Origin of the sequence: Microbulbifer hainanensis (assembly GCF_014904735.1) — a bacterium.
Classification (GTDB): domain Bacteria; phylum Pseudomonadota; class Gammaproteobacteria; order Pseudomonadales; family Cellvibrionaceae; genus Microbulbifer; species Microbulbifer hainanensis.
In genome coordinates, this window is record NZ_JACZCR010000010.1 from 1 (window position 1) to 57,671 (window position 57,671).

A 57,671-nucleotide genomic window follows, 5' to 3' on the forward strand; every position below is an offset into this window, starting at 1 on the left:
AGAAAGTGCTGTAGCTCAGCCCGAGTACATAGCTCGGGCCGTATTCTTCATACTGACCGTTGTAACCGGAATTGTTGATATACAGCGGTTCGTCGTTCAGGTTCACACCGCTGAAGGACAACTGCAGACCATTGGCAAATCGGTACTTCGCCGACAGGTCCACCTGCATATGGCTGTCCTGGTAGCGATCCAGCGCCGCGTTTTCCAGGTTTACATCCACCAGGCGCTCGCCGGTAAAGGTTGTGGACAGGCGCAGGCTCAGGGCATCGCGCTCGTAGCCGACGATCAGGTTGCCTACCAGGTCCGCCTGGGACGGCAGGGAGATGGTATTGCTGCGCCCGGCGTCCGCACCCAGGCCGAGTTTTGCTTCTGAATCGGCGAAGGTCGCGTTTGCGCGTAACAGCAGTCCGTTGTCAAAACCCTGGGTCCAGGCCAGCTCGGCACCGGTCAGGGTGGCGCTGTCGCCATTGATCGGCTGCAGGATTTCCGCGTCGTCGACCGGCAGGTTGCCCACGTACTGGATCAGGTCGGCAGAGGCGGTCACGTCGGCGGTGACGACGAAGTTGTCGATCTGCTTGTGGAAGACACCCACTGAGAACATGCCCAGGCGATCGGCGTAATACTCGGCGGAGAAGTCGAAGTTCTGCGCTTCGTAGGGATCCAGCGCCGGGTTACCCGCCTCCACTTTCAGCTCGCCCTCGTCGTACTCGATTTCCTTCGCGGACGGATTCAGGTGACCGAAAGACGGGCGCGACTGGGATTCGGTAAAGGCCGCGCGCAGTACGATATTGTCGGTGTAGTCGTACTTGAAGTTGATGCTGGGGAAGAGGTCACTGTAGTCGCGCTGGTATTTCTCCGGACTGACGTAAACATCTTCCGCGACTTCCTCGGCGCCCGGGATTACCTCACCGGACTCGATCACGCGGTTGCCATCGGCAGAGAAATCGGTTTTCTCATAGCGCACGCCGTAAACCAGGTTGGCGCGATTGAATTCAACGCTGTGCATCGCGTAGAGGGCGGTGATGTCCTCGTCCATCACGTAGTCACGCGCTGAGTCCAGCGCAGTGGCGGTGGCGTCAATTTCAAAGCTGCCCCGATTGGCCTTGATAAAACGATTCAAGGCGCCCTTGTCGATGCCCGGGCCAAAAGGAGCCAGGCCGTAATCGACGCTGTTCATGGCGAAATCCGCCAGGGTGTAATCGCCACCGAAGCCGTCGTAGGTGGTCGCATTCATGTCTCCGGTTTTTTCCCGGGTGCGCTGCTGCAGACCGAATTTCAGCTCGGATGGGTTACCGCCCACCTGAAGCTCGCGGTGAATATCAATGCGGAAGCTGACCTCCTCGTCTTCGGTAAAATTATCCTCGATGACGATTTCATCCAGCTCGTAACTGGAAGGATCGAGCGCGGCGGCCAGGTCATCGGCACCCACGGCCATCTGCGGCACGTCGCCGGCACTGACGTAACCCAGCCGCAGGCCTTTCTGCTTGAAACCGGTATCGCGACGGTGCGGCTCCGCCTCTTCCGCATGGGAGTATCCCAGCGCGTATTCAACGCCCCAGATATCCAGATCGTGTTCACCACCGAAAATGACAGAAAGGATTTCCTGTTCTTCGAAACGATCCTTCAGGGACTTGTCCAGGGTCGCATCGCTCCAGCTGGCGGAGTTGGCAGTGATGGTCTGCAGGTCGCCCTTGTCCAGCTTCCACGAATTGCGCTGCCGCTCTTCGGAATCGGAGAAATCCGAATAGAGGCTGTGCAGGTAGACCTGGCTGGTCTCGCTCAGGCGGTAGTCCAGATTGGCCGCCAGGCCGGTGCGCTCGCGGGTGATGCTGTAATCGCGCTGCTCGATTTCCGGCGCGCCGAAGGCTTCACTGCCGTCTTCCGCTTCCATCAACTCCCAGACACCGTCGGTCTCTTCGTTCTCGGAACCGAACTTGCGTTCCTGGTGGCTGGCCGCAATCGCCACACCCAGCTCGCGGCCCCCCAGATCGAATACCTGAGTGAATTTACCCGCCAGTTTGGGGCTGTTTTCTTCCTGCAGCTCGCTGTAGCTGTTTTCGACGCTGATTTTGTACGCCTGGCCGTCTTGATCCAGCGCATTCAGGCTCTTGATCTCAATGGCGCCACCGATGGAATCGGCACTCATGTCCGGAGTCAGAGTCTTATAGACCTCGAGGCTCGCCAGCAGGTCGGACGGGATTACGTCCAGCGCCACGGCGCGGCTGTCCGCCTCCGGTGCCGGTAGACTCATGCCGTTGATGGTGGAGGCATTCAGGTTTGGATCGATACCGCGCACGCCGACAAAGCGCCCCTCGCCCTGGTCCCGGGCAATGGACACGCCGGGCATGCGCTGCAGCGCTTCGGTTACGTTGGCATCGGGCAGTTCACCGATGGCGTCGGAGGTCTGCACGGCAACAACCTTGTTGGCGTTGCGCTGGCGCTCAATATCACTGCTGGCGTTGGCGACTTGGGCCGTCACTTCAATGGTTTCCATCGCCTCGCGCTTGGTTTCTGCGGCGGTCGTGTTGATGGAAATTACCGCGGCGGCCAGAGCCGTCAGCGGCATAGCCAGCAGGCGCGTGCTACGTATTGTCTTTTTCATGAAGTCCCCATTCCCTAGTCAATAAATCGGTAGCAATTGTTTTTCGAATGGGGCGAAAGCTAGTCAGCGGATATGAAAATTGCGTTACGCTTTTTTTAAGATTGTCATAATTGAGTTCTAGGATTTCCGGTACCAACAGGCAGGGCTATGCCTTCGCTGGAGAATGCCATGGAAGACAAACCGAAGAACCCCGCACGTCGAACCCTGTTCAAGGCCATCGGCGCGGCCACCGCCGCCGGTGTGACCGGGAATATTTTGCCGGGCTGCGTCGGCAAAAAAGGCGACACTGGAAAAAATCTGGCTTTCGCGGAAATCCCCCACAGCCTGGATGCCCAGCACCATCTGCCAACGGGCTACCATGCCGATATCCTGTTGCGCTGGGGCGACCCACTCTTCGCCGGTAACACGCCCTTCGCTCCGGAAAAACTGACCGTCACGGAGCAGGAAAAACGCTTCGGCTACAACAATGATTTTATTGCCTATATGCCGCTGGATGCCGACGCCGGTCCCGGCGAGGGTGAGCGCCACAGCAAGAGCAACAACAGCGCCCGCGGCCTGCTGTGTGTGAACCATGAGTACACCCAGCCGCACCTGATGTTCTCCGGCTACAAGGATGAAGTCAGCGCCGTTCGCGGGGTCCCGGCCGAGCATGTCGCGGTTGAACAGGCCGCCTGCGGACACACAATTGTGGAAGTAGAACGGACCGGCAACGGTTGGCGGCCGGTACTCGACAGCCCTTACAACCGCCGCATTACCCTGCACACCGCAATGGCGATCACCGGACCCGCCGCCGGCGACCGCCGCCTGCAGACTACCACCGACCCTGATGGCAAACGGGTATTCGGCACTGTCGGCAACTGTGCCGGCGGCAAAACGCCCTGGGGCACGGTGTTGATTGCGGAAGAAGGATTTGGCGGCGCCTTTCAGGGAAATCCGGACACGATTGCCGACCCGGTGGAAGTAGCCAATCACCGCGCCTTCGGCATTCATCCGGACAACCGAAACTGGGGTGACTACGACCGTCGCTTCGATATCGGTGTGGAACCCAATGAACCCAACCGCTTCGGCTGGATGGTAGAATACGATCCCTACGATCCGGCATCGCAGCCGCGCAAGCTCACCAGTCTCGGCCGATTTGAGCACGAGGGCTTTACCCTGGTAAGCAAACCGGACCGGCCGATCGTCGCCTACGGTGGCGACGACGACGAAAACCAGTTCGTCTACCGCTATGTATCCCGGCGGCAATATCAACCCGACGATTATGCGCACAATCGCGACCTGCTGAGCGACGGCACCCTCTATGCGGGCCGGTTCAACGACGACGGCAGCGGCCGCTGGCTGCCACTGGTGTTCGGGCGTGGGCCGTTGACCGAGGCCAATGGCTTTCGCAACCAGGCCGATGTGTTGATCGACGCACGCCGCGCCGCCAGACTAGTCGGCGCCACGCCCATGGACCGGCCCGAGGATATCGAAACCAACCCGGTCAACGACTGCACCTACGTCATGTTGACCAGGAACACCAAACGCTCCGGCACCAATAACGCCAACCCGCGCCCGCGCAATCCCACCGGACACGTGCTGGAAATCGTGCCGCCGGGCAGACACGGTGAGCGCAATCACGCAGCGGGAACCTTTGCCTGGAATATTTTCCTGCTCGGCGGCAATCCCAACGCGGAAGACCCGGAGGAGCGCGGTGCCTACGGCGAGCAACTGCCCGGCATTGTTTCCGCCGATGGCTGGTTTACCTGCCCCGACAACGTCGCGTTCGATGCCCGCGGCGGCATGTGGGTCGCCACCGACGGCTGCGAAAAATTCGGTTTTCACAACGGCCTGTGGGCCATGCCCACCGACGGCGACCAACGCGCGATACCGAAACACTTTTTTGGCTGCCCTGAGGGCGCCGAACTGTGCGGCCCCGAATTCACACCGGACGGCAAGACGCTGTTCGTCTCGGTGCAGCACCCCGCGGATCGCAGTGGCTCCACTTTCGACAATCCACTGCACCGCTGGCCGGACAACGATCCGGCGTTGCCGCCGCGGCCGTCGGTGCTTGCGATTTATCGCCGTGATGGCAAAATCGTCGGCAGTTAACTCCTGCGTCCAACTTCCCCCGCCTTATAGTTCCCCCCAAAATAACCTGCACGCCGGTACCAAATAAACCCGCCGGCGACATCCGCTTTGCGGGAAATGCCGATACTGTCGTCTAAATGTTGATTTTCCCGGATAGTCCCGGGTATTTTTCGCGACTTGGTTGGCCGTCCGCGCCATTCCATCGCCGACATTGATGGACACAACAGGAAGAGCAGGGAATGCAGGTTATCGATTTCAATCAGGTCAACTGGTATGCGCTGCGCGCGGCGGCCGCTTACCAAAAAGAAGCCGATATCCGGCGCACCTTTCCCGACACCGTCAAAGTGGCGACAACCGGTGAAGATATCCAGTACTTCATCGAGAGCAATGCAACCCAGCAGGTTGTCTCGATCCGGGGTACCGCGAACCTGGACAATGCGTTCGAGGATGCCTCATACGCGGAATCTGAAAACCCCCAGCTGGATATCTACGTCCACTGCGGTTTCGACAAAACCGCGACGCAGCTGTATCGCGAAATCAAGCCCGAGCTGGATAAAAGCAAGCCTGTCATCCTAACCGGCCACTCCCTCGGCGCCGCCATCTCAACGCTGCTGATGATGTACCTGCACCACGATGGTTTCAGTCTCGGCCCCTCAATTAACTTCGGACAGCCGAAAATCACCAACAGCCACGGCGCCGACAAATACAGCTTCCTGCCATTGCTGCGTGTGGTGGATGAAAATGATGTAGTGCCACTGGTACCGCCGAATGACCTGATCGATGCGATTCACGGTGGCTATCAGCACCTGGGACCGGAACTGATGCTGCTGGCGGGCGAATACTATGTGTACGAGGACACTGGCGCGATCCGCCATTCCTCGATCGATGCTTTCTGGAGAAACCTGGGAGACACCAGCGTCTCTGCACATTTCATGGCGAACTACCTGAAAAATATCGCCTCAAAAACAGCCCGCGCAATACTGGTGCCCTACCAGCGGCGCGAAGAATACATGGACGCCTGAACAATAAAATAATCTCGGGGAGAGGATTATGGATTTTGCGCTGAGATTGCGCGCGCTGCTGCGCAGTGCTGTAACGAAGCTGGTAAAGCTTTCGATAAAGCTGGTCCGCAATGGCTGGCACTGGTTGCGGGGGTTGCTGCGCGCACTGGTTAACCTGTGGAAGTCCCTCGGCCCCCGCTGGCTGCGGATAACGATGGTAATCATCGCGGCCGGCACCGTCGGCTACCTCAAGCTGGTCGAACTGCTCGAGCCGAACCTGACGGAAGAAAACATTCACCGGGTGCAGTACCTGAACGGTGGCTGGACAGATCAGCAGAGGCAGCAGTTTTACTACGCTCCCCAGGGGACGGAATTGCTCGGCATGGATTACGCCTGGTTCACCAACCTGGAACTGCCCCTGTCCCACGAACGACTCGCCACCGCGAGCAATATGCGCGGCTGGGGATTTATCGTGGATCCGGGACAGAAGCCCAGCGCGCTCAATCCCGGCAACCTGCCGGTGGGCCTTACCCACCATATTGATGCCGCCACCGGCCGCGAGCGCCTGGATATCGGCTGCGCCGCCTGCCACACCGGTGAGCTGCATTACAAGGGCACGGCCCTGCGCGTCGACGGCGGCCAGGCAATGCACAGTATCTCCAATCCCAAGCGCGGCGAGTTCATCACGACGATGGGCGCCTCGGTGCTGGAAACCCTGTTGAACCCGGCCAAGTGGGATCGCTTCGCAACCCGTCTGGCGGGACAGGACGACGCCAAACGCACGGCGCTGCGCAAGCAGCTGTGGCAGTTCGCCGGCGCGCTCAAGCGGTTCCACAATGGTCCCGGCGCGAATAAATACTACCCGGTCGAGGAAGGGCGCGGCAGAACCGACGCCGTCGGGCGTATTGCCAACGTGGTGTTCGGTTACGACCTCGACGAACCGGACAATTACCGCGTTGCCGACGCCCCGGCGAGCTATCCCTTCCTGTGGGACATCTGGCGCTTCGACTGGGTGCAGTACACCGGCTTCACCAACCAGCCCATGGCACGCAATGTCGGCGAGAGCCTGGGCGTACTGGCGCCGATCAAACTGGTCGACGCCAATGGCAATGTGCTGCAGGACGGCACCTTTGGCGAGACAACAGTGGACCTGCAGGGCCAGCACTGCGTCGAGAGCCTGCTGCGCACGCTCAAGCCACCCAAGTGGCCAGAAGCCGTACTCGGCAAAATCGATATCGCCAAGGCCAGAACCGGCAAGGCGCTGTTCGCTAACCAGTGCGCCTACTGCCACGGCCCCCACACTTCCCAGTCCTACCAGTGGCCGCTGGCTGCCAACCCGTCGGAGACATTGCCCGGTCAGGTCGGCGTCAACTGGCAGTGGGACATGGACGGGGAAGTGTCGCGCCGCGACGGCGCCCTCTACCGCCAGGATCAGCGCACCACCATGTGGGCCCTGCCGTGGATCAGCACCGATGTTGTGGGTACCGATCCGAAGCTCGCGGACAACTTCATCGACGGGCGCTACGACCTCGGCAAGCTCTTCCCCGGCTCCGAGCCGGTCAATGCCGGCCACGGCCTGCAACTGCTGATCAACGAACTGGTGCCCAAACTCTATCGCAAATGGGGTATCGAGGGTGCCGAAACCGTGGCCGATTACGACGGCCTGAATGTGCCCTTCCGTATCGCCAACAAGCGCGCCTACAAAGCCCGGCCGCTACACGGCGTCTGGGCGACGCCACCTTTCCTGCACAACGGTTCGGTGCCGACTATTTACGACCTGCTCTCACCGCTGCGCGCCCGGCCGAAAACCTTTTACGTCGGCAACCGCGAGTACAACCCGCGCAAGCTCGGTTTTGTCACGGCGCAGTCACCGGGCAGCTTCTTTATGGACACAACGATCGATGGCAACCGGAATAGCGGCCACCTGTTTACCGACGTGGACATGCCCGGCCGCATTGGCGAACTGCTCACGGAAAAAGAGCGCTACGCGATCATCGAGTACCTGAAGGTCATGGGTAACCCGGACTTTGACAGCGCCCTGGGCGGCGATCCGATGAACTGGGACAGGTACAGTCCAGCGCCACAAAATGAATCCACGCAGCAGGCCTGCCAGTCCGACCAGCAGTCCGAAGTGATCTATGCGGAACGCGCTTCACAGGGAGAGAAAGCACTATGATCCGACAACCACTGCACCGGCTTTCACTGACCCTATTGCTGCTCTGTTCCGGCGCCAGCGCGGACGCGCCTGCGCCGGGCGACACAATGCAACTGGATACCCTGGGTATGCAGATTTCCGCCGAGGAAAAGGCGGCGATCATCCGCGCTATGGAGTACGGCCGCGAGATCTCGCGCAAGGCGGAAAAAATCAACGGCGCGCCCTACCGCCGCGACGCACACGCCAAAGCCACCGGCTGCCTGCGCGCGACCTTTACCGTCAATGGCGATATAGCGCCGCGCTTCCAGCACAGTGTCCTGTCCGAACCGGGGCGGAACTACCGCGCCTGGATCCGCTTTTCCAACGGCGATATGACCGTGCGCCCAGACGCCAAGCCCGACGCCCGCGGCATGGCGATCAAGCTAATGGGTGTGGAGGGAGAGAAAATCGCTCCGGAACTGCGCGGACCGGCGACGCAGGATTTCATCATGACCAACACGCCCGCGTTCTTTAACCGCAATATATTCGACTATGTGGACAACATGAGCCACCTGGCCGATCTGCAGCGCACGCGTTGGTTTGCCGGCATTGCACCGCCGCGATTCCACCCGAAACTGTTCTACCGCGCTGTGCAGACAGTCTCGTCGGAGATCGATTCACCGCTCGCGCCACAGTACTACTCGATGCTGCCCTACCAGCTCGGCAATACACCGCTGAAATTTTCCGCGCGCCCCTGCCCCGGCATGACGGTCACCGGCGGGATCGACCGTTCCAACCCCGACTACCTCACCCGGGCCATGGCGCAACAGCTGGAGCACGGCGGCGCCTGCTTCGATTTCATGGTGCAGGAGAAAGTCGCCGGGGCCGATATGCCCCTCGACGATGCCGCGGTCATCTGGTCGGAAACGGACTCACCCTTTATCCCGGTGGCGCGGATCGAGATTCCGCCGCAGTCCTTTACCGATGCGGCCCAGCAGCAGTTTTGCGAAAATCTGTCGATGAATCCGTGGCACGGTGTCGGTGAATGGCAGCCGCTGGGCAGCCTGAACCGGGCCCGTCGCCTGGTCTACCACGCGGTATCCCGCTACCGGCACGGTGAAAACGACGCGGCCATGTCCGAGCCGGACAGCTGGTGCCTGGAGGGCGGCGACCAGTGCGACTTATCCGCCGAACTCCACCGCACCAAGTCCCGCTGGCCCCTGCCGCGCTGCTTCGACGAGCTGTACCAGCCCGCCGACGGTTCACCATCGCCGGGGTGCATTGCCAGCGGCGACACCGATGAGACAGCGACTTACTAGCAGGCTGTTGAAAAATGCCTTCCCTGGCATTTATCAACCCAGGTTTGCGGCACATGTCCGCAAACCTTCGACGACAAATCAAGCACTTACGTGCTCGATTTGCGGCCCGGCCCTCCATGGCCGGCTTTCCAGGCTGTCGAAAAATACTTTTTCAACAGCCTGTTATTAGACGGTAAAGAACTGCTGGATCCCCAGCAGTACATTGGTGGTGGCCACCGAGGCGAGGATCAGCCCCATGACCCGGCTGACGATACTGGCGCCGGCATTGCCGATCCAGCGGTAGATCCAGTTGGCAGTCAGCAGGATGACCAGCACGATGCCGAGCACCGCGAGCATGGCTATCGCGGTGCGCGCCTGGTGAATGGGATCGAAGCGATAGTTGTCCGTCAGCACCACCGCCGCCAGCATCGCGCCGGGAGAGGCGATGGAGGGTACCGCCAGCGGAAAAATCGCCGTCTCGTGCCCCTCCTGCACGATTTCCATCTCCTGCTCCGGCTTGCCCTCGCCGAAAATCATCGTCAGGGCGAACAGGAAGAGCACCACGCCGCCGGCCACCTGGAAGGCCGATAGCGGCACCCCGATGGTTTCCAGCAGGTACTGGCCGGCGAGCAGGAAGAACAACAGGATGCCCGTGGCGACCAGTACCGCCATGAACGCGATCTTGCGCTTCTGCCAGTCGGCGTGACGGGCGGTCACGGCAATGAACACCGGCAAGGTACCCACCGGATCAATCACCGCAAAGAAAAAGACAAAGCTGCTGATCCAATCGTTCAAGGGAGGCTCCGGCGCACCGTGCTACTATCGGCTTAATCTCATGTGCAGGTGGCCGGCGGGCCGCGTCTGCCAGAGACCGTTGAATCCAGTTTCAGAAAGTCTAGTGCATGACCAATCACTCTCCGACCGCGCGCCGCATTGCCAAAACCATCCTGAATGGCTTTGACGCCTATTTCGCCGATTACCAGAACATTACCCTCGGCGCCAAGGCGCGCTTCGAAATGGCCGCCTGGCAGGGCGTACACCAGGCCAACAAGGAGCGCATCGATCTCTACAAGACCAAGGTCAACCAGGTACTGAAACTGGTGCACTCCGTCACCAGCAAGGACACCAGCATGCTGGACCTGTGGCGGGACGCGCGCGCCACCTATGCCCAGCTGATTGCCAATCACAGCAATTACGAAATCGCCGAGACGTTTTTCAACTCGGTCTTCTGCAGCCAGTTCCAGCACGCCCATATTCACGACAGCAACATCTTCGTCAAACCGTCGCGCACGCCGGACGACAAGCCGCTGCGGGATTACAGCATTTACATCAGCTACAGTGCCCGCGACGGCCTCGAATATATGATCGAGGACATCCTCAACGATTACGGTTTTTCCATCCCCTGGGAAAACCAGCAGCGCGATATCCAAAACATCTGTGCAGCGCTACGCGCCACGCCGCTGGCCGGGCTGGAAAATGTGAAATCCCTGCGGGTGGACATGCTCGAGTCGGTGTTCTACCGCAACAAGGCAGCCTACCTGGTGGGTCGCATGATGTTTGGCGGCGAGGTGATCCCGTTGATCCTGCCGTGCCTGAACAATGGCCGCGGCGGCATCTTTGTCGACACGGTGCTCTACAGCAACGACTCCGCCAGTATCATTTTCAGTTTTACCCGCTCCTACTTTATGGTGGACGCGCCTATTCCCTCGCGATTCGTGCGCTTCCTGTCCACCATCATGCCGCTGAAGGAGCGCTCGGAGCTGTATAACTCCATCGGTTTCCACAAGCACGGCAAGACCGAGTTCTACCGCCATATCCTCGCCCATATGAAGGCCAGCAACGACAAGTTCGTGATTGCGCCGGGGATCAAGGGCATGGTCATGAGCGTGTTTACGCTGCCGTCCTACCCGGTTGTCTTCAAGGTCATCAAGGACCGCTTCGACCGGCCGAAAACCGTCACCGAAGCCATCGTCAAGGAGAAGTACAAGTTCGTATCCCGCTCCGACCGGGTCGGGCGCATGGCGGATACCCAGGAGTACACCAACTTTATCTTTTACCGCAATCGCTTCAGTGAGGAACTACTGCGGGAACTGCAGGAGCTGGCGCCCTCCAAACTGGAGATGGACGACAAGTGGGTGATCATCAAGCACCTGTACGTGGAGCGGCGCATGGAGCCGCTCAACCTCTACCTGCAGCACGCCAGCGACGAGGAAATCCGCGAGGCGATGGAGGAATACGGCAACGCGATCAAGCAGCTGGCAGCGGCCAATATTTTCCCGGGCGATATGCTGCTGAAAAACTTCGGGGTCACCCGTCACGGGCGAGTGGTCTTCTACGACTACGATGAACTCTGCCCGCTCACCGACTGCAACTTCCGCAAAATACCCGAGGCCCAGACCGCGGAACAGGAACTGGCGGACAGGCCCTGGTACACGGTGGATGAGATGGACGTGTTTCCGGAGGAGTTCCGCCTGTTTTTCTCTGGCAATCCCCTTGCGCGCAAGGCCTTCGAGGACCAGCACAGCGATCTCTACGACTACAGCTTCTGGCGCCGTCTGCAAGATCGAATCCGCGCTGGGCATATCGAGAGCGCCTTTCCCTACCGGCGCAAATGGCGATTCAAGCGCCGCCCGCACCGGGTCTCGAAGGCGTGATTTTGTAGCTATAGTGAAGGGAGGCAGTAATCGCGAAGGAGTTGACTGTGCGGTTTCCCTCGGTGACGACAGCGCTCATAGTTATAGCCTTGGGAATGCTCAGTGGCTGCGGTTACCTGCCCAGCGAACTGTCCACGCCCGGCAGCGACGCCGACAGCGGTGGCCCGCACGCCCGTATCATTGCCATCCAGCACACTGCCAGTTGCGATACCCCGGCGCGGGGATTCCGCACAATCACGTTCGATGACCTCTACGCTACCACCGGTGACCCGGACAAGCCTTTCCGCAAGGTGGCGTCAGCGCCGGCCCAGTACGATATCAATGCCTACGTCTGGGGCACTGACAACTGTTCCCGGCGTGGCCAGTGCAATGGCGGCGATCACTTCTGGCTGATCGAGCGGGGACCCGGCTCGGACTTCAGCACCTGGGTGGTTACGCCGCAGTTCCCGCGCATTACCATCCAGTCCAACTGCCGCGACCAGCTCAAGGTCGGCAAGCGCTACCGCTTTTCCTTCAGCCGCGGCGCACTGATTGGAATCAGCCGCTGAGTTTCACTGCTCTTCGCTCGCCGACTGGCGCCTTTTCAGATAGCGGTAGATGGCATCCTGCGCGCGGCACCCCTTGGCGCTGTTGTCGGCGATCCGGGTATTGCTCTGCTGGGCATCCAGCACCCGCGCCTTGCAGTTGTCGCTCCACTGCAGCTCCATGATTTTCTGGATCGTGGCCCGGTGCTCGCTATCGGTGACCGGGAAAGTGACTTCCACGCGGTGATCCAGGTTGCGTGTCATCAGGTCTGCCGACGACAGCCACACCTGGGTATCGCCGCCGTTGTGGAACAGGTAGACCCGCGCGTGCTCCAAAAACTTGTCCACCAGGCTGATCACCTGGATGTTGTCCGACAGGCCCGGTGTCTCGCAGACCAGCGAGCACATGCTGCGCACGATGATGCGGATTTTCACCCCGGCGGCACTGGCGCGATAGAGGCGCTCGATCACCTCGCTGTCGACCAGGTTGTTGCACTTGAAAAACAGCGCGGCCCTGGCACCGGCGCGGGCCGCATTAATCTCCCGGTCGATGGCGTGCAACAGTGCCGGGCGGTTTGAATAGGGAGACACGGCAATGTGCTCGTATACCGGGCGCTGGTGCGTGTACTGGATAAATTCGAACACATTGTGCACATCCTGCCCCAGCCCCTGGTCACTGGTGAGCAGGCTGAAGTCGCAGTAGACACTCGCAGTACTTTCGTTGAAATTGCCGGTACCCAGGTGGCTGTAGTAGCGCACCTGCCCCTCTTCTTCCCGCAGTATCGAAATCAGCTTGCAGTGCACCTTGAGTCCGGGCACGCCATAAATTACATTCACGCCCGCGTCGCGCAACTCATTGGACCAGTGAATATTGGCGAGCTCGTCGAAGCGCGCCTGCAGCTCCACCACCGCGGTCACCTGCTTGTTGTTGCGCACCGCGTTGATCAGTGCGGCAACCACCCGGGAATTCTTCGCCACCCGGTACAGGTTGATGCGAATCTCGCGCACCTGTGGGTCGATCGCGGCGGTGATCAGCAGGTTGGTGATCGCGCGGAAATCGTGATACGGGTAATACAGCAGTTGGTCGCGCACCCGTAACAGGTTGAAGATACTCTCCCGCTCCGGCTGCATCGGCAGGGGTTCCATTGGCTTGTAACGTTCCCGCGCGGAGTCGGCCGGAAAGTTCATAAAATCCTTGGAGTTGTGGTAGCGGCCTCCGGGTGTATAGCTGTCGTAGCGCCCCATCTTGAGTTTTTTCTTCACCAGGTCCAGCAGCACTTCCGGCATTGCCGCATCGTGGGCAAGCCGCACCGGGTCTGCCTGTTTGCGCTTTTTCAAAGACTTGGCCACGCGGTCGACAATGTTCTGCGTTATCTGCTCACCCAGTTCCAGTTCCGCATCGCGGCTGATCTTGAACATATAGGCTTCGGCCTTGGCGATCGGCAGTACGTAGCGAAACACATCGACGAGACAGGCGCGGATGATATTGTCGAGCACGATATAGACTTTTTCGCGGTGCCCCTCCCTCGAAGGAATCACCACGAAGCGCGGCAACGTATCGGTGGGAATTTCCAGCGCGGCAAAGCGCTCGCTGCCATCTTCCAGTTGCAGGTAGATGGCAAAATAGATACTCGCTTCGTTCAGCAGCGGCATCGTCTCGCGGTCGTCGATATAAAACGGCTCCAGCTCCGGCAATACCTCCTCGTAAAAATAGTTCTCAACGAAAGTGCGCTGGCGCTCACTCAACTGGGACTCGTTGACCAGATGGATATGGTGTTTATCGAGATCCGCCAAAACCTTGGTATAGGCGGCGAATGAGCGGCGCTGCAGACGCCGTACCCTTTCGTTGATATCGCCCAGCAGCGCGGAGAATTCCTCCTTTATTTTTCCGCCCTTGGCAAAGGTGGCCAGGCGGCGCACATCTGCCACCCGCACGCGATAGAATTCATCGAGGTTACTGGAAAAGATGCCGAGAAAGCGCACGCGCTCGATAATCGGCACGCGCTCGTCCTCCACTTCCTGCAGCACACGTTCATTGAAGGAAAGCCAACTTAGCTCTTTCGGGTAGAGGGGCGTATTATTGGGCATGGAGCAACTGCTTTGAGTGATCGTCGCCTTTGCGGGGAGATAGTATTCCATTGACCCGCGGGCTGCATTGAAATATGCGGATATAAAGAGTAGAGCAGTTTGCTACATTAAGATGACAATTTTTTGACAGGAAATCGGATGGAGCTTGACGCGGAACGCTACGCGGCGCTGGACCTGGGTTCCAACAGCTTTCACCTGTTGCTGGCTGAGTTTCGCGGCCAGCGCATGGTGCGCCTGCACACCGACCGTGCCATGGTGCGTCTGGCCGAAGGACTGGACGATGAGCGCAACCTGGATCCGGCCGTCGCCGAGCGCGCCCTGGAAGCACTGCGCCGCTTTCATCCGGTACTGACGGGACTGCCCGCGGATCACATCCGTGTCGTCGGCACCAATACGCTGCGCGCCGCCGCCAACGCCGACGGTTTTCTCGAGTCTGCGGAGACGATTCTAGGTGCCCCCATCGAGATCATCAGCGGCATCGAAGAAGCGCGACTGATCTACAGCGGCGTTATGGCTGCCGCCGACGGGCCGCCGCGATTACGCTGCGTCATCGATATCGGCGGCGGCTCCACCGAGCTGGTACGCGGCCGCGAGATACCGCAGCAGCTGCAGAGCCTGTACATGGGCTGCGTTTCTTACAGCAAACGCTTTTTCGCCGACGGCGTCATCGCAAGCAAGAAAAATGGCAACAATTTCAACCGCGCCCGCCGCGCGGCCCGGGCGGAACTCCAGGGATTAAAACACCTGGCAATCAATGCGGAAGTCGTCGGCGCATCCGGTACCGTCAAGGCCGTCGCACGCGTGCTCAATGACGGCGAAATCGGTGACATACACCGTGCGGATATCGACCGTCTCGCGGAGCAGGTGGCGGATACCGACACTGTAGCCAATCTGAAACTGCCCAATTTTGATGAAGAGCGTCGGCCGGTCTTTGCCGCCGGACTGGCCATACTGCACGGAATTTTCTGCGAGCTGGATATCCAGACCATGCAGGTTTCGCCGTATGCCATCCGCGAGGGCATTGTCCACGATCTCGCCGGGCGCCTGCACGGCGGCGACCGTCGCGCGGATACTGTGGCAAATCTGATGCTGCGCGCCCAGATAGACGCGGAGCAGGCCCGGCGGGTCGGCGACACCGCCCTCGATTTGCTGACGCAACTGCGCCCCGTTTTTAACACCGAACAGTGGCAGCGGCTGCGCTGGGCCACCCAGTTGCACGAACTCGGGCTGTCGCTTTCCCACAGTAATTTCCGCAAACTCGGCGCCTTTATGATCGAGCAGGCGGATCTGGCCGGATTCAGCAAAAGCGAACAGGAATACCTCGCCTACCTGGTGCTCAACCAGCGCGGTCGCATCAAACCGCCGCGCGAACACTACGGTTTTCACCCCAATCCGGATCTGCTGCTGAGCCTGCGGCTGGCCTGTATCGTTCACCGCGACCACACGGATCGCAGTGCCGGCGGCCTGCAGCTCAGCGCAACCGGGGATATCTACGAATTGAATATCGAGCAACAGTGGCTGGATCAGCATCCGGCCATCGAGGACCTGCTTTACCAGGAAGTGGAACACTGGCAATCACAGCCGCGGCCGCTGAAGTTGACCACCGTCTGAGCGAGTCTTTGCCCTGCAAAGCGAACATTGCATCGGCCGGCGCGCGGCAGATAGGCTAAGCGATTCCACCCCCAACCCCCTACAATGAGAGTTTATGAAGCTCAGCGAAGTCTCCCTCAGCCACCACTACGCCGACCTGGGCGATGCCTTTGGCACCCGGATCGATCCCACGCCGTTTGAAAACCCGAGACTGATACACGTAAACCCGGCGGTGCTGCGGCTGCTCGGCATCAATGTACGGGAGGCGCAGAACCCCGCCTGGGCCCAGCTCGGGTGCGGCAAAGAACTGTTCCCCGGCTCCCGCCCCTTTGCGATGAAATATACCGGCCACCAGTTCGGCGTCTACAACCCGGACCTGGGCGACGGCCGCGCCCTGCTCCTTGGGGAAATCGAGCACGGCGGCGCGCAGTGGGAGTTACACCTGAAGGGGGCGGGCAAAACACCCTACTCGCGCTTTGGCGACGGGCGCGCGGTGTTGCGCTCGACGATTCGCGAATACCTGGCCGGCGAGGCGCTGACCGGGCTCGGCATTCCCAGCACCCGCGCACTGTGCCTCGTCGGCAGCGACGAACCGGTGACCCGCGAACGGATTGAAAGCGGCGCCATGCTGATTCGCGTGGCGCAGTCCCATATCCGCTTTGGCCATTTCGAATATTTCTTTTACACCCGCCAGCTGGAGGCACTGCAAAAGCTGATCGCCTTTACCTGCAACCGCTTCCTGCCGGAAGCGGCGGCGCTGGAACCCGCCGCGCAGGCCGAGGCGCTGTTGCGCCATACGGTGCGCAGCACTGCCGACCTGGTGGCGGGCTGGCAGGCAGTGGGCTTCGCCCACGGTGTGCTGAATACCGACAATATGTCGATTATCGGCGACACCTTCGATTACGGGCCCTACGGCTTTCTCGACGACTACGAACCCGGGTTTATCTGCAACCACTCGGATCACACCGGCCGCTACGCGTTTGAACAGCAGCCCGGCGTGGCCCTGTGGAACCTGAATGCGCTGGCACACGCCTTTTCCGCGTTTGTCAGTACCGAGGCACTGCGCGACTGCCTCGAGGAGTTCCAGCCACACCTGATCGACAGCTATGCCGCGCGCATGCGCGCCAAGCTCGGACTGGCTACGGAAGAAGATGGCGACCAGCAGCTGTGTGCTGACTTATTACAACTTCTCGCCGATGCGCGCGCGGACTACACGCTGTTTTTCCGCGCCCTGGCCCACTACCGCAGCGAGCGGCCGCCCGCCGCGCTCGAGGCGCTGCTGCCGCCGGCACAGCACGGCGCACTCGGCCACTGGCTCGACCACTACGACCAGCGCCTTGCCCGGGAGGACAGCGATTCCCGCGTGCGCGACTGCGCCATGCTCGCCGCCAACCCCAAATTCATCCTGCGCAACTACCTCGCGCAGAAAGTCATCGACGCCGCCGAGGGCGGCGATTACCGCCCCCTGCAGACGCTGTTCGACCTGCTGCAGAGCCCGTTTGACGAGCATCCCGAACACGAGGTCTGGGCGGCCGCGCCGCCGGAGTCCGGCAAGCACCTGCCGATCAGTTGCTCCTCCTGAGCTGGCGGCTGGAACAACATTCCGGCATCGCGACTACACTGGAACTAGGTTCCATCGATTTCATGTGACTTGGTGTAAGATCGCAGTCACCGTTTAATTAGGAGTAACCGAGATGATGAGAAACCTGCTGATGGCGGCCTGCTGCCTGCTGTTTGCACTGCAGGCCAACGCCGCGGATGTGGTGGGCAAGTGGCGCACGATCGACGACGAAACCGGCCAACCCAAGTCCATCGTGGAGATCTACCAGAAGGGCGGCAAGTATTACGGCCGCGTCGTGGACCTGCTGATGAAGCCGGACGATACCGTCTGCGGCAAGTGCCCCGGTGCGCGCCAGGGCAAGAAAATCGTGGGCATGGATGTCATCACCGGCATGGTGAAAAACGGTGACGTTTATGAAGGCGGCGAGATCCTCGACCCCAACAAGGGCAAGATCTACGACTGCAAGTTATGGGTAGAGGACGGCCAGCTGAAAGTGCGCGGCTACCTGGGTTTCTTCTACCGCACCCAGACCTGGCAGCGGGTCAACTGACGAATTATCCGCGGTGAATCAGGGCTAAGCCCGCGGGCTTCCCCCTGATTCACGGTCGATGAGACAGACCGGCGCGCGCTCAGGCCGCCGGTGCCTCTTCTGCTTCTCGCGCCAGTGCTTCGCTGGCCTTCCGCGCGCGAGCCTCTTCCTTGGCCTTCTTCCTCGCCGGATTCGACAACAGCAGTATCAGCGGCATGGCCGCGATATTGACCCACATCAGCAACTGGAAATCGTTCACGTAGGAAATTTCCGCCGCCTGGCGTGCGATCTCGTTGTAGACACCGCTCATCACCGCGGTCATGTCATTGGGCCCGGGCATGCCCACGCCGGAGAGTTGTACCCGCTCGCCCAGCTGTTGCTGGTTGATCCACATATTGCGCGACAGCACCGCCATCACGATGGAAACGCCGATACTGCTGCCCAGGTTGCGCGACAGGCTGAACAGTGCGGTGGCCTCACCGCGATATTGCGGCGCCAGCGTCACATAGGCCAGGGTGGAAATCGGCACGAACACCAGGCCGAGACCCAGCCCCTGTACGATCCCGGTCCAGACCAGCGCCTGCTGACCCACCTGCAGGTTGAACCCGGTCATTTCATACATCGACACGGTGATCAGGCCCATCCCCACGAAGATCAGCAGCCGCGCATCAAACATCTTCACCAGGCGGCCCACCAGCATCATGGAAATCATGGTGCCAATGCCCCGCGGCATCAGGATCAGCCCCGTGGTCACCACCGGGTAGCCCTTCCACTGCTGCAGGTACTGCGGCAGCAGTGCCATGGTGGCCAGCAGCGTAATCCCCACAATAAAGATGAACACCACACCGGAGGCGTAGTTGCGATCGCGGAACAGGGCCGGCGAGATAAACGGTGTCTCACTGGTGCGCGAGTGCACGATAAACAAATACAGCCCCAGGACGGACAGGATGGCATAGAGCTGGATTTCCAGTGACTGGAACCAGTCGATCTGCTCACCGCGGTCCAGCAACAGCTGCAGCGCGCCGACCGAAATGCCCAGCAACGCAAAGCCGAGGGTGTCGAAGCGGGCCTTTTTGGTCTCGCCGTTTTCCACGTACAGGTAGATACCCAGCAGGGACAGGGCGCCCAGGGGCACATTGATAAAGAAAACCCAGCGCCAGGAGTAGTACTCCGTCAGCCAGCCGCCCAGGGTAGGTCCGAGGATCGGGCCGATCATCACTCCCACGCCCCAGATCCCCATGGCCGAAGCGTGCTTTTCCGGCGGATAGGTATCCAGCAGCGTGGCCTGTGACAGCGGCACCAGCGATGCGCCGAACACACCCTGCAGGATGCGGAAGGCGATCATTTCATTGAGGGAGGACGCCTGGCCGCAGAGCATCGAAGCCAGGGTAAAGCCGGCCACTGACCACAGGAAAATGTTGCGCCGCCCATAGCGCTGGGACAGGTAGCCCACCGGCAGGGTCATGATGGCCGCAGCCACGATGTACGAGGTCAGCACCCAGCTGATCTGGTCGCTGGCCGCACCGAGACTGCCCTGCATATGCGGCAAGGCCACGTTGGCGATGGTCGTGTCCAGCACCTGAATAATCGTGGCCAGCATGATGCTGACCGTGATCATCAATTGCTTGCCGGTATCCGTTTCGCTCATACCGCCAGCGCTCATTCCGCGAGTACGACTCGGCTACCGGCGGCGCTGCCACCGGCTCGTGCGGCCACGAGCTTATCGTCTTCACTGGTATCGATATGCACTTCGGCACTCATGCCGGCGCGCAGTGCCGGCGCATCCTTGACCGGGTAGAGGCGCAGGCGCACCGGTACACGCTGTACCACTTTGACCCAGTTGCCGCTGGCATTCTGCGGCGGGATCAGCGCAAACTCGCTGCCGCTCGCCGGGCTCAGACTCTCTACCTGTGCCTGCCAGTGGACATCCGGATAGGCGTCCACGGTCACGTCGGCTTGCTGTCCCGCGCGGACTTTTGCCAGCTCGGTCTCTTTCAGGTTGGCTTCGACCCAGATTCCCTCGGTACCCATCATGCTGATAACACTCATACCCTGCAGCGCCATTTCACCGGCCTGGGGCACGTCGTTGGCAATCAGGCCGTCGGCGGGCGCGAGGATTTTGGTGCGCGACAGCTGATAGCGGGCTTTGTCCAGTTGCGCCTGGGCAACTTTCAGGTCGGCCTGCTCCTCGAGCGGGATCTGCGGGTTGCCACCCAGCTCTGCGCGCAGGCTGGCCAGCTTCTCAGTGTTGATATCGATCTGTGCCAGGGCATTTTTCAGTTTCTGGCGCGAGTCGTCCAGCTGCGACTCGGAAAGCGCCACCTTGCCCAGCTTTTCATTGCGCTGCAGCTGGCGGCGATAGTAATCGGCATCCTCGCGCGCCTGTTGCAGGGCCGCTTCCGCCTCACCGTAATCGGCGCGACGTGACAGCAGGTCGTTGCGCACCTGGCTCAGGTGCCCTTCCGCCTCGGCCACGGCCAGCTTGAAGGGAGTCTCGTCCAGCTGCACCAGCAGGTCGCCTTTCTTGACCGGCTGATTCGCCTTGACCAGTACCTGGGCCACCACGCCACTGACTTCCGGGGCCAGGGAAATTTTGTCCGCCTTGATATAGGCATTCTCGGTGTGAACGCTGCTGCCGCCACCCATCACGCACCAGCCCGCTATGGCTCCGGCAACGACGATACCGGCCACGAAACCCAGCCGGCGCACCGAAACTTTCCCCAATTGTTTTACCACGTCAAATCTCCTCACGTGTCAGGTTGTCCCGCAGGCGTCCCAGCAGGTCCCTCAGTTGATTTACATCGTCGACAGAAAAACCCACCAGTGCCTGGTTACGGGTCTGCTGCGCCAGGTCACGCAACACTTCCAGTGCCGGCTCCGCCTCTCCGGTGAGATAAATGCGGAAACAGCGGCGATCGCCGGGATCCGGGCGCCGCTCGACCAGCCCCTCCTGTTGCAGGTTGTCCACCTGGCGGGCCAGGCTGATCGGCGCCACATCCATGCGCTCGGCCAGCTCGGCCTGCTTCAGCCCCTCTTCCTTGGCCAGGTGCCACAGCACCTGCCAGCGGGAACGGCTCAAGCCGTGCTCCTTGGCACGGCGATCGAAATTGCGACGCAGCAGTCGAGCCACACTGTGCAGCTCGAAACTCATCTGCGTCGCCGAATCTTTCTTGTTCATGCTCTCTCCTCAACCCTGCTTATTATAAGGATGCTTATGATTTTCTCAAGAAAGCAATCCTGTGCTTCGACGCCGCCAGCGCCCGCTTCACCGCGACGCGCGCCCCCGCCGGGCGCGGATCCGGTTCTTTCACAAGGGCAAAAAAAAAGGGCGATCCGAGGATCGCCCTGTGGATTTCTGCGGTGTGGCCAGCGCTATTTTTCCAGCACTTCCACCTTGTCCACCTTCTGGAACCCCCGCGGCAGCTTGTTGCCGCGGCGGCCGCGCTCGCCCTGGTAGTGGTCCAGCTCCGCGATCTTGATCTTGGTGTGGCGCTTGCCGGCGTGGACAACCAGCTGGGCGCTGCCCTCCAGTACGGCGACACCCACCACATACTCCTCGCGGCTGGCGACGCGCGCCGACGGGATATTGATGATCTTGTTGCCCTTGCCCTTGGAGAGCTCCGGCAGTTCGGATACCGGGAACACCAGCATGCGCCCCTCGCTGGTCACCGCCGCAAGTAGCGCCTCTTCGGGATTCTCGATGGCGCAGGGCGGCAGCACTTTCGCCCCCTTGGGCAGGCTCAGCATCGCCTTGCCGGCCTTGTTGCGCGATTGCAGGTCCGCATATTTGGCGATGAAACCGTAACCGGCATCGGAAGCCAGCAGCACCAGCTGCTCGTCCGCGCCCATCAACAGCCCCTCAAACGTGGCGCCGGAGGGCGGATTGATGCGGCCGCTGAGCGGCTCGCCCTGGCCCCGCGCCGACGGCAGTGAATGCGACGCAATGGCGTAGCTGCGGCCTGTGCTGTCGAGCAGCAGCGCCGGCTGGTTGCTCTTGCCGCGGGCGGCAAACTTGAAGCTGTCGCCGGCCTTGTAGTTGAGTGAGGCCGGATCGATCTCGTGGCCCTTGGCCGCGCGGATCCAGCCCTTGTCCGACAGCACTACGGTGATGGGATCGCTGGAGAGAAGCTCCGCCTCGCTGAAGGCCTTGGCTTCCTCGCGGGCGACGATCGGCGAGCGGCGCTCATCGCCGAACTCGTCGGCGGCTTCCAGCAACTCCTTCTTGATCAGGGTCTTCAGGCGGCGCGCGCTGTCCAGGGTCTTGGTGAGGTAGTCGCGCTCTTTCTCCAGCTCCGCCTGCTCGCCGCGGATCTTCATTTCCTCGAGACGCGCCAACTGGCGCAGTTTGGTTTCGAGGATATATTCCGCCTGAATGTCGGTGAGCTCGAAACGAGCCATCAGAGCCTGCTTGGGCTCATCGTGGGTGCGGATGATTTCGATCACCTCATCGATGTTCAGGAAGGCGATCAGCAAACCGGCCAGTCGGTGCAGGCGTTCCTCGACTTTGTCGAGGCGGAACTGCAGGCGGCGGCGGGTGGTGACGGTACGGAAGCTCAGCCACTCGCCGAGGATCTTGTCGAGGGACTTCACTTGCGGGCGGCCGTCGATACCGATCATGTTCATGTTGATGCGGTAGCTGCGCTCCAGATCCGTGGTGGCGAACAGGTGGTTCATCACCTGTTCCATATCCACGCGATTGGACTTGGGCACGATCACCAGGCGGGTGGGGTTTTCGTGATCCGACTCATCGCGCAGGTCCGCCACCATCGGCAGCTTCTTGGCCTGCATCTGCGCGGCAATCTGCTCCAGCACTTTGGCACCGCTGGTCTGGTAGGGCAGCGCAGTGATGACGATATCGCCATCCTCCTTGCTCCAGATAGCGCGCATCTTCACCGAGCCGCGACCGGTCTCGTAGACCTTGTGCAGATCCGCGCGCGGCGTGATGATCTCGGCCTCGGTGGGCATATCCGGGCCCTGGATGTACTCGCACAGCTCGGACACCGTGGCCTTGGGGTTCTCCAGCAGGTGCACCGTGGCATCCACCACTTCGCGCAGGTTGTGCGGCGGGATGTCGGTGGCCATGCCCACAGCAATACCGGTGGTGCCGTTCAGCAGGATATTCGGTACCCGGGCTGGCAGTACCGCCGGTTCGTCCATGGTGCCGTCGAAGTTGGGCTGCCAGTCCACGGTACCCTGCCCCAGCTCCGACAGCAGTACCTCGGAGTATTTGCCCATGCGCGACTCGGTGTAACGCATGGCGGCGAAGGATTTGGGATCGTCCGGCGAGCCCCAGTTACCCTGGCCGTCCACCAGCGGATAGCGGTAGCTGAACGGCTGCGCCATCAGCACCATCGCCTCATACACAGCGCTGTCGCCGTGCGGGTGGTACTTACCGATCACGTCGCCCACGGTGCGCGCGGACTTCTTGTACTTGGCACTGGCCTTCAGGCCCAGCTCGCTCATGGCGTAGACGATGCGCCGCTGCACCGGTTTCAGGCCGTCGCCAATGTTCGGCAGGGCGCGGTCCAGGATCACGTACATGGAGTAATCCAGGTACGCTTTCTCGGTGTACTCCTTCAGCGGCAGTCGCTCGGTGGCCTCAAAGACGGAGGTGTCGGTCATACAGCAGAGCTCTCGTTATTCTGTTCGAAGAGGCGGATTATGGCGGCGAACGGCGCCCGGTTCAAAGTGCATCGCCAATCCCCACTGTTTGCACTGGTCGCGACAAAGCTGATACAAAACCCGCCCGACACCTACGCAAGGAAGCCCCGATGTCCGTATTGTTTGCCTTTCTGCACCACCTCGCGGCCTTTACCCTGACCGCCGCCATCGCCATAGAGCTGGTTTTGCTCGGCCAAAAATTCACCCTGGAGAGCGCCCGTAAACTGCAGTCCGCAGATCGGGTTCTCGGTATCTCCGCCGGTGCACTACTGGTAGCGGGCCTGCTGAGGGTATTCTTCTTCGAGAAGGGAGCTGCCTATTATTTCCACAACGGCGCTTTTCACGCAAAACTGGGCCTGTTTTTCCTTGCCGCCTTCCTGTCCATTTACCCGACAATCCGGTTTATCCGCTGGGGCAAGGCCCTGAAACAGGGGCAACTGCCCGAGGTCAGCGGCCGCCAGTGGCGCCTGATGCGCGGCGTGGTTCACGCGGAGCTGGCAGCCATCGTCGGCATACTGCTGTGTGCCGCCATGATGGCGAAGGGTATCGGCTACTCCGCCTGACAACAGAGAATAAAACCATTGACCGCTCTCACTCTCGACCGCGTCTCCGCCGGAGCCCTGCAATCGATCAGCCTGACTGTGGCACCCGGCGAAATCGTGTGTCTGTCCGGTCCCTCCGGTTCCGGCAAGAGCCGGTTGCTGCGGGCGATCGCCGATCTAGAAGAACACGGCGGCAGCGTGTGCCTGGGTGACCAGCAACAGAGTGCGTTGCCCGCACACAGTTGGCGTCGGGCCGTCATGCTGGTGCCGGCGGAGAGTGCCTGGTGGTTCGAGACCGTCGGCGAACATTTCGAGGCGCCGGCTCCGGAGGTACTGCGGGAGGTAGGCATCGCTGAAGACGCCGGCGAATGGTCGGTTGCCCGCCTGTCATCGGGGGAAAAACAGCGCCTGGCCCTCGCCCGCGCGCTTACCCGCAAGCCCGCCGCACTGCTGCTCGATGAACCCACGGCCAATCTCGATGAAGACACCACCCGCAAGATCGAGCGCTGGCTTCAGGCCACAATCCGCGAGCAGGCTCTGCCGGTAATCTGGGTGGCCCACCGGGAAGACCAGATACGTCGAGTCGCCCACCGGCACTTCACCATCGACGGCGCCAACCTCAAGGAACGGGAGATCCGCCAATGAATGTGATCGCCCTGTCCTGGTGGCAGCTGGCCATGGCTGCCTCGCTGGTACTCGCCCTGGCCGCCTGTACCCACTTCGCCCGGCTGGGCATGGGTAAATCCCTGCTGGTCGCCGCCGCGCGCACCGCCATCCAGCTGACCCTGATCGGCATGGTGCTGGAAGCGCTGTTTGCCGTCGGCAGCCTGCACTGGGTTGCGCTGATGGGCGTGGCGATGCTGTTGCTCGCCGGTCGGGAGGTAATCGCGCGGCAGAAATATCGCCTGCGCGGTGGCTGGAGTTTCGGTATCGGCACGCTGTCGATGTTTATCTCGGCATTCAGTGTGACGGTGCTGACCCTGGTGGCGGTGATCGGGCCGGACCCCTGGTATGCGCCCCAGTACGCCATTCCGCTGCTGGGCATGCTGCTCGGCAACACCATGACCGGCGTGGCGCTGGGGCTCGACCGGCTCACCGAGAGTGCGCACCGCTCGCGGGACATTATCGAGAACCGCCTGATGCTCGGCGACACCTGGACGGTGGCCCTTGGCGACTTTCGCCGCGAAGCCATGCGCGCGGGGCTGACACCGATCGTCAATGCCATGGCTGCGGCGGGTATCGTCTCCCTGCCGGGCATGATGACGGGCCAGATCCTCGCCGGGAGCCCGCCGGCACTGGCAGTGAAATACCAGATACTGATCATGTTCACCATCGCCGCGGGCACCGGCTTCGGCACCTTCGCGGCAGTGGCCGTTTGCGCGCGCCGCCTCTTTGACGGGCGCGAGCGGTTGCGGCTGGACCGGCTCGTCGCCGGCTAGATTACCGCCGCAGCATTCGCGAACTCAGAAACGGAAATTCATCCCGAACTGCACGGAATCTTCCACGCCCTTGTCGCCGGCGTAGCTGTAATAGGCCAGCGCGCCGGACAGACGCCCGTTGAAATCGATACGCGCGAAGGGTTTCAGGTAGGTGTCACTCTCGACACCGACGTCTTCGCTGTAGCAGTCACGGCAATTGGTGATACCGCGATCGATATCGAAATAGCGGTAACCACCGTTCAGGCCGACAACAAAACTGTCGCTCACGGGAAGCTGGAAACCGGCATCGATATATACGGACCCCGCATCGATGCTGGATTCCTCGGTGGACTCGTTGCCGGTCCAGTCGTTTGCGACCTGCTGGGTGAATTCGTTTTTGTCATCGATCAAAAAGAATGTGGCCCCGACACTGAAGTTGAACCAGCCCTTTTCCCCCGCATAGCCGACACCCAGACCGAATCCACTATCCGCGATACCGTTGTAGGCCGCCACCGCCGGATCGAAATTGATCACCTCACCGCTGGCAGTCCAGCTGCTGCGGTAAACCGCTCCCCTATCAATGACCTGATGCGCGCTGGCTGCACTCGCCACCGCCGCCAGAACGATACCGGCCAGAACCTTCTTCTTGTAGTTATTCATCAAATTTCCCCAACAAAAAATGCGCAGCGATTAAATCGATGCGCATTTAGCAAGTCAAGGAAGCATACCCCGAAAAAATCAGTCCAGGTGCTTTTTACGCGCCTCGTTGATCAGGCCACCGTACTGCAGGGTTTCGATTTCCTCTGCCGACAGGTCGTGTTTCAACTGGACTGTTTCACCACTGGTCACGTTTTTAAGTTCCACCGGCTTACCCGGTTCGAGTTGTGCAATCGGATCGTCAATTTCCAGGTCCGCGTCCTGATCCAGTTTGTCGTAATCCCCGGGCTGCTCGAACAACAGTGGCAGAATGCCGAAGTTGATCAGGTTGCGGCGATGGATGCGCGCCATGCTCTTGGCGATCACGCAGCGCACGCCGAGATAGCGCGGCGCAATAGCCGCGTGCTCGCGGCTGGAGCCCTGGCCATAATTCTCTCCGCCGACCACGAAGCAGTCGCCCTTCAAGTCCATCGCGCGCTGATAGAAATTTTCATCGACACGGGAGAAGGTGTAGCGACTGATCGCGGGAATATTGGAACGCAGCGGCAGTATCTCCGCCCCGGCGGGCAGTATCTCATCGGTGGAGACATTGTCTCCGGCTTTCAATAACAGTGGGCCGCTCAATACGTCCGGCAACGGATCAAACTCCGGTAGCGGTTTGATATTGGGCCCCTTGACCAGCTCTACTTCCACGGGAATTTCCTGCGGTGCCAGCAGCAGCGGGCGCATGTCCGGCAGCTGGTCCGGCTCAGTGAAGCTGGGATAGTCCATATCCAGGTCGCGCGGATCGGTGATTTTCCCGGTCAGCGCGCTGGCGGTCGCGGTTTCCGGGCTGCACAGGTAAACCTGGTCGTCCGCCGTGCCGGAGCGGCCGGGGAAATTGCGCGGCACTGTGCGCAGGCTGATACCGCCACTCGAAGGGGCCTGCCCCATGCCGATACAGCCGCCGCAGCCGGTCTGGTGCAAACGTGCACCCGCTTCCAGCAGCCTGGCCAGGTCACCGCTGCGACTGATCTCTTCGAGTAACTGGCGCGAAGTGGGATTGATATCGAAGGAAACCGCGTCGTCCACATGCCTGCCCTCGACGATCCGCGCCGGGATGGCGAAATCCCGCAACCCCGGGTTGGCAGAGGAGCCGATGTAACTCTGGTAAATGGTTTTACCCGCCACGTCCCGCACCGGCACCACCTTGTCGGGGCTCGAAGGACAGGCGATCAGCGGTTCGAGGCTGGCGAGATCGATGGTGTCCGTCTCATCGTAGTCCGCGCCATCATCCGCAGCGAGGGCGACGAAATCCTCCTCGCGCTGCTGCTGGCGCAGGAAGGCGCGCACCACCTCATCCGCGGGGAAGACGCTGGCCGTCGCACCCATTTCCTGCCCCATGTTCGCAATCACGTGGCGATCCATGGCGGTGAGATTGGCCAGCCCGGGCCCGTGATATTCGACGACTTTATTGACACAGCCTTTGACCGACTGCCGCCGCAGCATTTCCAGAATAATGTCCTTGGCGCTGACCCAGGGCGGCAATTCACCCTCGAGGCGCACACCGAGAATTTTCGGCATGGTCAGGGCAAACGGGCGCCCGGCCATCGCCAGCGCCACCTGCAGGCCGCCCGCGCCGATCGCCAGCATACCCATGGAGCCGGCCGCACAGGTGTGGCTGTCGGAACCCAGCAGGGTCTTGCCGGGAATACCGAAACAGGACATATGCACCGGGTGACTCACGCCATTGCCCGGGCGCGAAAACCAGACGCCGTATTTGCGGCAGGCGCTGCGCAGGAAGAGATGGTCGTCGGCGTTCTTGAAGTCGGTCTGCAGCAGGTTGTGATCCACATACTGGGCCGAGATTTCTGTTTTCACCCGCGGCAGGCCCAGCGCCTCGAACTCCAGCATTACCATGGTGCCGGTGGCGTCCTGGGTCAGGGTCTGGTCGATATTCAGTTCGATCGGGCTGCCCGGCTCCAGCGAGCCACTGTGCAGATGGGATTCAATCAGTTTCTGGGCGAGATTCTTGCTCACGGTATAGCCCTCCTCGATTGTGGTGGTTACCTGGAAAATTCGACGCGCGGCTTGTCAAAGTCACGTCCATTGTAGTCCGGTGCACAGGGGATGATTTCGGCGGCAGTTATTCCCGCATCCAGCAGGAAACTCTCTACCTTCCGACTGCGCTCTAGCGCAAGTCGTTCAAATTCTTCATATAAATTGAGCGGCGGATACCGGTAAAATGATTCACGCGCCTTACGGGTGCCACCCAACCCAGGCGTTGAATTCGGGTAGAGTGCATGCCAATCGCGCGCGTTGGCAATGCCGCAAATCCCCGGTCTCGCGTCGGGACGCTCACGCAGTACTTCGATAACTTCACGCAGCTGATGCTGCGCCTTGGCACTGAGTTCAGCACTTCCCGGTGCAAAAATTATGGGATCGAAACGGACTGCACGGAAGCGTGCCCAAGCAAACTTGGAGAGCGTGTACAGGCCGAGCGGAGTGAAGTAGCCGAACAGCGCCGTCATAATTGCATTTTGCAGCAGGTCACTGAAAACAAAACTGAACGAAAACTTGGGATCATAGAGTTCACCGGACACCGGCATGCTGAAATAGACATTCCCTTTGCCGTCTTTCATCAGCAATAGCGCGATATTCAACGGAATGAATGTCTGCTCTACTTTCAGCTGATCCTCGTCTCGCACGCGGCGCACCTTAATTTTTTCCAGCCTCATATCCGCATTGGCTTTCAACTTATTTTCGCGTACGCGTATATCAAACTTCGCATCCAGCTGTCCCTGCAGGATTTTGTAGCCCAGTAATTCCGCCATATAGGGCCCGGCCGGTATCAGACTGGTGTTGACGATATAGCCGGTGAGATCGGCATTCCACTTGTGCGTGTCGAGGTATTCGATGGTACCGGCCAGCTGTATCTCGCCGAAACCGCCGGGACGCCCATTCAGCAGCACCACCATGGGGGGAACATCCGGTTCATTGCTGATGTCGTGCACGGTCAGGTAGATAGCTCTGATCGGCAAGCTCGCGCGGTACTGGCCGCGCCGATCGACCCAGGTGAAAGTGCCGTAGCGCACGTCGAGGTCCTGGATGTGATAGCGAAATCTTTGCTCAGCTGCAGGCGCACTTTCGGCCACCGGTGCAGCACGCCCCTGAGGCGCGCCTGTCAGAGCGGCAACCTCTTTCAGGATCGGGTATTCCCCCGCGCGATTGCGCATCAGTAAGAGACGGGGGCGCAATGCGTCGACGTTGGCAATCTCCAGCCGGCGGCGAATTCTGTCGTACCCGAGCTGCTCGACCCGCAGCCCCGCCAGCCGGCCGATCACAGAATGGCGGTGGTATTCCGGCGCGCCCTTACGTCGACTGAAGAATTCGAAGTCTGCCGCCTCGGCCCAGTCAAAGGAGAACTGATCGCGATTACTTGACAGGCCCTCAATGGCGACACTGCCGCCCTTCACCAGCTGTCTCCCGTCACTGGACAGCAACTGAATATTCTGCAGCTGCAGTTTTGTCAGCGCGAGGTGTTTTTCGCCAGTGACGTAGCTCCCACTCGTTTGCAGTTCATCGATGGAGATACAGTGATTGATGTCGACGATATAGCCCTCGGGAATACAGCTGGAAGCGCCTCGCACCTCCAACTGCTGGGCGTCTATTGCTCCACCACCGACGCGGAGACGCTCGGCGGCGACATGCTCCAACTGCAACAGCTGGGCGGGCAACTTCCCAAGATAATCCCGCTGCTGCAGTTGTACTCCGGCGATTTTCAAACCGTGCAGAATTGTCGCCCGCCCCGTGGGGGAATCGACGCGATCAAATCTCTGTACCGCTACCTCGCCGAACCGGTAACAGGGTGCGAGGCGCGAGTCACCCAACACACCGGCGGCGAGGCAGCCGCTCGCTCCCGATAAATGGCCGATTGGCACGCCCCCATAAGCGATTTGATCCAGCTGCATATGCTCAATCACTACCGGCTTGTCCGCGCCCCTGCCAATATGGATCCCCACCAGATCGAGGGAGCCATCAGTGGAATAGGGTGCAGCGAGCGATAATTTCTGGGTACCGCGCAGGTGCAGTTCTTTTACGCCGTAGCAGGAACCGGCCTCCCGATCCGTAATATCCTCGAGCAGCTCGATTGTCACGCGCATTACCGGCTGCGGAGCACAACCGCGGAAACCGTCAACCGCCAGGTCGCTCACCCACAAAGCGGGCTCGCCATTCCAGCGCAGTTTCTTCCAGCTCAGCCGCTGGAAACCGGCCTGCAGATATTCACCCGTTTCCTGCCAGGTGGCGATCGGCTGGGATTCCAGCTCTCCGAGCTCGAGCCGTGCCACCGATGGTGTCAGTCCGATATGGCTGACACCAGAAAAGTCCAGTTCCTTCGCGGTAATACAATCTGCAATACCACTTTCACGCGCACCTCCGGGCAACAGATCGTGGATCCCACAGAACAGGATTTGCTGAATATCTAGCCCGTGTAGATCCAGCGTATCCGGAGACAGGGAAAATCTATTCACTGACAGGGCTTCGATACTCCACAGCGGCGGCGCCACGGGCGATGCCTTGAAGAGCGTTTGGCCAAACCGGAGACCGCTTTCGCCAACCGAGTGCAATTCCGACGAGGAAATACAGCGCGGCAGCCCCGCACGCAGCTTTTTGTTTTCAGGTAAACACGCGTGAACCGATGCAATGGATAAATTGTCGAACTTTATTCGCGAAGACTTATCGGCACGGCGGGACCAAAAAATTTCCAGTTGCGGCGCCAGCAGCTTCTGTATGTCGGCAATAGATTGCTCGTCTTGCCCCAACAACAAGATTCGCTGTGCCAGAGTGCCACTTAAATCGGCCTGCAGTTCGCGACTGTCGAAAGTCAGATTGAATTTTTTGCCCATCTGCAGCTCTTGCAGTTCGGCGCAACGGATATCCAGCGCCGGTGACTGAACCGTGCCGGGCAGACAGGCATAAAGCGATTTCAGGGAAAAATTTGGCAACGACCAGAATACGCTATGTTGCAACTGGGGCAGATAACGAATCCGCACATTGGGTAGGCGTAATGCCGAGAGGTCTAACAGTGTTTGCTCGCGCGGGGTTTTGGCCACGGCACGTTCCAGCGTCAACTGCCCCGCGGCGAGGTCGAGCCCACCCTGCCAGGCGATCACCAGTGGACTGTGCTGGCGCAGGTTGCGCAGATCGAAGCAGCCCGGCATCTGTTGCGGCTGTTTGTACAGCAATCGCGCCCAGGTTTCCGGTAGACAGCCCTGCAAACGACTGAGGGAGGCGCTTTGTAGGCTTAAGTTGGGACTGGCGATGTCCGCTATCCGCGATTCTTTGCCGCTGGCAGAGGGGGCATTTTTCTGAGCTTGTGCCCGCTCTTCCGATAGCAGGCCTTTTTCATCGACAACCTCTGCCGGAACCGGCGGACTCCCGCTCACGGGCACGGTCGGCACAGCATTTGGGTCCGCATCTATCCAGGGGTTGTCGCCGTCGGCGTCGCGGCGCATATAGCCTTCACCGGTGTGGAGCTGTTGCAATAGCAGTCCCTTGGCGCCGTTTAACCGGTCTGCCAGCAGCAATCGCTCTGCTCGCAACTCACCGAGAATGACGTACCCCTCTTCCCCTCCCTGCCAGGCGAAGTTACCGCTGCCGACCAGCGTACTCAGGTCCGCACACAGTGGTCGCCACTGGCGGGGTAGCAGAGCATCCGGCAGACAACCGGACAGGGACTGCAAGCCGAAGTCCTGCACCAGCAGCGGCGCGGCAGAGGCGCCCGGAGAACCCTGCAGGTCAATGCGCTGCCAGTGCAGTTTTTGCAATTGCAGCTGTGTATGGTCATCACGCGTTGCCCTGAACTCGGCGAGCTTTAGCGGCCCACTGGCAAATCCCCAGGACTGATTCTGCAGCCGCGACAGGAAGCGCAACTGCAAGGACTCGGCGCTGTGCAGCCCCACCAGACGCACGCAGTAATCCATCTGCTGCCACAGCGATCCGGGAATGCAGCCGCTCGCGCTCTCCAGCTCCACCCCCTCTATTTCCAGCGTGCGGTTTTTGCCGCCGTATTCGAGCGTGCCGAGCAGCGCCTGATGGACGGTAACCGGATTGCGATTAGCTCCAGCCAGGTCCAGCAACTGCGTCTGTTGCAAGCGACTGGGGCCGGCGGTCACTTTCAGCTTTTCACTCCAGTCGAAAGTGACCGGATCCTTTAGCTGCAGCGTGCCGGCGCGCACGCAGTAGTGGTGATCACGGTTGCGTATTCCACCCGGGCACCAGTCGAATGCACTGGCGCCGGCGCGCTGCCAGGTCAGCCTGCGCGCGTCGCGGAGAAAGTCAAAGTCGGCGATGGCGAGGGATTGCGCGCGCCAGTTCTGCCAGCGCTGGTTGCGGTAGCGCAGCGCAATATTCTGGCCGTTGGCGCGATGCCAGCGCACCTCGGCACCGCGGCCAAAACTGAACAGCAGGTCACCCGCCAGCTGCAACTGTCCGGCGCTGCCACAGTGTCCCACCAGGCGCCGCAGCGCTGGCAGCGCCGCGACCCAGCGCTCCGGCGGGCAACTGGCGAAACGCGTTACGGAAACTTCCTTTGCAGTGATACGGTGGCCAGAGCGGGTGTAGAGGCCGTCGGACAGGTCCAGGCTCACCAGCGCGGTATTGGGGCGCTCCTCGGCAGGTCGCATCAGCAGGTCCTGCAACTGCAGTCGCGCCGCGCCGATCTGCAGGGCCAGCGGCACATCGCCCTGGCGCTGCATGGCGATCAGCAGGTCCCGCGCGCGCAGGTCGCCGAAGCTGACACAGCTCTGCGTCGGCCACTGCGGCCGGTGGCGGTAACACAGCTGGCTGTCACGAATCTGCACCCGCTCGAACAGCAGGCGCAGGTCGCGGTCGCGGCGCTCCCCGTGCCCGAGGGCCCAGCCCCCCACTTCCCACAGCCGCCCGTGCTCGCTGGTCGCGGATTCCAGGTCCATATAGGCGCCGTCGAGGGCAACCTTCTGTATTTGCAGGCGGCCCCTCAACAGCTGCCACCAGCTGTAATCCAGCAGCAGTTCCCGGGCGTGAAAACCTCGCCCGTCGCGATTTTGCGCCCGAATGCCGAGGGCAACCACACTCAGTCGCGGAATCGAGACCTGCAGGTAATCAATCTGCGTTTCCAGGCCGCGCTCGGTCAGCCAGTGCTCCAGCTTATTGCGCAGTATCGACGAGGCGACCAGCGACAGAATGCCCAGCAACACCACGCCGCCAACCAGCAGCCAGAGCAGGCGTCGAAGCGGTTTGGCAAACTGGCGGGACTGCGTGGGCATTATGGAAATTGGCGCCGGCAAAGAAATTTACGCAACCAGCAGATACAACTGGGCCCACTAATTAAAGACCAGCGCCAACAGTATTTTTGTACGCTGGCGCCGGCTTTCGCCATAATGCGTTTCCGCGCCGCGCGATTGGTCGCCGGCAGCATCCCGCTGTCTACTATTCACCCAGCGGCAAAGTGTGCGGCGGCAACAGACAGCGCAATCACTGCGGCGCAATTCGCAACGGCAGTGCATCCTATTTTTTGACCGGCAGGAGAACATGCAGCAGCACCCCAATTACCAGGACATCGTTCTGATCGGTGGCGGCCACGCGCACGCCATGGTGCTGCGCATGTGGGCCATGAATCCGCTGCCCGGAGCGCGCCTGACCCTGGTCTCGCCGCAGGTGCAAACCGCCTACTCGGGCATGCTGCCGGGACTGGTGGCCGGCCACTACAGCCTCGATGAAACCCACATCGATCTGGTACGCCTGTGCCGCGCCGCCGGTGCGCGGTTTATCCAGGCCTGCGCCCACCGGATCGATGCCGACGCGCAGCGCATCTCCCTGCTCGGTCGCCCCGACCTGGAGTACGACCTGCTGTCCCTGGACGTGGGGGCAACGCCCGCACGGGATCTGCCCGGCTCGGAACTGGCGATGCCGATCAAGCCCATCGGCCATTTCCATCGCCACTGGCAACAGCTGCAGGAACAAGCCCGAAATAGTCGCACTTCGCTGAAACTCGGGGTTGTCGGCGGTGGCGCCGGCGGTTGCGAACTGGCCATGGCCATGGCCCACGCACTGGAAGAGCAGGTCTATTCCGGACGCGTGGAAGTACACCTGATTCACGCCGGCGGCGCTGTTCCCCAGGGCTACCCGCTAATGGCGCGCCGGCTGATGGAGCGGGAGCTGCGCCGCTCAGGCGTCAAACTGCACTGCAATTGGCCGGTAGCGGCCATCGACGACCGTGGCGTGCGCGCTGAAAGCGGCGAAACCCTGGCCCTCGACGAAGTCTTTCTCACCACCAATGCCTGTGCGCCGCCGTGGCTGGCGGATTCCGGCCTCACCCTCGACGCACAGGGATTTGTACGGGTAGACAAAACGCTGCGCGCCGAGGGGCGCGACAATGTCTTCGCCACCGGTGACGTGGCCAGTTTTACCCCTTACCCCCTGCCCAAGGCCGGCGTTTATGCCGTGCGCCAGGGCCCGGTGCTGTTCCACAACCTGCGCGCGGCACTGACCGGTGCGCCGGCGAAGGAATTCCGCCCGCAAAAGCAATTCCTCAGCCTGCTCTCCTGTGGCGAGCAGCGCGCCATTGCTGTGCGCAACGGCATCGCCGTGGTCGGCGGTGCCCTGTGGCGCTGGAAAAACCATATCGATACCACGTTCATGCGGCGTTTCAGCGCCCTGCCCGTCGACATGGACACGGACCGTCGCCCCCGCCTGTTCGCCCCGCACCAGCAGGTTATTGATGAACGCAGCGGGGTGACGCTGTCGGCCATGCGCTGCAACGGCTGCGGTGCCAAGGTGGGCGCCGATGTGCTGCACCGCGCGCTGGCCAAGCTGCCGCCGCAGAAGTCGGCATTCCTGCTGCGCGGTGCCGGCGACGACGCCGCGGTGATGGAACTGCCCGAGGACAAACTGCTGGTACAGAGTTCCGACCAGTTGCGGGCGCCGGTGGAGGATCCCTGGCTGTTCGGCCGCCTCGCCGCACTGCACGCGCTGTCCGACCTGTTCGCGATGCACGCGCGCCCGATCGCCGCGCAGGCGCTCGTTACCCTGCCGCTGGCGGCGGCGGAAATCTCTCGCCGCGATCTGCAGCAACTGCTCGACGGCGCAGTGCACGAACTCAACAGGCACCAGTGCGTCCTGTCCGGCGGCCACACCGCCGAGGGCACGGAAATGCAGCTGGGCCTGACCGTCAACGGTCTCGCCGATAGCGAGCAGCTGCTGGAAAAGACCGGCGCGCGCGCCGGCGACTGTCTGATTCTGAGCAAGCCACTGGGCGTCGGCACCATCCTCGCCGCCGAAGGGCTCGGCGAGGCCCGCGGCCGCTGGGTACAGAAAGCGCTGGAAACCATGTTGCAGAGCAACGCCAGCGCCGCGGAGCTGTGCGCCCAGCACGGCGCCCGCGCGCTGACGGATGTCACCGGCTTCGGCCTGCTCGGGCACCTGCTGGAAATGCTCGACGGCGAACTGGGCGCGGCACTGATTGCGGAACGACTGCCGCTGATCCCGGGCGCCGCCCACTGCGCCGAACACGGCTGGCTATCCAGCCTGCATCCGCAGAACGCGACTTTCTATCACCGGATTCAGAACCCGCTGGAATGGCGGGACCTGCCCCAGTGGCCGCTGCTGGCCGACCCGCAAACCTGCGGCGGCCTGCTCGCCGCCGTGCCCGCACCGCAGGCGCAGGCCTGCGTGGTGGCAATGCAGCGCTCCGGTTTGCGCCAGGCCGCGATCATCGGCATTGTCGAGGCTCCCGGCAAAGGCGCTGAACAGCCGGTGCGCCTGTTGCGCAGTGCCGACTGGCAGGAACTGACCCGCGAGGTCGCCGAGGGCGCCCATTTATAAATTGCCAAACCCGCGCCACTGGAGGATACTGGTGGCAGCAAAAGCTGCGACTTTATACTGCGGCATAACAATTAAAATGGTCTTCACAGTTGGGGAGTCGGCTTTTAGTAATCGACAGGAAGACCAAAGTTTATGAAACACATTGTAATCGTCGGCGGCGGTGCCGGCGGCCTGCAACTGGCTACCAAGCTCGGCCACTACTTCAATTACTCACCGCTGCTCAAGCGCAGACGCAAGTCTCCCGCCGCACAGATCACCCTGGTCGACAAAAACCGCACCCATATCTGGAAACCACTGCTGCACCAGGTAGCCACCGGGGCACTGGACTCCAGTCTCGACGCGCTCAATTACCAGGTGCACGCCCGCGCCAACGGCTTCAAATTCGAACTCGGCAGCCTGCGACAACTGGATCGCAGTCGACAGGTCATCGAACTGGCGCCAGTAATGGACGACAGTGGACAGCAGCTGGTGCCAGCGCGCGAGCTGAAATACGACCACCTGGTGCTCGCCCTCGGCAGCCAGAGTAATGATTTCCGTACGCCCGGCGTGCGCGAACACTGCGTATTTCTCGACAGCACCGAACAGGCCCAGCGCTTCCACCGCCTGCTGCTCGACCGCTTCCTGCAGCTGGAAACCCACACTGCGGAAAAGGTGCAGATTGCCATCGTCGGCGGCGGCGCTACCGGCGTGGAACTGGCGGCGGAGCTGATGGACGCAACCAAGCAGATGGGCAATTACGGCCATATCGCGCGCGGCTCACTCGAGGTGACCCTGATCGAAGCGGGCCCGCACCTGCTACCGGCGCTGCCGCCGCGCCTCGGCAACAACGCCGAACGCGAGCTGACGCGGCTGGGTGTGCGTGTCATTACTGGTTGTGCCGTGGCCGAAGCCACCGCGGATGGACTGACCACGGCCAGCGGGGAAAAAATTCAGGCCTCCATTCGCGTCTGGGCCGCCGGCGTCAAGGCTGCGGATTTCCTCAGCCAACTCGACGGGCTCGCCGCCAACCGACTCAACCAGATCGAAGTAACTTCCGAACTGCAGTCGGTGACCGATCCGAAAATTTTTGCGCTCGGCGACTGCGCCGGCTGCATCGACATCAATGAACAGAAAGTACCACCGCGCGCCCAGGCCGCCCAGCAGATGGCCGGCGTAGCCGAGTACAACCTGATCGCCATGATCGAGGGCCGGCCCCTGAAGAAATTCCGCTACCGCGATCGCGGCTCGCTGGTGTCCCTGAGCAAACACACGGCGGTGGGCAATTTGATGGGCGCGCTGGTCAAGGGCAGCCTGACCATTGAAGGGCGCATCGCAGGACTCGCGTACCGGTCACTCTACCGGATGCACCTGGCCGCGGTGCACGGCTGGCCCAAGGCAATGCTGATCTACCTGGTCGGCCACGCCAACCGCTTCGTGAAACCACGCCTGAAAATGCACTGATTCAGCGCACGGTTTATCCCGGAGGGGCGCACCTTGTGTTCGCCCCCGCACCGCCGCAAAATCTGCATTTATGAAATATCAACGTATCGTCGTTCTTACCGGTGCCGGCATATCCGCCGAATCCGGTATCCGCACTTTCCGTAGCGCCGACGGCTTGTGGGAAAACCATCGCGTCGAAGATGTCGCAACGCCGGAAGCCTTCGAGCGCAACCCGGAGCTGGTGCAGCACTTTTACAACGAGCGCCGCCGCCAGCTGCTATCCGGCGACATAGCACCCAATCCCGCGCACATCGCACTGGCGCAACTGGAACGGGAATTTCCCGGCGAATTCCTGCTGGTCACCCAGAATATCGACAACCTGCACGAGCGCGCCGGCAGCCATAACCTGATTCATATGCACGGCGAACTGCTGAAGGCCCGCTGCAGCTGGACCGGTGAGACCTACCCACTCAGTGGCGATCTGAGTATCGATGACGTCGGAGAGAAAGGCCTGTTGCGCCCCCACGTGGTCTGGTTCGGGGAAATGCCTCTGGATATGGATCGCATCTACCGCGCGCTGATGGAGTGCGACCTGTTCATCAGTATCGGCACATCAGGCAATGTCTATCCGGCGGCGGGTTTCGTCGAGTGGGCCAACCGCGCTGGCGCACACAGCGTGGAACTGAATCTGGAGCGCAGCCAGGTCGGCGATGCCTTTACCGAACACCGCAGCGGACCGGCTTCACAAGTGGTACCGGAGTTCGTACGCGAACTCGTTCCCTGAGGTCAAGAGTACCGCTCAGTTTGCGACCCTCCTCACACTTCCCCCTCCTGTAACTGCACAACCATTGACCTGAAGAGCTCTCCGACGGCATAGTTTTCACGCGCAGAAAATTATGAAAAAGAAAAATATTTAGCACCTTTTTGCGCAGTCCCACCATCATCATTTTTGCTAGCTTGGCTGCTGTTCCGCCAGTCGCGAGCGCGTGCGCCGCTTTGGAGCGCCACGCCACTGTATGTTGGGGACTTTGCATTTTGCATTCTTTTCTTCGCGGTCTTTTCGCAGTTTCAATCACGCTCGTACTTTCTGCCTGTGGCGGCGGAGGCGGTGGGGGCGGTGACAGCTCCGCCGGTTCCGGTGGCGGCGGCGAAGCCAGCAGTAGCAGTGGCGGGGGTAGCAGTAGTAGCTCCGGCGGTGAGACACCGGCGTCTTACAATGCCTACCTCCCCGCTGACGATGATCTGCAGTTCTACTACAACTGGGACTCGGCTCCTACACACTTTGAAGACGTGATCATTGGTAGCGAGCACGCTCGCGCACTGGTGTTTCCCAGTGGAGCCAAGTATTACTTCTTATCCAACGAGACCGGTATTTATTACCTGGGCTTCTATGCCCCCGACCTGTACATCGATGGCGTCGGCACCTACACCGTCGACCTGCGCCTGAACAAGAAGGTACTGTTGTGGAAGGACGGCCTCGCCGACGGCGATGAAGCCAATGTGTCCGACAGCGGGACTGCCGACATCTCACCCAAGTACGGCAAGCAAGATTTCACCTATACCGCCAACCGGCTCTACGTGGGCAAGCTCGGCGTAGCCACACCATATGGTAACTTTGACGCGCAGACTGTGGCTCTGGATGTGGAAGCCAAGGCCCAGATCGACGGTACCACAGTGATATTGCGCATCTCCCATCTCTTCGCCTTCGTCGAAGGACTCGGCATCGCCCGCCTGCGCGACAGCGACTACGATCTACAACTCACCGACTACGTCGGCCCATTTACCGGCGGCGACAGTTCTAGTTCGGGTAGCAGTTCAAGTTCGGGCGGCAGCTCCAGCTCAGGCGGCAGCTCCAGTTCGGGTGGCAGCTCCAGTTCAAGCAGCGGTGGCGACAACACGTCTGTGGATAGCGACGGTGACGGCGTTGCCGATAGCAACGATGCCTTCCCTAACGACCCGAACGAAAGCGTGGATACCGATAACGATGGTATCGGCAACAATGCGGATACTGATGATGACAACGACGGCATAACCGACAGCAACGACGCCTTCCCTACCGACCCCAATGAGGTGGCAGATTTCGATAGCGATGGCATCGGTGACAATGCCGATACCGACGACGACAATGACGGCTACGTCGATACCGAAGACAACTACCCCTACGATCCCGATAAGTGGGCAAAGCTGGCGCTGGTCAATGCCTCGCACAACTTCGCCTATGTGCGCGGCAGTTCGGACAATAGCTTTACCTACACGGTGAATGTCACTGCGGAAAACCTCGATTGGCAGCTGCAGGATATCACTGCGCCTGGAATCACTGCTGATGTCAGCAGCGGCCACGGCGACGGCGCCATCGTATTTACTGTGGATATGACTCAGGTTCCGGTAGACACGCTTTCACAAAGCTTCTCGGTGATCGATACCGATGCCGGCGATATGGAAACGATCAACTTCACATTTGATATCCAGTTGCCGCAGTTCACCGTGGCGGAATCCTCGCAGGAACTGGACGCCAGCTTCGGCTGGGATATCACCGAACTGGTCAACCAGGTAAGTCTGAATACCGGCAGTAACAGCTATGCCACCGATATCCGCGTGGAGTTCCCGCTGGCAGATTCCTGGAACGCCCCGGCACAGATCGATGTCGACGGCACCAGCCAGAATTTGAAACTGGAACTTCTCCCCGCCTATTTCACCGAGGGTGAGCACAGCGGCACTGTGATGTTCACTACCACCGTCGATGGCGAAGAGATCCAGGATTCATTCGACTTTACTGTTAGGGCTTCCAGTCACCTGCTGGTCGTCCACGATAACGGTATCGGCCTCTCCTCATTTCCGGACAGGCAGGTACTGAGTCAGTCGGTAAAAATCGGAGATAGCTACCAATTAAATGGAGAAAGCTGGAGTGCCGTAAGCAGCGCCAACTGGCTGTCTGTCACCGCTTCCGGAGTTACCGGCAACGCACTCACCGTCACCGCTGATCCAACGGGGCTCGATGCCGATACACTGCACACCGCGGTAGTCAGCGTCAGCTCCAGTAACAGCGCAATTGAGAACACAGAGTCAATCTACGTGAGTTTGTGGGTTGGCAGCACAGCCCCGCAACAAAAAATTTCAATAGATGCAGATTACGCTGTGTTGGTTGCCGATCCGGTGAAGCCCTACGTTTACGTTGCAAGCGGCAATAGCGTCGACACGTACAACATCTACACCGGCCAGATGGAGGATAGTTTCACCCTGCCCGTTGCCACCATCGACACCCTGGCGATTTCCGGAGACGGGCAAAAGCTGTTTGCATCAGACGCAGCGCAAAGTATGCTCGCCGCCTATGATCTGAGTCTCGGGCAGGCGACTTCTAAGGCTTATGCTAAAGCACCGGTCTATGTCCGATTCGGGCGCACCAACGGTCACCCGCTTCTGTTCTCCTACTACAAAGAAGATCAATACTCTACTTTTGGCAGACTGCAGGTCGTCGATGCCAATGACCTATCCTTGATCACGGATGCCACTGAACACAACTCAGCATATGGTATGGACTTGGATGTCAGCGAAAATGGAACCGTCTATTGTTCCACTAGTAGTAGCTCTGGCTGCTTTGATTTAGGCTACTCAAGCCTCAACCGCGAAGTATCTGTGACACGGAGATCCGATATCTCCGCAAAGAATAAATTAGCCGTGAGTTTTGACGGTACTGCTGTTTATACGATCTCACGCGCTAATTATAGCTTTGACAAAGTTGATACCAGTGATGGCACCCTACTCCAGAACTTCCCGGGAGTAGCCTATCCTTGCTGTGTGGAAACCGGCCCCAGCGGTGAAATCCTCACCGGCGCCGATGACTATTACAATTCAGGCGCCGCAGATATTTGGCTGTATAACCAAGCGGGGGATTCGCTCTATAGCGGTCATATTTCAGAGTATAAAGAGAGCATCAAAGGCGGAAACTTAACTCTATCCGCAGATGGCAGAATCGCTGTCGCACTAACGTCCAAACCAAGGATCGTATTCGACTTAATTCACTAGCCTGCAAGCAAAAAAAGCCCCGAATGTCACCATTCGGGGCTTTTTTTTCAAACGATGATCACAGCAATCAGATCTTCCAATCTTTTACCGTTTCCAGCCCATGCTCCTCAACCCACTGGTTCAATTGCTTCGGATTGCGCTTTTTCTTTTCCACGGTTCCGCCGGTATAGGGATTGCGGTAGTGGCCGACTTCCAGTTTGGGCTCGCCGGATTTGCTGGCAGCGGCGCGACGGGTGCGGCGCGGTGCATCGCTGCCCTTTTTCAACGAGCGCGCAACGCGGGCCTTCAGCGTCTGCACGAAATCCGGAGCGTCCTCGTCATTGAGCTGGCCCACCAGCCAGTCGACGATCTGCTCGCCGCGAGCAACGTACAGCTCTTCTTCTTCCATCTGGTACTCGGCGGCCAGATTGATCAGCGCTTTATCAAAAGCGATAACACCTTCCTTCTTGCGTTCGGCCTGCGCCTTCTGCTCCTGCAACTCCTGGATTTTGGCCTGGTGTTCAGCAATTTGCTGCTCAATCTGATCGTATTCCTGAAACATTCAATAAACCTCTGCGGCTATTCATCAACACATGACAGACGGGAGCCCCGCATTTAAAACAAACGGAGCGTTTTTTGAAATATGGCGGTATATAATTCCGCAATAACACCGCATAACGAAACCTGACTTCGCTGCTGGCGGTGCTATATGCAATTTAAATGGCTTCAACCGATATATCGGATAAACGCTCGCCCGGCTAAACCAGAGTTATTCCCGGTTGCTATACGGCAAACATGTGATTCCGGATTATCCAAATCCGAAATACCCGCATTTCTGACAGGGTATTTCAGCTAATCGGCTGGGACGGCGAATAATAAGCCTTCGCCGGCAAATATCAACCGCTATTTATTTATAGCAGGCCGTGCAATTGCCGCTGGATTATTCACATTATATTTGTCCCGGTTTGGTGATAAGCGACAGCTGGCCTATGCTACAGGAGCCCTATCGTCAATGGTTGGTTCGAACACCATGTCCAAATCGCGCGATATTCACCATATGCCCTCCCTCGCGGCGGTAATGACGCCCTTCCCCTACCATATCGATATCAACGCCACAGTCGAGGAGGCGCTGGAACTGATGGAGGAACACGCGGTGCACCATTTACCGGTCACCCGTGACGGCGATCTCGAGACCGTGATATCCCGGGGAGATATCGAACGCGCCAACGCACCCGGTCACCGCCTGGAGGAGCAGCAGCTGTATGTTCACGACCTCTGCGCGCGCCGCCCCTATATCGCCGATATCCATGATCCGCTGGATAAGATCCTGCTGGCCATGGCTGATACCGGCATCGGTTCGGTACTCGTCATGCGCGAGGGCGAGCTCGCCGGCATCACCACCGTGACCGATGTCCTGCGCTTTTGTGGCAAGTATCTGGCCGAGCTGGCGCAGCCAGTGGATGATTCCATCGCCTGACGATATCCGATTTGGGCCGCGCCTAGAGCGGCCAGACCCACAGCAGCATCGGTATCGCGACCAGTACCACCAGAATTTCCATCGGCAGTCCCATGCGCCAGTAATCGCCGAACCGGAAGCCACCCGGCCCCAGGATCAGCGTGTTGTTCTGATGCCCTACCGGTGTCAGGAAGGCACAGGACGCGCCGATCGCTACCGCCATCAGGAAACTGTCCGGGTTAACATTCAACTGCGCCGCGGCACTGAGGGCGATGGAACACATCACTGCCGCCGTGGCGGCGTTGTTCATGAAATCCGACAGGGTCATGGTGACAATCAGCAATAGCACCAGTGCAAAGACCGGGTCGTCCTGCGCAAGGTGGTTCAGCATGCCCTGGGCCACCACATCCGCGGCACCGGTGGTTTCCATGACCTGGGCCACAGAGATCAATGCGCCCAGCAGCACCACCACGGAACCGTCGATCGCCTCGTATATATTGCGCAGTGGCACCACCTTCAGCACCATAAAAGCCAGCACGCAGGTGGCAAAGGAGATGGCCGCTGGCAGCAGGCCGAAAGCGGCGCCGGCCACCGCCAGTGCCATGGCAACCAGGGCCACCACCGCCTTTTCCTTGTTGGGGATAGTGATATCCCGCTGCGCCAGCGGCACGCAACCCTGCTCGAGGGCGAAGTTGGCAAGGTTTTCGTCGCTACCCATCATCAGCAGCGCGTCGCCGGCCAGCAGGGGGGTCGAACGCAGGCGTCGCACTGAGCGCCGCCCCTGCCGGGATAGTGCCAACAGGCTGATTTCGTAGCGGGCCGGCAGGCGCAGGAATTGCGCAGTGCGCCCGACCAGGCCGGAATCCGGCATTACCACCAGTTCCCGCAACTGGACTTCGGCGCGCTCACGGGCGGGTTTTTCCTTTTCCTTTTCCTTTTCCTTTTCCTTTTCCTTTTCTTTCTCTTTGCCCCCATCCTTGTCCTGAGTCCCGGCGTCTTCTTTATCACTACTCCGACGGGATCCACCCTCTGTGGCGTCACTGTCCTGCGCAGATTCTTTACCGGTGTCGCCGTTGCGCTTCACTCTGGCATCTTTTTTTACACTCTGACGCCTGCTCTCTTCAGCATGGCGCTCGCGCTTCTGTTCACTCTGTTCGTGTTCAGCCGGCTTTGTCTCACTCTCGCTTTCTGTTTTTTCCTTTTCTTCCTCTGGCGCATCCGCCGCCAGCTTCAGCCCCAGGGTCGATATCGCGGAAGACAGAGCTTCCGGCTCGGCCTCGATCACCAGGATGTCCGAGGGCCGCACCCGCTGCCAGGGTGTCGCCGGGGAGACGCGTGTGTCGTTGTGGACCACACCGACCACCTGCGCCTCCTCGTCCTCGAGCATCTGCGCGATTTCACGCACAGTCTTGCCTGCAACACCACTCTTCTCTGTCACCCGCGCCTCAGTCAGATAAGTGCCGGTATCGAAGGCCGCCGCACCGGCCTGGGTCCGCTCTGGCACCAACCGCCAGCCGATCAGTGCCACGAACAACACCCCTACCAAAGCCACTGCCAACCCGACCGGGGTAAAATCGAACATGCCGTAACTGCCCGCGCCGGCACTGGCGCGGAAACTGGATACGATCAGGTTTGGCGGCGTTCCGATCAGCGTGGTCATCCCGCCGAGAATGGTGCCGAAGGACAGCGGCATCAGTACCTTGCCCGGTGGCAGCTGGTGTTTGTCGGCGATATCCGTGGCCACCGGCATCAACAGGGCCATGGCGCCGACGTTGTTCATGAACCCGGACATCAGTGCCCCCAGCCCGGTCAGGGAAAAGATCGCGAGGGTTGTATTGGCGCCCTTGGAGATCACCCGCTGCGCCAGCGCGTCCATTGCGCCGGTGCTCTGCATGCCACGACTGAGCATCAGCACGCAGGCAACGGTCACTACCGCCGGATGGCCAAAGCCGCTGAATGCATCTCGCGGTTCGATCAGCCCGGTAAATACGCAGGCCAGCAGCGAGGCCAGTGCGACAATATCGTGACGCCAGGGCCCCCAGATAAACAGCGCGATGGTGGCGGCAAGAATGGAGAGAATGATCCACTGATCAACGGTCATGAAAGCCTGCGTCCCCCGCCGGCATAAAAGTGCGGTAAATCCATTTCTGTCACATTCAGGTTACACTGGCGGGGAAAATTGGGGAGATAGAATTTGCGCCAGAACACCGCCGACTACCGAAGACTGTTTCTCACAGATACGCCGATGATGGATATGCGCGCGCCGGTGGAATACAACCGCGGCGCTTTTCCGCACACCGAGAACCTGCCACTTCTGGACGACCGCCAGCGCGAACTGGTGGGCAAGGAATACAAGCGCTCGGGCCAGCAGGCTGCGATCGAGCTCGGCTGGAAACTGGCCACCGCAGACGTGCGCGCCCAGCGCCTGGCGGCCTGGAAGGACTTCGTACAGCGCCACCCCGACGGCTACCTCTACTGTTTTCGTGGCGGCCTGCGCTCGCGCACGGCGCAACAGATGTTGCACGCGGAGGGAATCGACTACCCGCTGGTCGAAGGCGGCTACAAGGCAATGCGCAATTTTCTGCTCGAGGAACTGGATACCCACTGCCGGCAGTTGCCGCTCGTCGTCATCGCCGGCCACACCGGCAGCGGCAAGACCGAGCTCCTGCACTGCGCCGCCCGCGCCATCGACCTGGAAGGCATTGCCCGTCACCGGGGCTCCAGTTTCGGCCGCACCGGCCAGCCGCAGCCGGCACAGATCGACTTCGAGAACCGCGTCAGCATCGAGCTGCTGAAACTGGCACAGCATCCGGGCCCTGTGTTCGTCGAGGACGAGAGCCGCCTGATCGGCCGCTGTGCCCTGCCGCCGGTGTTGCAGCAGGCCATCACAGCCAGCCCCCGGGTAATGGTGGAAGAATCGGTAGAAGCCCGTGCCCGCCGCATCGTGCGCGACTATGTGGCAGATGCACTGGCGCGTTTTGGAGATGCCGAAACCTCTCCGGCGGAGGGACTCGGAGAAGAGCTGCGCAACAATCTCGGCAGGATCCAGAAACGCCTGGGTGGGCTGCGCTATCGGGAACTGGACGAGCAGCTGCAGACTGCCAACCGCGAACTCGCGCAATCCGGCAGCGCCGACGCCTATATTCCACTGGTCATGGCACTGCTCACGGAATACTACGACGGCACCTACGACTACCTGATGGAAAAGCGGGAAGGCGAAGTCGTATTTCGCGGCAGTCACGCGGAAGTTGCCGAGTGGCTGTCGGAGCAGAAGAACCCGTCGACCTGAACGACGCCGGCGAGTTACTCGGCGCCATCGTCTTCAGACTGCGGCGCTGCGATTTGCAATTTCCGTTGAGGAAGGGGAAACGAGTGATCGCTCCCCCTGGCGAGCATCAGGACTTGAGCTGCACCCGGCGCAGTCGAAAGCGCCGCGCCAGTATCCAGTCGCGAAAGCGCCGCGGCAGCCAGCGGGCCATCCACGGCAGCAGCCGGCTCTTGTTGCCGAGGCGCACGATTGCAGCGGGCCGCTTGCGCAGCAGCTCCTTCACCAGCTTGCGCGCCAGGTTACTGGCGAGGGTCGCATTCTGCTGGGACTCCAGCGCCCGCGCGCGCACTGCATCCTCCTGGCGCTTGTACCAGGAGTCCGGCGCCAGCAGGCCGCGCAGGGACACTTCCGCGTGGCGGCCGAACTCGGAGGCAATGGCGCCCGGCTGCACCGTCATCACGCGAATACCGAAGGGTTTCAACTCCAGCCGCAGCACGTCCGACAGGGTGTGCAGCGCCGATTTGGAGGCGCAATAGGCACCGGAAAATGGCGTCGGCATTACGCCCGAGACAGAGCCGATATTACAGATCAGTCCGCGCCCCTCGGCTTTCATCAGCGGAACGCAGGCCCGCGCCAGCGCCATGGGGGCGAATACATTGGTGCGAAACTGATTCTCCAGCGCGCGGGTATCCAACTCCAACAGCGGGCCCATCTGGCCGTAGCCAGCGTTGTTGATCAGGATATCCAACCGGCCGTAGGCGGCCTTGAGTGCGTGCACGACGCGGTTGATATCGGCCTGGGAATTTACATCCAGCGCCTCGGTGGCGATGCCCAGGTCCGCCAGTTCCTGCAGGCTCTCCGGGCGCCGCGCAGTGGCAATGACGATGGTGCCGCGGCGGTGCAGCGCCAGCGCCAGCTCGCGACCGATGCCGCTGGAGCAACCGGTAATCAGTGCCACCCGGTCCGGCACCACATAGCCGCGCCCGATCTGTGCGAGGCTCTCGGCGGCGAAAGCGTGATCGGAGGGACGGAATCTCGAGACCGGCGGTTTGCTCACGGGAACTGCTCCTAAGGCCTATTGAGAGGCGCCGAAGTGCGGATTTTCTATCAGGCCGAATACATTGCCGTCGGGATCGAGGAAAGTCGCCACCAATATGCCGTCGCCGACATCGGTGGCCTCGCTGTGCTGGCGCGCGCCCATGGCATTGAGGCGCTCCACCTGTTCAGCCATATTTTCCACGCCCCAGTAGGCCACAACTCCGTCGGCGCGACTGATGACACTGCGCGCATCCGGATTCAGCCCCAGCTCAAAACCGCCAACGTTGAAGCCCACGTAATATTCCTCGTCGAAATAGGGCGGTTGCTCCAGCAATTGTGTATACCAGGCCTTGGCCGCGGCAATGTCGGCGACACCGTAGATCACGGTACGTAGCCCCAAAAACTGTCCCATCCTGAGACTCCTGTTTTTATCGTTTTATCCCAGAGCTGGCACCAGGGTACCGATGTGGTCGCTAAAGAAAGCCGGCGCACTGGCACGCACGCAATTCAGCGCGACGGGTTATTGGAGCTCGTGCTCCAATTGCTCCAGCAGATCCAGCGGTTCCAGCTCGATACCTTCCAGCTCGTCATTCCAGTTGATACCCACCAGCAGGACATCCTCGTGCATGCCGGTCAGCCAATCGTCCATAAACTCTTCCAGGTCGACCGGCACCACCTTGTAGTCGGCCCAGTCGCCATCGGCGTGAATTTCGGCAAATTCGCGCTGTGACCAGAAGGGCATCACTTCGGTCTGCGGGTATTTTTCCGATTCGCACAGGGCAAAGCCCCCGTCCCCCTCCAGTGCCCAGACGCAGCCCTGCTCGGCACTCTCCGGCAGGAAACGCGCGCAGTTATCTTCGAAATCGTCACTAAGGGGTTCGACTTGCATGACCGGTGCCTCGGGAATTTCAATGCAGTTTACGCCAGATTCCCGGAGGCACCAACGACCGGGCGCCAAAGTCCGGACTCTGTGCTCCACCTCACTTAACCCGACGGGTATTGTCCGGCGTAGTTACCTGTGGCACACGAATATGTCGCAGCCGGGTTCCTCAAGAGACGCGATTAAAGACCGCCATGGATTCAACGTGGCTGGTATGTGGAAACATATCCATGACACCGGCACTCGCCAGCTGGTAGCCGAGTGCCGCCAGCTCGCCGGCATCCCGCGCCAGTGTCGCCGGATTGCACGATACGTAGACGATTCTTTTTGCGCCAAAACGCGCCAGCTGGCGCACCACTTCCAGCGCTCCATTGCGCGGCGGATCCAGCAATATCCGGTCGAAACCGCCCCTGGCCCAGGGCTGCGCGGCAATATCCCGCGTCAGGTCTGCGGCGTGAAATTCCACATTATCCAGCCCGTTGCGCGCGGCATTTTCCTCGGCGCGTTCGGTCAGGGCGCCCTCGCCCTCCACCCCCACCACCGCGCCGGCGCGGAGCGCCAGCGGCAATGTGAAGTTACCCAGGCCGCAGAAGAGGTCCAGCACCCGCTCGCCGGGCTGCGGGTCCAGCAGCGCCACCGCGCGGCCCACCATCTGCCGGTTGATAGCGAAATTGACCTGGATGAAGTCGAGCGGATGGAAAGCCAGGGTCAGGTCGAATTCCGGCAGCGCGTAGTGCAGTCGCTCTTCGCCGCCCTCGCCGGGCCAGACGCGATGCGCGGTACCCGCGTCGCCCGGCTGCAGGTACAGGTGAATCCCGGTATCGGCGGCGAAGCCCTGCCAGCGCCCACGGTCGGCGTCGGTCAGCGGCTTCAGGTGCCGCAGGACCACGGCTGCGTGGTCTTCGCCGACCGCCACTTCGAGCTGGGAAAAATTGGCGCGGCCATCGGAGTCTGTCACCAGCTGTTTAAGGCGTGGTATCTGCTCCGCCACCTGCAGGTGCAATACGTGGCACTCGCCGATATCGGTCAGGTCGTTGGAACGCTTTTCGCGAAAACCGAACAGCAACCCCGGCGGATTTTTGCCGCTGCGCTTTTTCAGCCAGCGGATACCGATGCGCGCCTTGCGCCGGTAGCCGAAGGGTTCGGCAACCAGTGGCGGTAGCACTTCCGGTACTTCGATCTCGCCGAATCGCGCCAACTGGTCCACCAGTATCTGCTGTTTTTCCGCAATCTGCGCCGCCGGCGCCAGGTGCTGCAGCGAGCAGCCGCCGCAGAGTGCCACATGGGGACAGCGGGGCTCACAGCGCTCACCAGCTGGGCGCAGAATTTCCGTCGCCGCGCCCTCGTCAAATTTTGCGCGCCGCTCGGTGTAGCGGAAACGGACGTTCTCGCCCGGCAGCGCATTGTCGACAAATACCGTCTTGCCGCCGACCCGGGCAATGCCGCGCATGTCGTGGCTGAATTTTTCGATCGTCGCTTCCGCCTGTGCGGGCAGTGGCCGCGCGGGCTTTTTTTGCGGGGAAAAGAATCGGGGCTTTTTTGCCATGAATCGTCAAACCGGGCGCGATGCCGTAAAAAGGGTAAATCGGTCAGTAAGGCACTGCTTACAGGGTGAGGCGGTGGCCGTTGTCCCGCAACCAGCGGCGCAGGATTTTATAGCGCGGGCAGACCGACTCCACCAGCTGCCAGAAATCGCGACTGTGGTTGTGGTGCTGCAGGTGGCACACCTCGTGGGTTACCAGGTAATCGGCCACCGCTTCGGGCGCCAGGCACACCAGCCAGTTGTATTGCAGCTCGCCGCGCAGGGTGCAATGCCCCCATTTGCTGCGGGTGCGGCGCACGCGCACCGAGGAAAAGCGCAGCCCGAGCTGCCCGGCGCAGTGCGCGGATTTTTCCGTCAGCAGCCGCAGGGCCTCGCGCTGGTAAAGTCGCTGCAGTGCCGTCTGCAACTGCGCCTCGGTCGGCGCACGGTAGCGGGTATACAGGGCAATACCGTCCGCGTAGATACCCGCGTCCGCCGGGCGCAGGGCACGCCGCAGTGGCAGCGACCGGCCGAGCCACGGAAAGCATTCACCAAAGTCGAAACGGTACTGCGGCACCTGCGCGGCGCGCTCGTTGGCGGCCAGCAGCTGGGTGCGTACCCATTGGATATTCTCCTGCAGGAACTGGTGGCCGAGACGCGCGGCGCAGCGCTGCGGAATACGCACCTCGACGCCGGATTCCGCCATGACCAGTCCCAGCCGTTTGCGCCGGCGCGAACGCACCAGGCGGTAGCGGACATCCTCGTAGACGTGGTGTTCTGCCGCGTTCATTGGCCGCCGTGGGAAACGACAGCCATGGTGATGCGGGAGATGCAGTTCAGCTTGCCACGCGGATCGCTGATGCGAATTTCCCAAACCTGGCTGGTGCGGCCGATATGAATCGGCTTGGCGACGCCGGTCACCTCCCCTTCCGGCACCGGGCGCAGGTGATTGGCGTTGATCTCCTGGCCCACGCAGTAAAACTTGTCCGGGTCCACCACCAGGTTGGCGGCGATGGAGCCGAGTGTTTCGGCCAGCACGACGCTGGCGCCTCCGTGCAGGATGCCGAACGGCTGGCGGGTGCGCTCGTCCACCGGCAGGGTTCCTGTCAGGTGGTCGTCGCCGATCTCGGTAATCTTCATACCGATGTAGCCGGGCATACAGCCGGCGCCGCCCTCGTTGAGCTGTTCGAGCGTGGGGGTATGGTGCCAGATGGCCATAGCGAGTCTTCCGGGTAATTGCGCGCGAATCCGGCGCGGGTCAATACATGAAATCGAGGCCGAGGCTGTTGAAAGCCGAGAAGGTACCGATGCGGTCAAAGCGGTCGAAACGGTCAAAGGCACCGAAACCACCGAAAATCCCGAAGCGGAACATGGCCATATCCAGGCGCTGCAGTTCGAGCCGCAGTGAACTGCGGCGCATCGCCAGGCTACTCAACGCGCCCTGGTCCTGGGTCCTGGTCATGGCCACGTTGACGGCGTAGAGCTCCCGCTCCACCCAGTCCTGGCGCGCCGCCAGCTGGCGGTAATACTGTTCCACCTGGTGGTCGGCGAGACCCTGCCGGTAGGCGTTCAGGAACAGGTCCGCCGTGGGGCCGGTACAGACGCCCTGGTAGCGCCGCCCCTGGCGGCCGTGGCGATAGCCGTTTTCCGGTGTGCAGAACTGCTCCACCCCCTCCTCGTGGCCGCGCAGCCAGGCTTCACTGTCGGTGCGCACACCGTACTCCTGGCACTTTTGCGCTATCTGGTAAACCAGCGTCTGGTCGCGCCCGCGCGCGCCATCCTCGATACCGCGCTCATACCAGTTGCCCGCGCGACACTCATCTTCAGAGATCACCGCGCAGCCAGCGAGCAGTGCGGGCAGGATAAACAGCAACAGGCGCAGGCGTTTGAGGGTTTGCATGGCAGTGTGTCTCGCTTATCTTTTTGTTTTCGCGCTGGCCGCAGCCGCTAGCCGAAGCGTTTGTCGGCCACAAACGGGTTGGTCTGGCGCTCCTGACCGAAGGTGGACATCGGGCCGTGGCCAGGAATAAAACGCACATCGTCACCGAGGGGCCAGAGCCGCTCGGTGATCGAGCGAATCAGGGTGTCGTGATCGCCCTTGGGGAAATCCGTGCGGCCGATGGACCCGGCAAACAGGACATCGCCCACCAGCGCCAGTTTGCTCGGCCGGTGGAAGAAAATCACGTGTCCGGGGGTGTGGCCGGGGCAGTGGTAGACCTCCAGCGTTTCCTCACCGACGGTCACGGTATCGCCCTGCTGCAGCCAGCGGTCGGGAGTAAAGCTCTCCACCGGCGGAAAACCGAACATCTGCGTCTGCACCGGCAGCTGCTCGATCCAGAAATCGTCTTCTTTGTGCGGCCCCTCAATCGGCAGTTCCAGCTGCTTCGACAGTGCCGCGGTACCGCCGACGTGGTCCAGGTGTCCGTGGGTCAGCAGGATTTTCTCCAGCTTGAGCCCCCGCTCTTCCACCGCAGCGAGGATGCGTTCGATATCGCCGCCCGGATCCACCACGGCGGCGCGCTTGCTGTCGTCGCACCACAGGAGGGTACAGTTCTGCTGGAAAGGCGTAACCGGCACCGAGTGAAACTGCAGGGACATAGGCGCTACCACCGACTTCTGGAAAATGTGGGCGGGATTATACCGTGACCGCCGCGCGAGTTCTCACCGGTGTTGCGGCGGGGCGTGCGCGGGACTTTTTCAGCAATTCGCGCACATCTTCCAGCAGCTGCTGCTGCACCAGCTCGCAATCCCAGTAACCGTTGTGGGACACCAGCTGCGGCCCCCAGTGGGCCCTGCCCCAGTCCGCCAGCGGGCTGGTTTCGTAGTCGCGGTATACCGACTGGTTGTAGGACGGACTCAGGGGCTTGAGCGGCCAGCCGAACAGGTCGTCCGGGTGATAGAAATTCTTCCAGCGGAAGTTGTAGCCGCGGGTATCCGCGGTCACCGCCTGAATCTGGTCCCGCGGCAGCGCCGCCGTCCACAGCGGATTGGTCGCCCCAAGGGTGTACCAGTGGCTCATGGTCTTCAGGCGCAGGAACAGGTCGCGGGCCGAACCCTTGTGTACGCCACGGGGGCCGCCGTCGCGCCAGATACCGTGGTTGATACTGGGGCGCTGCGCATCCCACAGGTAATTGGAGAGGATCGGGCAGCCCACCGAGTGGCTGAGCAGGATCACTGGCGCGTTATCGCCGGCGGCCGCGGCCGCCCGCTCGAGCGTGTTGTAGATCGCCTGCTGGGTTTTTTCGTAATTGCCGCCGCGCTGCTGCAAGTCGTTTAACTGGGCGGCGCTTTCGGCCATGCCGTAGAGCATGAATTTGCGCGCGCGCAGAAAATCCATGTCGCGCTTCTGCATGCCTTCAAACACCCGCTCGATATTGGTCTGCAGGTGGCCCTGGCAGAGGATCGTATCGCAGTACACCCGCGAACTGTCGTCCCCCAGAGCGGCGCGAAGCGCATCAAATAACGGATCGGCGAAACACTCGTCCACCGCCCCCATACCCGGTGCTGCGAGAAGTACTAAATCGGCCATATTCGCCCCTATTTATTCTGTTGCGACCAGAGCTTAGCGCTCTTAGCGGTCATTTTTGTTCATGGGCATCACTGAAACCCCCGAAAGTACCATTTACCCGCCATTTTGCAAAGGAAGCCCCCTCCGGGGGCGGCTACGCCCCCACCACCGGGGGAGGTCACGATGCTGTCGCCATGCCACCCTTATAGTGCATAATTACGTCTGTATAAAAAACACACACCAAGACGACTGCGCACCCAGCGATGCTACTGACTTCAAAATACAGCCTGCCGGACTGCCCCGAGCACACCCTGGCGCGGCCGCGACTGCTGTCGCTGCTCGACGAGAGCCACAGCGACCAGCTGCTGCTGGTCACTGCGCCGGCGGGTTACGGCAAGACCACCCTGATCTCTTCCTGGGCCCTGACCCTGGACACCCCGGTGGCCTGGTTTTCCCTCGACGCCAGCGACAACGATCCGGGCCAGTTCTGCCGCTATCTGGTAGAGAGTGTGCACCGGGCCACCGGCAACGGCGTGCCGGAGACCCACAAACTGCTTGCTGCCCAGCAGCGCCCGGACGCCGCACTGATCATCAGCCAGATGCTGGCGGAACTGCGCGGTCTGCCGAGCGAACTGCGCATCGTCCTCGATGACTACCACCAGATCGACAACAGCGCCGTCCACGACGCCACCCGCTTCCTGCTGCGCCACGCCCCTGCGGGTATTGGCATAGTGCTGACCAGTCGCAGCCAGCCGCCCCTCGGCCTCGCCTCGCTGCGGGTGGCCGGGCGCCTGCTGGAACTGGGCAGCGCGGAGCTGGCACTGACCACCGATGAAATCGCCGAACTGCTCAAGCAGCGCCTCCCCTTCCCGCTGGACAGCGACCGCGTGGACCAGCTGCACCAGCTCAGCGAAGGCTGGCCACCGGCGGTGCAGCTATTCACCCTGTCTGTGCGCGATCGCGAGGAAGTGGACCGCTACTTCGCCGAACTGGAACAGGGCCACAGCCATATTCTCGATTATCTCGCGGAGGAAGTGCTGGAGCGGCTGGAGCCGCAGTTGCGCGAGCTGCTCGCCAGCACCTCCATCCTGACCCGGGTCAACGCCCAGCTGGCGGAACAGCTCAGCGGCCTCAGCGACGGCCAGCAGTTGCTGGAGCAGACGGCGCGCCGCGGACTTTTCCTGCAGGCACAGGATTCCAGCCGCCAGTGGTTCCGCTATCACCCGGTGTTTGCGCGCTTCCTGCAGCGCCAGCTTACCGACACCTCGCGCCTGCACCAGCTGCATGAGACCGCCAGCGATACCTGGCTGGCCATGGGCCAGCCGGTCGAGGCCCTGCGCCACGCGCTCGAGGCCCGCGACAGCAAACGGGTCCAGCAACTGCTGGCCGGCCAGGGTGAACAACTGCTGCGGGAGGGCCAGAGCCGCCTGCTCAAGGACAGCCTCAACTGGCTCGGCGAGGAAGAGCTGCAGCGCAACGCGCGCTTCGCGCTGATCGCCGCCAAGCTGGCACAGGAAAATTACGAACACGACCAGTGCGAGAAGTATCTCGCAGCCGCCGAGAGCTGGCTGCAGCGCGAGGATCCAGCCCAGTGGCGGGACTACGAGGGCGCCTTTGCCGCCGCCCGCGCCCAGGCCGCCGTGGCCCGTGGACAGACTCTGCTGGCCAAGGAGTACGCCGAGGAAGCACTTACACTGCTGCGCAACGACCAGCGCGGCGACCGCACCGCGGCCCTACTGGTGACCGGCGAGACCAGCTTCTGCCTCGGCGAACTTGAAGAGGCCAAGGCACACATGCAGGAAGTGGAGGCCCTGGCCATCGCCGAGCAGGACTACCCCAGCGCCACCTGGGCCATCTGCCAGCAGACAGAAATCGCCATCGCCCAGGGGCTGATGAAAAAGGCCGCCGCGCTGCAGGAGCGCGCCTTCCGCATGGTGCAGGAACACCACCTGTACGGCCTGCCGATTTCCGAATTCATCTGCCGCCTGCGCGGACAGCTGCAGTGGGAACAGGGCGACCTGGAAGGCGCCGCGCGTTCCGCCCGCCGCGGCATGCAGATCAACCGCAAAGTGGGCGAGCGCTGGCTGCTACCGGAGTACACGCTGCTATTGAAGGTCGCCCAGGCCCGTGGAGAAAAAGAAGAATCCCAGGAGTGGCTGGCGCGGATCAGCCGCCTGATGGCCGGCGAGCGCTATCATCGCGACTGGATAGCCAATGCCGATGCCGTGCGCATCCGCGTCTGGCGCGCGCTGGGCGACCAGGTCGCCATCGCCGCCTGGCTCGAACAGGCGCAGCCGGTGGCCGACCGGCCGAGCAACCATTTCGAACAGTGCCACGGCCGCAACCACGTCCGCGCGATGATCGAACTGCACCGCTGGTCCGATGCCAATCGCCTGCTCAGCCGCCTGCAGCAGGTGGCGCGGGAATGCGGTCTGGTGACCGACTGCCTGCGCAACCTGGTGCTGGAATCCCGCCTGCTGTGGCTGCGCGAGCAGCGCGGCGGCGCCATCAACGCCATCCGCGAGGCCCTCAGCATCTCGGTGGAGCGGGATTTCTCCGCGAGCTTCCTGCAAGTGGGCAAGCCGTTGATCGTGATCTTGAAAGCGGCGCTGGAAACAGAACTCAGCGACGCCGAGCGCGACAAGGCGCAGGAACTGATCCGGCTCGCCCAGCAGCAGCCGGAACTGGACGGCGGTATCCGCATCGAGCTGGACGAGACGATTATCCGCGAAATTCTCGACAGCGACGCGGTGCCGGATTTCCTGCGTCATTCACCGCTGACCCCGCGGGAGTGGCAGGTACTCAACGCGATTCACTCGGGACTGTCCAACGAGCGCATCGCGCGGCATTTCAAGGTCGCGCCCAGCACCATCAAGACCCATATCCGCAGTCTTTACCAGAAACTGGACGTCAAGGATCGCCAGGAGGCCATCGCACTCGCCGAGCAGATGCTGCGCTCAGTGCAGGACCAGCCCGACTGACCGGTTTCCCCCGGGAGCGGCACGGCTGCTTCCGCGGGTAAACGGCTAATCCCCGACCCTTATCCTCCCCCTCCCCCCTCATCGGGGAGGAGGAAACCCCCGCTCCGCGCCGCCATACTGCACCCTATCCTAATAAGCGACAATCCAATGGACTGTAGTTATGAGTGGTAACTCCATCAGCGACAACAAAGGGGAGTGGTGGCGCAACAGCGTTATCTACCAGATCTACCCCCGCAGCTTCTGCGACGCCAACGGCGACGGCATCGGCGACCTGCCCGGTATCACCCAGAAGCTCGACTATGTACAGTCCCTCGGCGTGGACGCCATCTGGATTTCGCCCTTCTTCAAGTCGCCGATGGTGGATTTCGGTTACGACGTATCCGACTACCGCGACGTGGATCCGATCTTCGGCAACCTGCAGGATTTCGATGACCTGATCGAAGCCGCCCACGCGCGCTGCCTGAAGGTGATCATCGACCAGATCCTGAGCCACACCTCCGACCAGCACCCCTGGTTCGAGGAGAGCCGCGCCAACCGCGACAACCCCAAGGCCGACTGGTACGTGTGGGCCGATCCGAAGCCCGACGGCAGCGCCCCCAACAACTGGATGTCCAATTTCGGTGGCAGCGCCTGGCGCTGGTGCACCCGCCGTCGCCAGTACTACCTGACCAACTTCCTGAAGGAACAGCCGGATCTGAACCTGCACAACCCGGAAGTCCAGGAGCAACTGCTGGCGGATCTGAAATTCTGGCTCGACCGCGGTGTGGACGGCTTCCGCCTGGACGCCATCAACCACGCGTTCCACGACCGGTCGCTGCAGGACAATCCGCCGCGCCCACTGGAACTGGATGAAAACGGCCAACCGCCGGTCAACACCTATCACTACCAGTGGCATATTCACGACAAGTCACAGCCGGAAAACCTGGTATTCCTGCAGCGCGTACGCGAGCTGATGGACGAGTACCCGAACACCATCACCATGGGTGAAGTGGGCGACGACAACACTCACAAGATCATGGCCGAGTACACGACGGAAAAGCGCCTCAACATGGCCTACTCCTTCGATCTGCTCGCCAGTGACCACAGCGCGGAATTCCTGCGCAACACGCTGGAAAGAAACCGCGAAGTGATCGAGAACGGCTGGCCCTGCTGGTCCATCGCCAACCACGACGTGCCGCGTTCACTGACCCGCTGGAACGCGGAATTCAATCGCGAACAGGCGCTCGCCCGCGCACCGCTGTTCGTACTGATGCAGCTCACCCTGCGCGGCAGCGTCTGCCTGTACCAGGGTGAGGAACTGGGACTGGAAGAAGCGGATATCGCTTTCGAAGATCTGCAGGATCCCTACGGCATCAACCTGTGGCCGGAATTCAAGGGCCGCGACGGCTGCCGTACGCCGATGCCCTGGTTCAACAGCGGTGAGAT

The 57,671-nt window shown here is 61.1% G+C and carries 41 protein-coding genes (1 of these 41 running past the window's edge); 20 read left to right on the plus strand and 21 right to left on the minus strand.

What is annotated here, in order from left to right:
• Nucleotides 1-2,602: TonB-dependent receptor (locus tag IG168_RS03590; RefSeq protein ID WP_193161799.1), on the minus strand; the 2,602-nt coding region annotated here is incomplete at its 3' end.
• Between the two features lie 168 nt (nucleotides 2,603-2,770).
• Here IG168_RS03590 and IG168_RS03595 point away from each other — a divergent pair.
• The 4 genes from IG168_RS03595 to IG168_RS03610 all read left to right on the plus strand — a co-directional run bounded on the left by IG168_RS03595 (nucleotide 2,771) and on the right by IG168_RS03610 (nucleotide 9,126).
• Nucleotides 2,771-4,693 carry a PhoX family protein gene (locus IG168_RS03595; RefSeq protein WP_193161801.1) on the plus strand — a complete coding sequence of 641 codons (1,923 nt, stop codon included), beginning with the start codon at nucleotides 2,771-2,773 and terminating at the stop codon, nucleotides 4,691-4,693.
• 218 nt (nucleotides 4,694-4,911) lie between these two features.
• Nucleotides 4,912-5,694, plus strand: coding sequence for a lipase family protein (locus IG168_RS03600; protein WP_193161803.1), 783 nt, complete (start codon nucleotides 4,912-4,914; stop codon nucleotides 5,692-5,694).
• A gap of 28 nt (nucleotides 5,695-5,722) precedes the next feature.
• On the plus strand, nucleotides 5,723-7,849 hold the full coding sequence (locus tag IG168_RS03605) for a c-type cytochrome (protein ID WP_193161805.1): 2,127 nt from the start codon (nucleotides 5,723-5,725) through the stop codon (nucleotides 7,847-7,849).
• A complete protein-coding gene (locus tag IG168_RS03610; protein ID WP_226876502.1) occupies nucleotides 7,846-9,126 on the plus strand; it encodes a catalase family protein in 1,281 nt (426 codons plus the stop codon). The genes IG168_RS03605 and IG168_RS03610 overlap by 4 nt, the downstream gene beginning before the upstream one ends.
• A 165-nt stretch (nucleotides 9,127-9,291) precedes the next feature.
• On the opposite strand, the gene IG168_RS03615 is transcribed toward IG168_RS03610, so the two are convergent.
• Nucleotides 9,292-9,900 (minus strand): MarC family protein, encoded by a 609-nt coding sequence (locus IG168_RS03615; protein ID WP_193161807.1) that lies wholly within the window; start codon nucleotides 9,898-9,900, stop codon nucleotides 9,292-9,294.
• Nucleotides 9,901-10,007: 107 nt separating this feature from the next.
• On the opposite strand from IG168_RS03615, the gene aceK reads away from it, so the two are divergent.
• Nucleotides 10,008-11,759 (plus strand): bifunctional isocitrate dehydrogenase kinase/phosphatase, encoded by a 1,752-nt coding sequence (aceK, locus tag IG168_RS03620; RefSeq protein ID WP_193161809.1) that lies wholly within the window; start codon nucleotides 10,008-10,010, stop codon nucleotides 11,757-11,759.
• Between the two features lie 47 nt (nucleotides 11,760-11,806).
• On the plus strand, nucleotides 11,807-12,307 hold the full coding sequence (locus IG168_RS03625) for a hypothetical protein (RefSeq protein ID WP_193161810.1): 501 nt from the start codon (nucleotides 11,807-11,809) through the stop codon (nucleotides 12,305-12,307).
• A 3-nt stretch (nucleotides 12,308-12,310) separates the two neighbouring features.
• Here IG168_RS03625 and ppk1 read toward each other — a convergent pair whose 3' ends face one another.
• On the minus strand, nucleotides 12,311-14,371 hold the full coding sequence (ppk1, locus tag IG168_RS03630; protein ID WP_193161812.1) for a polyphosphate kinase 1: 2,061 nt from the start codon (nucleotides 14,369-14,371) through the stop codon (nucleotides 12,311-12,313).
• Nucleotides 14,372-14,509: 138 nt separating this feature from the next.
• Between ppk1 and IG168_RS03635 the strand changes: the two genes are divergently transcribed.
• The 3 genes from IG168_RS03635 to IG168_RS03645 all read left to right on the plus strand — a co-directional run bounded on the left by IG168_RS03635 (nucleotide 14,510) and on the right by IG168_RS03645 (nucleotide 18,072).
• A complete protein-coding gene (locus tag IG168_RS03635) occupies nucleotides 14,510-15,982 on the plus strand; it encodes a Ppx/GppA phosphatase family protein (protein ID WP_193161814.1) in 1,473 nt (490 codons plus the stop codon).
• A 94-nt stretch (nucleotides 15,983-16,076) separates the two neighbouring features.
• Nucleotides 16,077-17,543 (plus strand): protein adenylyltransferase SelO, encoded by a 1,467-nt coding sequence (locus IG168_RS03640; protein ID WP_193161816.1) that lies wholly within the window; start codon nucleotides 16,077-16,079, stop codon nucleotides 17,541-17,543.
• Nucleotides 17,544-17,655: 112 nt separating this feature from the next.
• Nucleotides 17,656-18,072 carry a DUF2147 domain-containing protein gene (locus tag IG168_RS03645; RefSeq protein WP_193161818.1) on the plus strand — a complete coding sequence of 139 codons (417 nt, stop codon included), beginning with the start codon at nucleotides 17,656-17,658 and terminating at the stop codon, nucleotides 18,070-18,072.
• Between the two features lie 79 nt (nucleotides 18,073-18,151).
• Here the strand turns inward: IG168_RS03645 and IG168_RS03650 are convergent, their stop codons facing one another.
• The 4 genes from IG168_RS03650 to parC form a co-directional block, all read right to left on the minus strand.
• Nucleotides 18,152-19,699 (minus strand): DHA2 family efflux MFS transporter permease subunit, encoded by a 1,548-nt coding sequence (locus tag IG168_RS03650; RefSeq protein ID WP_193161820.1) that lies wholly within the window; start codon nucleotides 19,697-19,699, stop codon nucleotides 18,152-18,154.
• Nucleotides 19,700-19,710: 11 nt separating this feature from the next.
• Nucleotides 19,711-20,787: an HlyD family secretion protein gene (locus tag IG168_RS03655; RefSeq protein WP_319024653.1), complete on the minus strand. Its 1,077-nt coding sequence runs from the start codon at nucleotides 20,785-20,787 to the stop codon at nucleotides 19,711-19,713.
• A 1-nt stretch (nucleotide 20,788) separates the two neighbouring features.
• Nucleotides 20,789-21,229, minus strand: coding sequence for a MarR family winged helix-turn-helix transcriptional regulator (locus IG168_RS03660; protein WP_193161823.1), 441 nt, complete (start codon nucleotides 21,227-21,229; stop codon nucleotides 20,789-20,791).
• 194 nt (nucleotides 21,230-21,423) lie between these two features.
• Nucleotides 21,424-23,673, minus strand: coding sequence for a DNA topoisomerase IV subunit A (gene parC, locus IG168_RS03665; protein ID WP_193161825.1), 2,250 nt, complete (start codon nucleotides 23,671-23,673; stop codon nucleotides 21,424-21,426).
• A 149-nt stretch (nucleotides 23,674-23,822) separates the two neighbouring features.
• Here parC and IG168_RS03670 point away from each other — a divergent pair, with 149 nt between their 5' ends.
• Genes IG168_RS03670 through IG168_RS03680 form a run of 3 tightly spaced genes read left to right on the plus strand, consistent with a single transcriptional unit; the run spans nucleotide 23,823 to nucleotide 25,693 of the window.
• Entirely contained in the window at nucleotides 23,823-24,275 is a 453-nt protein-coding gene (locus IG168_RS03670) for a DUF2214 family protein (protein ID WP_193161827.1), read from the plus strand.
• 18 nt (nucleotides 24,276-24,293) lie between these two features.
• Nucleotides 24,294-24,899 (plus strand): ABC transporter ATP-binding protein, encoded by a 606-nt coding sequence (locus tag IG168_RS03675; RefSeq protein ID WP_193161829.1) that lies wholly within the window; start codon nucleotides 24,294-24,296, stop codon nucleotides 24,897-24,899.
• Complete coding sequence (locus IG168_RS03680; protein WP_193161831.1) at nucleotides 24,896-25,693, plus strand: ABC transporter permease; 798 nt, start codon at nucleotides 24,896-24,898, stop codon at nucleotides 25,691-25,693. The genes IG168_RS03675 and IG168_RS03680 overlap by 4 nt, the downstream gene beginning before the upstream one ends.
• Nucleotides 25,694-25,717: 24 nt before the next feature.
• Here the strand turns inward: IG168_RS03680 and IG168_RS03685 are convergent, their stop codons facing one another.
• The 3 genes from IG168_RS03685 to IG168_RS03695 form a co-directional block, all read right to left on the minus strand.
• Nucleotides 25,718-26,332: a hypothetical protein gene (locus tag IG168_RS03685; protein WP_193161832.1), complete on the minus strand. Its 615-nt coding sequence runs from the start codon at nucleotides 26,330-26,332 to the stop codon at nucleotides 25,718-25,720.
• A gap of 78 nt (nucleotides 26,333-26,410) precedes the next feature.
• Entirely contained in the window at nucleotides 26,411-28,348 is a 1,938-nt protein-coding gene (locus IG168_RS03690) for an aconitate hydratase (RefSeq protein ID WP_193161834.1), read from the minus strand.
• Between the two features lie 26 nt (nucleotides 28,349-28,374).
• Complete coding sequence (locus IG168_RS03695) at nucleotides 28,375-33,615, minus strand: DUF748 domain-containing protein (RefSeq protein WP_193161836.1); 5,241 nt, start codon at nucleotides 33,613-33,615, stop codon at nucleotides 28,375-28,377.
• 265 nt (nucleotides 33,616-33,880) lie between these two features.
• On the opposite strand from IG168_RS03695, the gene selD reads away from it, so the two are divergent.
• The 4 genes from selD to IG168_RS03715 all read left to right on the plus strand — a co-directional run bounded on the left by selD (nucleotide 33,881) and on the right by IG168_RS03715 (nucleotide 41,614).
• On the plus strand, nucleotides 33,881-36,172 hold the full coding sequence (gene selD / locus IG168_RS03700; protein ID WP_193161839.1) for a selenide, water dikinase SelD: 2,292 nt from the start codon (nucleotides 33,881-33,883) through the stop codon (nucleotides 36,170-36,172).
• Between the two features lie 132 nt (nucleotides 36,173-36,304).
• Entirely contained in the window at nucleotides 36,305-37,612 is a 1,308-nt protein-coding gene (locus IG168_RS03705) for an NAD(P)/FAD-dependent oxidoreductase (RefSeq protein WP_193161841.1), read from the plus strand.
• A 70-nt stretch (nucleotides 37,613-37,682) separates the two neighbouring features.
• Nucleotides 37,683-38,375, plus strand: a complete 693-nt coding sequence (gene cobB, locus IG168_RS03710) for a Sir2 family NAD+-dependent deacetylase (protein ID WP_193161843.1) — start codon at nucleotides 37,683-37,685, stop codon at nucleotides 38,373-38,375.
• A 251-nt stretch (nucleotides 38,376-38,626) separates the two neighbouring features.
• Nucleotides 38,627-41,614 (plus strand): thrombospondin type 3 repeat-containing protein, encoded by a 2,988-nt coding sequence (locus IG168_RS03715; protein WP_226876503.1) that lies wholly within the window; start codon nucleotides 38,627-38,629, stop codon nucleotides 41,612-41,614.
• A 67-nt stretch (nucleotides 41,615-41,681) separates the two neighbouring features.
• On the opposite strand, the gene IG168_RS03720 is transcribed toward IG168_RS03715, so the two are convergent.
• Nucleotides 41,682-42,155: a hypothetical protein gene (locus tag IG168_RS03720; protein WP_193161845.1), complete on the minus strand. Its 474-nt coding sequence runs from the start codon at nucleotides 42,153-42,155 to the stop codon at nucleotides 41,682-41,684.
• Between the two features lie 468 nt (nucleotides 42,156-42,623).
• Between IG168_RS03720 and IG168_RS03725 the strand changes: the two genes are divergently transcribed.
• Nucleotides 42,624-43,070, plus strand: coding sequence for a CBS domain-containing protein (locus tag IG168_RS03725; RefSeq protein WP_226876504.1), 447 nt, complete (start codon nucleotides 42,624-42,626; stop codon nucleotides 43,068-43,070).
• Nucleotides 43,071-43,092: 22 nt separating this feature from the next.
• Here IG168_RS03725 and IG168_RS03730 read toward each other — a convergent pair whose 3' ends face one another.
• Nucleotides 43,093-45,150, minus strand: coding sequence for an SLC13 family permease (locus IG168_RS03730; protein ID WP_193161847.1), 2,058 nt, complete (start codon nucleotides 45,148-45,150; stop codon nucleotides 43,093-43,095).
• A 93-nt stretch (nucleotides 45,151-45,243) separates the two neighbouring features.
• Between IG168_RS03730 and mnmH the strand changes: the two genes are divergently transcribed.
• A complete protein-coding gene (gene mnmH, locus IG168_RS03735) occupies nucleotides 45,244-46,338 on the plus strand; it encodes a tRNA 2-selenouridine(34) synthase MnmH (RefSeq protein WP_193161849.1) in 1,095 nt (364 codons plus the stop codon).
• Nucleotides 46,339-46,444: 106 nt separating this feature from the next.
• On the opposite strand, the gene IG168_RS03740 is transcribed toward mnmH, so the two are convergent.
• From IG168_RS03740 to IG168_RS03780, 9 genes are all read right to left on the minus strand, one after another.
• A complete protein-coding gene (locus tag IG168_RS03740) occupies nucleotides 46,445-47,374 on the minus strand; it encodes an SDR family oxidoreductase (RefSeq protein ID WP_193161851.1) in 930 nt (309 codons plus the stop codon).
• A gap of 18 nt (nucleotides 47,375-47,392) precedes the next feature.
• Nucleotides 47,393-47,767, minus strand: coding sequence for a VOC family protein (locus tag IG168_RS03745; protein WP_193161853.1), 375 nt, complete (start codon nucleotides 47,765-47,767; stop codon nucleotides 47,393-47,395).
• Between the two features lie 108 nt (nucleotides 47,768-47,875).
• The gene (locus IG168_RS03750; RefSeq protein WP_193161855.1) at nucleotides 47,876-48,244 is read right to left on the minus strand and encodes a DUF2750 domain-containing protein; all 369 of its coding nucleotides are present in this window, start codon (nucleotides 48,242-48,244) and stop codon (nucleotides 47,876-47,878) included.
• Between the two features lie 160 nt (nucleotides 48,245-48,404).
• Entirely contained in the window at nucleotides 48,405-49,781 is a 1,377-nt protein-coding gene (gene rlmD / locus IG168_RS03755; protein WP_193161865.1) for a 23S rRNA (uracil(1939)-C(5))-methyltransferase RlmD, read from the minus strand.
• A 58-nt stretch (nucleotides 49,782-49,839) separates the two neighbouring features.
• Nucleotides 49,840-50,547 (minus strand): M48 family metallopeptidase, encoded by a 708-nt coding sequence (locus tag IG168_RS03760; protein WP_193161867.1) that lies wholly within the window; start codon nucleotides 50,545-50,547, stop codon nucleotides 49,840-49,842.
• Nucleotides 50,544-50,975 carry a hotdog fold thioesterase gene (locus IG168_RS03765; RefSeq protein WP_193161869.1) on the minus strand — a complete coding sequence of 144 codons (432 nt, stop codon included), beginning with the start codon at nucleotides 50,973-50,975 and terminating at the stop codon, nucleotides 50,544-50,546. The genes IG168_RS03760 and IG168_RS03765 overlap by 4 nt, the downstream gene beginning before the upstream one ends.
• 40 nt (nucleotides 50,976-51,015) lie before the next feature.
• A complete protein-coding gene (locus IG168_RS03770) occupies nucleotides 51,016-51,657 on the minus strand; it encodes a DUF2799 domain-containing protein (protein ID WP_193161871.1) in 642 nt (213 codons plus the stop codon).
• A 47-nt stretch (nucleotides 51,658-51,704) separates the two neighbouring features.
• Nucleotides 51,705-52,355, minus strand: coding sequence for an MBL fold metallo-hydrolase (locus tag IG168_RS03775; protein ID WP_319024654.1), 651 nt, complete (start codon nucleotides 52,353-52,355; stop codon nucleotides 51,705-51,707).
• A 37-nt stretch (nucleotides 52,356-52,392) separates the two neighbouring features.
• Entirely contained in the window at nucleotides 52,393-53,286 is an 894-nt protein-coding gene (locus IG168_RS03780) for a hypothetical protein (protein WP_193161873.1), read from the minus strand.
• A gap of 242 nt (nucleotides 53,287-53,528) precedes the next feature.
• On the opposite strand from IG168_RS03780, the gene malT reads away from it, so the two are divergent.
• Entirely contained in the window at nucleotides 53,529-56,246 is a 2,718-nt protein-coding gene (gene malT / locus IG168_RS03785) for an HTH-type transcriptional regulator MalT (RefSeq protein ID WP_193161874.1), read from the plus strand.
• Between the two features lie 160 nt (nucleotides 56,247-56,406).
• Nucleotides 56,407-57,671, plus strand: partial view of an alpha-amylase family glycosyl hydrolase gene (locus IG168_RS03790; RefSeq protein WP_193161876.1) — the 5' portion only. Its footprint extends 394 nt past the window's final position; the window shows 1,265 of its 1,659 coding nt (coding positions 1-1,265); its start codon is at nucleotides 56,407-56,409; its stop codon lies off the right edge, out of view.

What these genes read in the sequence shown, in the direction of transcription:
- IG168_RS03595 (WP_193161801.1), top strand. Translation starts at nt 2,771, where the DNA reads ATGGAAGACAAACCGAAGAACCCCGCACGTCGAACCCTGTTCAAGGCC.
- IG168_RS03600 (WP_193161803.1), top strand. Translation starts at nt 4,912, where the DNA reads ATGCAGGTTATCGATTTCAATCAGGTCAACTGGTATGCGCTGCGCGCG.
- IG168_RS03605 (WP_193161805.1), top strand. Translation starts at nt 5,723, where the DNA reads ATGGATTTTGCGCTGAGATTGCGCGCGCTGCTGCGCAGTGCTGTAACG.
- IG168_RS03610 (WP_226876502.1), top strand. Translation starts at nt 7,846, where the DNA reads ATGATCCGACAACCACTGCACCGGCTTTCACTGACCCTATTGCTGCTC.
- aceK (WP_193161809.1), top strand. Translation starts at nt 10,008, where the DNA reads ATGACCAATCACTCTCCGACCGCGCGCCGCATTGCCAAAACCATCCTG.
- ppk1 (WP_193161812.1), bottom strand. Translation starts at nt 14,371, where the DNA reads ATGCCCAATAATACGCCCCTCTACCCGAAAGAGCTAAGTTGGCTTTCC.
- IG168_RS03635 (WP_193161814.1), top strand. Translation starts at nt 14,510, where the DNA reads ATGGAGCTTGACGCGGAACGCTACGCGGCGCTGGACCTGGGTTCCAAC.
- IG168_RS03640 (WP_193161816.1), top strand. Translation starts at nt 16,077, where the DNA reads ATGAAGCTCAGCGAAGTCTCCCTCAGCCACCACTACGCCGACCTGGGC.
- IG168_RS03645 (WP_193161818.1), top strand. Translation starts at nt 17,656, where the DNA reads ATGATGAGAAACCTGCTGATGGCGGCCTGCTGCCTGCTGTTTGCACTG.
- IG168_RS03650 (WP_193161820.1), bottom strand. Translation starts at nt 19,699, where the DNA reads ATGAGCGAAACGGATACCGGCAAGCAATTGATGATCACGGTCAGCATC.
- IG168_RS03660 (WP_193161823.1), bottom strand. Translation starts at nt 21,229, where the DNA reads ATGAACAAGAAAGATTCGGCGACGCAGATGAGTTTCGAGCTGCACAGT.
- parC (WP_193161825.1), bottom strand. Translation starts at nt 23,673, where the DNA reads ATGACCGACACCTCCGTCTTTGAGGCCACCGAGCGACTGCCGCTGAAG.
- IG168_RS03670 (WP_193161827.1), top strand. Translation starts at nt 23,823, where the DNA reads ATGTCCGTATTGTTTGCCTTTCTGCACCACCTCGCGGCCTTTACCCTG.
- IG168_RS03680 (WP_193161831.1), top strand. Translation starts at nt 24,896, where the DNA reads ATGAATGTGATCGCCCTGTCCTGGTGGCAGCTGGCCATGGCTGCCTCG.
- IG168_RS03685 (WP_193161832.1), bottom strand. Translation starts at nt 26,332, where the DNA reads ATGAATAACTACAAGAAGAAGGTTCTGGCCGGTATCGTTCTGGCGGCG.
- IG168_RS03695 (WP_193161836.1), bottom strand. Translation starts at nt 33,615, where the DNA reads ATGCCCACGCAGTCCCGCCAGTTTGCCAAACCGCTTCGACGCCTGCTC.
- selD (WP_193161839.1), top strand. Translation starts at nt 33,881, where the DNA reads ATGCAGCAGCACCCCAATTACCAGGACATCGTTCTGATCGGTGGCGGC.
- IG168_RS03705 (WP_193161841.1), top strand. Translation starts at nt 36,305, where the DNA reads ATGAAACACATTGTAATCGTCGGCGGCGGTGCCGGCGGCCTGCAACTG.
- cobB (WP_193161843.1), top strand. Translation starts at nt 37,683, where the DNA reads ATGAAATATCAACGTATCGTCGTTCTTACCGGTGCCGGCATATCCGCC.
- IG168_RS03720 (WP_193161845.1), bottom strand. Translation starts at nt 42,155, where the DNA reads ATGTTTCAGGAATACGATCAGATTGAGCAGCAAATTGCTGAACACCAG.
- IG168_RS03725 (WP_226876504.1), top strand. Translation starts at nt 42,624, where the DNA reads ATGTCCAAATCGCGCGATATTCACCATATGCCCTCCCTCGCGGCGGTA.
- IG168_RS03730 (WP_193161847.1), bottom strand. Translation starts at nt 45,150, where the DNA reads ATGACCGTTGATCAGTGGATCATTCTCTCCATTCTTGCCGCCACCATC.
- IG168_RS03745 (WP_193161853.1), bottom strand. Translation starts at nt 47,767, where the DNA reads ATGGGACAGTTTTTGGGGCTACGTACCGTGATCTACGGTGTCGCCGAC.
- IG168_RS03750 (WP_193161855.1), bottom strand. Translation starts at nt 48,244, where the DNA reads ATGCAAGTCGAACCCCTTAGTGACGATTTCGAAGATAACTGCGCGCGT.
- rlmD (WP_193161865.1), bottom strand. Translation starts at nt 49,781, where the DNA reads ATGGCAAAAAAGCCCCGATTCTTTTCCCCGCAAAAAAAGCCCGCGCGG.
- IG168_RS03760 (WP_193161867.1), bottom strand. Translation starts at nt 50,547, where the DNA reads ATGAACGCGGCAGAACACCACGTCTACGAGGATGTCCGCTACCGCCTG.
- IG168_RS03765 (WP_193161869.1), bottom strand. Translation starts at nt 50,975, where the DNA reads ATGGCCATCTGGCACCATACCCCCACGCTCGAACAGCTCAACGAGGGC.
- IG168_RS03770 (WP_193161871.1), bottom strand. Translation starts at nt 51,657, where the DNA reads ATGCAAACCCTCAAACGCCTGCGCCTGTTGCTGTTTATCCTGCCCGCA.
- IG168_RS03775 (WP_319024654.1), bottom strand. Translation starts at nt 52,355, where the DNA reads ATGTCCCTGCAGTTTCACTCGGTGCCGGTTACGCCTTTCCAGCAGAAC.
- IG168_RS03780 (WP_193161873.1), bottom strand. Translation starts at nt 53,286, where the DNA reads ATGGCCGATTTAGTACTTCTCGCAGCACCGGGTATGGGGGCGGTGGAC.
- malT (WP_193161874.1), top strand. Translation starts at nt 53,529, where the DNA reads ATGCTACTGACTTCAAAATACAGCCTGCCGGACTGCCCCGAGCACACC.